The organism is Natrinema sp. CGMCC1.2065 (genome assembly GCF_051225675.1).
Lineage (GTDB): Archaea > Halobacteriota > Halobacteria > Halobacteriales > Natrialbaceae > Natrinema > Natrinema thermotolerans.
In genome coordinates this window covers 1-55941 of sequence record NZ_JBPJSJ010000010.1, presented here as the reverse complement: position 1 = coordinate 55941, position 55941 = coordinate 1, and the positions used below count along the sequence as shown (strand labels likewise).

At 64.9% G+C, this 55941-nt stretch carries 53 protein-coding genes and 2 pseudogenes (1 of these 55 only partly in view); 29 read left to right on the top strand and 26 right to left on the bottom strand.

Features of this window, described 5'->3' with window-relative positions; translation table 11 throughout:
* The 4 genes from ACSBP4_RS11880 to ACSBP4_RS11865 all read left to right on the top strand — a co-directional run.
* Positions 1-797, top strand: partial view of a DUF5305 domain-containing protein gene (locus ACSBP4_RS11880; RefSeq protein ID WP_435552323.1) — the 3' portion only. It extends 388 nt beyond the left edge of the window; 797 of the gene's 1185 nt are visible here — the last part of the coding sequence; its start codon lies off the left edge, out of view; its stop codon occupies positions 795-797.
* Positions 798-978: 181 nt separating this feature from the next.
* Positions 979-2589: a long-chain-fatty-acid--CoA ligase gene (locus tag ACSBP4_RS11875; RefSeq protein WP_435552322.1), complete on the top strand. Its 1611-nt coding sequence runs from the start codon at positions 979-981 to the stop codon at positions 2587-2589.
* 181 nt (positions 2590-2770) lie between these two features.
* A complete protein-coding gene (locus ACSBP4_RS11870; protein WP_006180348.1) occupies positions 2771-3064 on the top strand; it encodes a MarR family transcriptional regulator in 294 nt (97 codons plus the stop codon).
* A 45-nt stretch (positions 3065-3109) separates the two neighbouring features.
* The gene (locus tag ACSBP4_RS11865) at positions 3110-3523 is read left to right on the top strand and encodes a hypothetical protein (RefSeq protein WP_049905377.1); all 414 of its coding nucleotides are present in this window, start codon (positions 3110-3112) and stop codon (positions 3521-3523) included.
* Positions 3524-3555: 32 nt separating this feature from the next.
* On the opposite strand, the gene ACSBP4_RS11860 is transcribed toward ACSBP4_RS11865, so the two are convergent.
* The gene (locus tag ACSBP4_RS11860) at positions 3556-4446 is read right to left on the bottom strand and encodes an NAD+ synthase (protein ID WP_435552320.1); all 891 of its coding nucleotides are present in this window, start codon (positions 4444-4446) and stop codon (positions 3556-3558) included.
* A 230-nt stretch (positions 4447-4676) separates the two neighbouring features.
* Entirely contained in the window at positions 4677-5276 is a 600-nt protein-coding gene (locus ACSBP4_RS11855) for a hypothetical protein (protein ID WP_049965652.1), read from the bottom strand.
* A 166-nt stretch (positions 5277-5442) separates the two neighbouring features.
* Here ACSBP4_RS11855 and ACSBP4_RS11850 point away from each other — a divergent pair, with 166 nt between their 5' ends.
* The 3 genes from ACSBP4_RS11850 to ACSBP4_RS11840 all read left to right on the top strand — a co-directional run bounded on the left by ACSBP4_RS11850 (position 5443) and on the right by ACSBP4_RS11840 (position 8262).
* A complete protein-coding gene (locus ACSBP4_RS11850) occupies positions 5443-6168 on the top strand; it encodes a bacteriorhodopsin (protein ID WP_435552319.1) in 726 nt (241 codons plus the stop codon).
* A gap of 254 nt (positions 6169-6422) precedes the next feature.
* The gene (locus ACSBP4_RS11845; RefSeq protein ID WP_435552318.1) at positions 6423-7211 is read left to right on the top strand and encodes a lycopene cyclase domain-containing protein; all 789 of its coding nucleotides are present in this window, start codon (positions 6423-6425) and stop codon (positions 7209-7211) included.
* Positions 7201-8262, top strand: a complete 1062-nt coding sequence (locus tag ACSBP4_RS11840) for a Brp/Blh family beta-carotene 15,15'-dioxygenase (protein ID WP_435552317.1) — start codon at positions 7201-7203, stop codon at positions 8260-8262. Before ACSBP4_RS11845 ends, ACSBP4_RS11840 begins: the two co-directional genes overlap by 11 nt.
* A gap of 77 nt (positions 8263-8339) precedes the next feature.
* Here ACSBP4_RS11840 and ACSBP4_RS11835 read toward each other — a convergent pair whose 3' ends face one another.
* Positions 8340-10214, bottom strand: coding sequence for a PINc/VapC family ATPase (locus tag ACSBP4_RS11835; protein WP_049965656.1), 1875 nt, complete (start codon positions 10212-10214; stop codon positions 8340-8342).
* A gap of 153 nt (positions 10215-10367) precedes the next feature.
* On the opposite strand from ACSBP4_RS11835, the gene ACSBP4_RS11830 reads away from it, so the two are divergent.
* Together ACSBP4_RS11830 and ACSBP4_RS11825 are read left to right on the top strand one after the other, a co-directional pair.
* A complete protein-coding gene (locus tag ACSBP4_RS11830; protein ID WP_435552316.1) occupies positions 10368-12014 on the top strand; it encodes a protoglobin domain-containing protein in 1647 nt (548 codons plus the stop codon).
* Between the two features lie 63 nt (positions 12015-12077).
* A complete protein-coding gene (locus tag ACSBP4_RS11825; protein WP_435552315.1) occupies positions 12078-13190 on the top strand; it encodes a M20 family metallopeptidase in 1113 nt (370 codons plus the stop codon).
* A gap of 26 nt (positions 13191-13216) precedes the next feature.
* Here ACSBP4_RS11825 and ACSBP4_RS11820 read toward each other — a convergent pair whose 3' ends face one another.
* Positions 13217-13585, bottom strand: coding sequence for a hypothetical protein (locus ACSBP4_RS11820; protein ID WP_006180337.1), 369 nt, complete (start codon positions 13583-13585; stop codon positions 13217-13219).
* A gap of 237 nt (positions 13586-13822) precedes the next feature.
* Between ACSBP4_RS11820 and ACSBP4_RS11815 the strand changes: the two genes are divergently transcribed.
* The 5 genes from ACSBP4_RS11815 to ACSBP4_RS11795 all read left to right on the top strand — a co-directional run bounded on the left by ACSBP4_RS11815 (position 13823) and on the right by ACSBP4_RS11795 (position 18118).
* Entirely contained in the window at positions 13823-15349 is a 1527-nt protein-coding gene (locus ACSBP4_RS11815) for a carboxypeptidase M32 (protein WP_435552314.1), read from the top strand.
* Between the two features lie 91 nt (positions 15350-15440).
* Positions 15441-16184: an SDR family oxidoreductase gene (locus ACSBP4_RS11810; RefSeq protein WP_435552313.1), complete on the top strand. Its 744-nt coding sequence runs from the start codon at positions 15441-15443 to the stop codon at positions 16182-16184.
* Between the two features lie 96 nt (positions 16185-16280).
* On the top strand, positions 16281-16772 hold the full coding sequence (locus tag ACSBP4_RS11805) for a hypothetical protein (protein WP_435552312.1): 492 nt from the start codon (positions 16281-16283) through the stop codon (positions 16770-16772).
* 195 nt (positions 16773-16967) lie between these two features.
* Positions 16968-17807 carry a tRNA pseudouridine(38-40) synthase TruA gene (truA, locus tag ACSBP4_RS11800; RefSeq protein WP_435552311.1) on the top strand — a complete coding sequence of 280 codons (840 nt, stop codon included), beginning with the start codon at positions 16968-16970 and terminating at the stop codon, positions 17805-17807.
* A 74-nt stretch (positions 17808-17881) separates the two neighbouring features.
* Positions 17882-18118, top strand: a complete 237-nt coding sequence (locus ACSBP4_RS11795; RefSeq protein WP_049965664.1) for a hypothetical protein — start codon at positions 17882-17884, stop codon at positions 18116-18118.
* Here ACSBP4_RS11795 and ACSBP4_RS11790 read toward each other — a convergent pair.
* The 3 genes from ACSBP4_RS11790 to hpt all read right to left on the bottom strand — a co-directional run bounded on the left by ACSBP4_RS11790 (position 18115) and on the right by hpt (position 21709).
* Positions 18115-19428 (bottom strand): PQQ-binding-like beta-propeller repeat protein, encoded by a 1314-nt coding sequence (locus tag ACSBP4_RS11790; RefSeq protein WP_435552310.1) that lies wholly within the window; start codon positions 19426-19428, stop codon positions 18115-18117. The two genes, ACSBP4_RS11795 and ACSBP4_RS11790, sit on opposite strands and share 4 nt — an antisense overlap.
* A 152-nt stretch (positions 19429-19580) precedes the next feature.
* The gene (locus ACSBP4_RS11785; protein ID WP_435552309.1) at positions 19581-20990 is read right to left on the bottom strand and encodes a uracil-xanthine permease family protein; all 1410 of its coding nucleotides are present in this window, start codon (positions 20988-20990) and stop codon (positions 19581-19583) included.
* A gap of 173 nt (positions 20991-21163) precedes the next feature.
* Entirely contained in the window at positions 21164-21709 is a 546-nt protein-coding gene (gene hpt, locus ACSBP4_RS11780) for a hypoxanthine/guanine phosphoribosyltransferase (protein WP_006648011.1), read from the bottom strand.
* A 155-nt stretch (positions 21710-21864) separates the two neighbouring features.
* Between hpt and pepF the strand changes: the two genes are divergently transcribed.
* The 4 genes from pepF (at position 21865) to ACSBP4_RS11760 (ending at position 26403) form a co-directional block, all read left to right on the top strand.
* Entirely contained in the window at positions 21865-23658 is a 1794-nt protein-coding gene (gene pepF / locus ACSBP4_RS11775) for an oligoendopeptidase F (protein ID WP_435552308.1), read from the top strand.
* Between the two features lie 222 nt (positions 23659-23880).
* On the top strand, positions 23881-25113 hold the full coding sequence (gene pan2 / locus ACSBP4_RS11770) for a proteasome-activating nucleotidase Pan2 (protein WP_435552307.1): 1233 nt from the start codon (positions 23881-23883) through the stop codon (positions 25111-25113).
* Positions 25114-25397: 284 nt separating this feature from the next.
* Positions 25398-25877 carry a pyruvoyl-dependent arginine decarboxylase gene (locus tag ACSBP4_RS11765; protein ID WP_049965671.1) on the top strand — a complete coding sequence of 160 codons (480 nt, stop codon included), beginning with the start codon at positions 25398-25400 and terminating at the stop codon, positions 25875-25877.
* Positions 25878-26004: 127 nt separating this feature from the next.
* Entirely contained in the window at positions 26005-26403 is a 399-nt protein-coding gene (locus ACSBP4_RS11760; protein ID WP_006648007.1) for a DUF5811 family protein, read from the top strand.
* Between the two features lie 34 nt (positions 26404-26437).
* Here the strand turns inward: ACSBP4_RS11760 and ACSBP4_RS11755 are convergent, their stop codons facing one another.
* The 3 genes and pseudogenes from ACSBP4_RS11755 to ACSBP4_RS11745 form a co-directional block, all read right to left on the bottom strand.
* On the bottom strand, positions 26438-26845 hold the full coding sequence (locus tag ACSBP4_RS11755) for a DUF6276 family protein (RefSeq protein ID WP_435552306.1): 408 nt from the start codon (positions 26843-26845) through the stop codon (positions 26438-26440).
* 43 nt (positions 26846-26888) lie between these two features.
* Entirely contained in the window at positions 26889-27602 is a 714-nt protein-coding gene (locus ACSBP4_RS11750; RefSeq protein ID WP_006648005.1) for a V-type ATP synthase subunit D, read from the bottom strand.
* Positions 27603-27684: 82 nt separating this feature from the next.
* Positions 27685-28104 (bottom strand): annotated as a pseudogene (locus ACSBP4_RS11745) (TOBE domain-containing protein); the annotation flags it as partial.
* A 263-nt stretch (positions 28105-28367) separates the two neighbouring features.
* Between ACSBP4_RS11745 and ACSBP4_RS11740 the strand changes: the two are divergent.
* The gene (locus tag ACSBP4_RS11740) at positions 28368-29402 is read left to right on the top strand and encodes a twin-arginine translocation signal domain-containing protein (protein ID WP_435552305.1); all 1035 of its coding nucleotides are present in this window, start codon (positions 28368-28370) and stop codon (positions 29400-29402) included.
* A gap of 254 nt (positions 29403-29656) precedes the next feature.
* Here the strand turns inward: ACSBP4_RS11740 and ACSBP4_RS11735 are convergent, their stop codons facing one another.
* The 9 genes from ACSBP4_RS11735 to ahaH form a co-directional block, all read right to left on the bottom strand.
* Positions 29657-31270, bottom strand: coding sequence for a long-chain-fatty-acid--CoA ligase (locus ACSBP4_RS11735; protein WP_435552304.1), 1614 nt, complete (start codon positions 31268-31270; stop codon positions 29657-29659).
* Positions 31271-31605: 335 nt separating this feature from the next.
* On the bottom strand, positions 31606-33015 hold the full coding sequence (locus tag ACSBP4_RS11730; protein ID WP_006180311.1) for an ATP synthase subunit B: 1410 nt from the start codon (positions 33013-33015) through the stop codon (positions 31606-31608).
* 2 nt (positions 33016-33017) lie between these two features.
* A complete protein-coding gene (locus ACSBP4_RS11725; protein WP_435552303.1) occupies positions 33018-34781 on the bottom strand; it encodes an ATP synthase subunit A in 1764 nt (587 codons plus the stop codon).
* 3 nt (positions 34782-34784) lie between these two features.
* A complete protein-coding gene (locus ACSBP4_RS11720) occupies positions 34785-35117 on the bottom strand; it encodes a V-type ATP synthase subunit F (protein WP_006180308.1) in 333 nt (110 codons plus the stop codon).
* Complete coding sequence (locus ACSBP4_RS11715) at positions 35114-36181, bottom strand: V-type ATP synthase subunit C (RefSeq protein WP_006647996.1); 1068 nt, start codon at positions 36179-36181, stop codon at positions 35114-35116. Before ACSBP4_RS11715 ends, ACSBP4_RS11720 begins: the two co-directional genes overlap by 4 nt.
* A complete protein-coding gene (locus tag ACSBP4_RS11710; protein ID WP_435552302.1) occupies positions 36178-36759 on the bottom strand; it encodes a V-type ATP synthase subunit E in 582 nt (193 codons plus the stop codon). Before ACSBP4_RS11710 ends, ACSBP4_RS11715 begins: the two co-directional genes overlap by 4 nt.
* Before the next feature lie 20 nt (positions 36760-36779).
* Positions 36780-37031, bottom strand: a complete 252-nt coding sequence (locus ACSBP4_RS11705) for a hypothetical protein (protein WP_435552301.1) — start codon at positions 37029-37031, stop codon at positions 36780-36782.
* A gap of 3 nt (positions 37032-37034) precedes the next feature.
* The gene (locus tag ACSBP4_RS11700) at positions 37035-39290 is read right to left on the bottom strand and encodes a V-type ATP synthase subunit I (RefSeq protein WP_435552300.1); all 2256 of its coding nucleotides are present in this window, start codon (positions 39288-39290) and stop codon (positions 37035-37037) included.
* Positions 39277-39609: an ATP synthase archaeal subunit H gene (ahaH, locus tag ACSBP4_RS11695; RefSeq protein ID WP_006180303.1), complete on the bottom strand. Its 333-nt coding sequence runs from the start codon at positions 39607-39609 to the stop codon at positions 39277-39279. The genes ACSBP4_RS11700 and ahaH overlap by 14 nt, the downstream gene beginning before the upstream one ends.
* A 157-nt stretch (positions 39610-39766) precedes the next feature.
* Here ahaH and ACSBP4_RS11690 point away from each other — a divergent pair, with 157 nt between their 5' ends.
* Positions 39767-40390 carry a methyltransferase domain-containing protein gene (locus ACSBP4_RS11690; protein ID WP_435552299.1) on the top strand — a complete coding sequence of 208 codons (624 nt, stop codon included), beginning with the start codon at positions 39767-39769 and terminating at the stop codon, positions 40388-40390.
* Between the two features lie 12 nt (positions 40391-40402).
* On the opposite strand, the gene ACSBP4_RS11685 is transcribed toward ACSBP4_RS11690, so the two are convergent.
* Both ACSBP4_RS11685 and ACSBP4_RS11680 read right to left on the bottom strand, forming a co-directional pair.
* A complete protein-coding gene (locus ACSBP4_RS11685) occupies positions 40403-40897 on the bottom strand; it encodes a type IV pilin (RefSeq protein ID WP_049965681.1) in 495 nt (164 codons plus the stop codon).
* Between the two features lie 110 nt (positions 40898-41007).
* Positions 41008-42237, bottom strand: a complete 1230-nt coding sequence (locus ACSBP4_RS11680) for a DUF7096 domain-containing protein (protein ID WP_049965682.1) — start codon at positions 42235-42237, stop codon at positions 41008-41010.
* Between the two features lie 189 nt (positions 42238-42426).
* Here ACSBP4_RS11680 and ACSBP4_RS11675 point away from each other — a divergent pair, with 189 nt between their 5' ends.
* Positions 42427-43779 (top strand): helix-turn-helix transcriptional regulator, encoded by a 1353-nt coding sequence (locus tag ACSBP4_RS11675; protein ID WP_435552298.1) that lies wholly within the window; start codon positions 42427-42429, stop codon positions 43777-43779.
* Between the two features lie 29 nt (positions 43780-43808).
* Here the strand turns inward: ACSBP4_RS11675 and ACSBP4_RS11670 are convergent, their stop codons facing one another.
* Entirely contained in the window at positions 43809-44531 is a 723-nt protein-coding gene (locus ACSBP4_RS11670) for a hypothetical protein (RefSeq protein ID WP_435552297.1), read from the bottom strand.
* Positions 44532-45076: 545 nt separating this feature from the next.
* The gene (locus ACSBP4_RS11665; protein WP_049965683.1) at positions 45077-46072 is read right to left on the bottom strand and encodes a radical SAM protein; all 996 of its coding nucleotides are present in this window, start codon (positions 46070-46072) and stop codon (positions 45077-45079) included.
* A gap of 114 nt (positions 46073-46186) precedes the next feature.
* Here ACSBP4_RS11665 and ACSBP4_RS11660 point away from each other — a divergent pair, with 114 nt between their 5' ends.
* Together ACSBP4_RS11660 and ACSBP4_RS11655 are read left to right on the top strand one after the other, a co-directional pair.
* Positions 46187-47776, top strand: coding sequence for a response regulator (locus ACSBP4_RS11660; RefSeq protein WP_435552296.1), 1590 nt, complete (start codon positions 46187-46189; stop codon positions 47774-47776).
* 138 nt (positions 47777-47914) lie between these two features.
* Positions 47915-49030: a DUF373 family protein gene (locus ACSBP4_RS11655; RefSeq protein WP_006647985.1), complete on the top strand. Its 1116-nt coding sequence runs from the start codon at positions 47915-47917 to the stop codon at positions 49028-49030.
* 5 nt (positions 49031-49035) lie between these two features.
* On the opposite strand, the gene ACSBP4_RS11650 is transcribed toward ACSBP4_RS11655, so the two are convergent.
* From ACSBP4_RS11650 to ACSBP4_RS11640, 3 genes are all read right to left on the bottom strand, one after another.
* The gene (locus tag ACSBP4_RS11650; RefSeq protein WP_435552295.1) at positions 49036-49878 is read right to left on the bottom strand and encodes a polyprenyl synthetase family protein; all 843 of its coding nucleotides are present in this window, start codon (positions 49876-49878) and stop codon (positions 49036-49038) included.
* Between the two features lie 251 nt (positions 49879-50129).
* Positions 50130-51086, bottom strand: coding sequence for an electron transfer flavoprotein subunit alpha/FixB family protein (locus ACSBP4_RS11645; RefSeq protein WP_435552294.1), 957 nt, complete (start codon positions 51084-51086; stop codon positions 50130-50132).
* The gene (locus ACSBP4_RS11640) at positions 51083-51874 is read right to left on the bottom strand and encodes an electron transfer flavoprotein subunit beta/FixA family protein (protein ID WP_006180287.1); all 792 of its coding nucleotides are present in this window, start codon (positions 51872-51874) and stop codon (positions 51083-51085) included. Before ACSBP4_RS11640 ends, ACSBP4_RS11645 begins: the two co-directional genes overlap by 4 nt.
* Before the next feature lie 201 nt (positions 51875-52075).
* Between ACSBP4_RS11640 and ACSBP4_RS11635 the strand changes: the two genes are divergently transcribed.
* From ACSBP4_RS11635 to ACSBP4_RS11610, 6 genes and pseudogenes are all read left to right on the top strand, one after another.
* Positions 52076-52558: a TRAM domain-containing protein gene (locus tag ACSBP4_RS11635; RefSeq protein WP_435552293.1), complete on the top strand. Its 483-nt coding sequence runs from the start codon at positions 52076-52078 to the stop codon at positions 52556-52558.
* A 123-nt stretch (positions 52559-52681) separates the two neighbouring features.
* Positions 52682-53674, top strand: coding sequence for an MBL fold metallo-hydrolase (locus ACSBP4_RS11630; protein ID WP_373631570.1), 993 nt, complete (start codon positions 52682-52684; stop codon positions 53672-53674).
* 84 nt (positions 53675-53758) lie between these two features.
* Complete coding sequence (locus tag ACSBP4_RS11625) at positions 53759-54115, top strand: hypothetical protein (RefSeq protein ID WP_435552292.1); 357 nt, start codon at positions 53759-53761, stop codon at positions 54113-54115.
* A 123-nt stretch (positions 54116-54238) separates the two neighbouring features.
* Positions 54239-54697, top strand: a complete 459-nt coding sequence (locus ACSBP4_RS11620) for a Tfx family DNA-binding protein (RefSeq protein WP_006647980.1) — start codon at positions 54239-54241, stop codon at positions 54695-54697.
* A 141-nt stretch (positions 54698-54838) separates the two neighbouring features.
* On the top strand, positions 54839-55624 hold the full coding sequence (locus ACSBP4_RS11615) for an SDR family oxidoreductase (protein WP_049965693.1): 786 nt from the start codon (positions 54839-54841) through the stop codon (positions 55622-55624).
* A 108-nt stretch (positions 55625-55732) separates the two neighbouring features.
* Positions 55733-55941: pseudogene (locus tag ACSBP4_RS11610) on the top strand (hypothetical protein); the annotation flags it as partial.

The window sequence follows — 55941 nt, the reverse complement described above, 5'->3', positions numbered from 1 at the left end:
GGAACGAGACGACGACGGTGTTGCGCGAGTCGCCGTCGGTCGAGAACGGCGTCGCCACGTCGAACGCGACGATCGACGTCGAATCCTACCGCCGCCAACAGCGCCAACTCGAGAGCGAACTCGGCGGGATCGGGACGGTCGAACTGGCCGTGGTGCTTCACACCGAGTACGACACCGGCACCCATCAGGGGACGCTCACGACCACCGCGCCGATGGAGATCACCGACGAGGCCTACTGGCTCGAGGGCGAGCTGTCGGAGTCGACGCCACACCGCTACCGCAGCGGGACCGAGCGGACGACCACGTCCCGCAGTCCGGCGATGATCGGCGGCCTGTCGCTGCTGGGGACGCTGTCGCTCGCCGGCGCGGCACTGGTCGTGCGCCGCTCGTCGGGCGACATCGAGGCCGCCCGCCGGGCGCTTCACGAACGGCGGTACGCCGAGTGGATCTCGCGGGGATCGATCCCGATGTGGATCGGCGACTACCACGTCTCGCTCGATACGCTCGAGGACGTCGTCGACGTCGCGATCGACACGAACGAGCGCGTCGTTCACGACACCCAGCGCGGACTGTTCGCGGTGGTCAACGACGGCGTGGTCTACTACTACAGCGACCGCGGGCTCTGGGAGGAGACTGCGTGGCCGGAGATGGACCTGGAGGCGAGTCCGGCCGTCATCGACGGCGACGGCGACCTCCCCACGCAGGATCTGTCGGAACTCGACACGAGCAACGAGTTCGCCGCGCCCGACGACCCGGACGGGTTCGAGGACGACGAAGAGGTCTGGGAACAGCTCTGAGGATCCCACGGTTTCGTCGTGACGGTGTCGCTGTTCTTATCGCGCCGTCGCATCGAACTGGCTACCGTTTGCATACGACCGAACGTTTTCGGTCCGACACCGATTCTGTATCTGAACCGAATTCCTCCCTATTGATCATAAACGAAATCCATATATGGCCGTTCTGCAAAATTTGATCCGTATGGAAACGCCACTCATTGTCACGGACTTTCTCGAGCAGGCCCGTTCCCATTACGGGGACGAGGAGGCGATCGTCGGGGCGGACGGCGAACGGTTTACCTACGCCGAGTTCGGCGACCGAGTCGATCGCTTCGCGGCGGCGCTGCAGGACCGGGGGATCGAGAAGGGCGATCGCGTGGCCGTGCTGGATCCGAATACCCACTACCACCTCGAGGCGGCCCACGGCGCGATGGGGATCGGTGCCGTGCATACGCCGCTGAACTACCGGCTCGAGCCCGACGACTACGAGTACATCCTCTCGGACGCGGGCGTCGACGCCATTTATGCCGACTACGAGTACGCCGAGAAGATCGAGGCGATCCGCGACGACGTGCCGACCGAGACGTTCATTACGAACGACGCTGCTGCCGTCGAGGGCGACTGGGAGAGCTTCGACGCCGTCCTCGAGGATACGGCTCCGGAGTATGACCGCCCCGAGATGGCCGAAGACGAGGTCATTACGATCAACTACACGTCGGGGACGACGGGGGATCCGAAGGGGGTCTGTCGCACGCATCGGACGGAGACGATCCACGCCTACCTGATGTCGATCTATCACGAGATCACCGACGACGACACCTACCTGTGGACGCTGCCGATGTTCCACGTCAACGGGTGGGGCCACATTTACGCGGTGACCGGGATGGGCGCGACCCACGTCTGTACGCGCGGGGTCAACGCCGACGACGTCGTGTCGTCGATCCGTGATGAGGACGTCTCCCTGCTCTGTGCGGCCCCGGCGGTACTCAATCAGTTGATCGATTACTACGAGACCGAGGGCGAACCCGAGATGACGGGGACGAATCCGGTCCGGGTCACGACCGCGGGCTCGGCACCGCCGGAAGCGACGATCCGTGCCGTCGAGGACCGCTTCGGCTGGTATCTCAAGCACCTCTACGGAGCGACCGAGACAGGGCCGCTGATCACCATCTCCGACGCGAAGCGGCTGATCGACGATGGGAATCGCTTCGAGATCAAGAAACGGCAGGGGATGGGCGTCCTCGGGACCGACGTCCGCGTCGTCGACGAAGACGGCAACGACGTCCCCCGCGACGATCAGACGCTGGGTGAGGTCGTCGTTCGGGGCAACCAGATCATGGACCGCTACTGGAACAAGCCCGAGGCGACAGAGGAAGCCTTCAACGATCGCGTCGAGGGCTACTACCACACCGGTGACCTCGCCACGATCGACGAGAACGGCATGATCGCACTCCGCGATCGGAAGAAAGACATCATCATCTCCGGCGGGGAGAACATCTCGAGCATCGAGCTCGAGGACACGCTGTTCGATCACGAGGCGGTCGCAGATGCGGCCGTCATTCCGGCGCCGAGCGACGAGTGGGGCGAGACGCCGAAGGCCTTCGTCGTGCCGTCGAACGGCGATCCGACCGATCCGCCCGTGTCGGCTGAAGAACTGACCGCGTTCACCCGCGAGCAACTCGCGGGCTACAAGGTCGTTCGTCGGGTCGAGTACGTCAAGGAACTCCCCAAGACTGCGACCGGCAAGACCCAGAAGTACGAACTCCGCCAGCAGGAGTGGGCCGACGAGGACCGAATGATCGGCGAGGGGTAACGTCTCGTCCCGTTGATTCCCGTCTTTTTTGACGCGTTTCGATCGATCGGTGCCGTCACGCATATCATCCGCTGTAGCGACTCACGGGGCACTTTACTCGGCGATATATATAGAATCCTATCGTGGTTCGATCCAGGGTAAGGCTCAACTTTTATACTGCTGGGGCCTTTCGAATCGTAATATGGCAGAGACCGACGGGGAGGAAATCGAAGACTTGCCACCGAGCGCGAAACTCGTCTTCAAGGTTCTCGAGTACGACGGGCCGCTGACGCAGAAACAGATCGTCGAGGAATCGATGCTCTCGGCCCGGACGGTACGGTACGCGCTCGAGCGCCTCGAGGAGATCGGGATCGTCGACGAGGACATCTACTTCGCTGACGCCCGTCAGAGCCTCTATCGGCTCGAGGAACCGGTCGCCGCCGACGGTAACGGCGTCGAGGAGTCCCCGAAAAAGGACGCCTGCTGCGCGGAGTAATCGGTCAAACGGCAGTCTTATTTTCCAGCCGTGACCGTCCCCGATATGGACAAAGAGCGGCTCCCACGCTGGGGCTGGCTGTTGATCGGCCTGTTTCTCGCGGCGCTGGTCGCCAACCTACTCAATCTCGTCGTGTTAGTGCCGACCGTCTTCCCCGAGGCGTACCGATCGATCACGGTCATCACGACCATGTCGCCGGTGTTGATCTACGTCGGCGTCTGGTACGACGAGGATCGGCAAGGCTACTGGCGACACTCGCGGGCGCGGATCGTCGGCGATGTCCTCTACGTCGTCACGGGGGCCGCGATCGGGTCGGCGATCGTCCTCGTGGCGCTGGTCGATCGGGGGCTGCCGCCGTTCCTGCTCGACGTCCTCGCGATGGGTGCCGGTTTCCTGCTCTCGTGGGGGCTGTTCTGGTGGCGGAATCCGGATCTGTACAGCACCGACGACGAGCGCTGAACCACAGCGGACTGTGTCCCCGCCGAGCGCGATCAGCCGGCCGAGCGGTCGTCACCGCGACCGGCGAGTCCCGGCGTCGGCGGCGTCGCCCGCTTGTGATCGGTGGCGACGTACAGCGACGCGATGTCGGCCGCGGTCTCGCGGTCGATCCGCAACCCTTTCATTGCCTCCTCGAGCGGACGACCCTCGTCGACCAGCCGGACGAGCAGGGGATCGATGACGTCGTAGCCTGCTCCGAGTTCGCCGGCGTCGGTCTGGGTGGCCCAAAAGCCCGCCGTCGGCTCCTTGCTGACGATCCGGCGGGGAAGGCCGAGGTGTTTCGCGAGCGCGCGAACCTCCGTCTTGTAGCAGTCGCCGAGCGGATAGCTGTCGGCGGCGCCGTCGCCGTATTTGGTGAAATAGCCCAGCAGCCGCTCCGAGCGGTTCGCGGTCCCGATCACGAGCCGCGACTGACAGTTCGCGGCGTAGTAGGCGGTGACCATCCGTAGCCGCGCGACGGCGTTGCCAATATCGTGGGGCCGATCGTCGTCCCCCTCGTCGGCGGTCCCGAGTCCGCCCGCGACCGTTTCCTCGAAGGCCTCGAGCAGCGGCCGTAACTGGATCTCCTCGAACTCGATGCCCATCCCCTCCGCGAGGGTACGGGCATCGCTGACGTGTGTCGCCTCGGTCTTGTGACAGGGCAGTCCCAGTCCGAGAACGTTCTCGGCCCCGACGGCTTCGACCGCTAGTGCCGTCGTTACCGTCGAATCGATCCCGCCGCTCATCGCCACGACAACGCCGCTTGCATCCGCGTCGTCGACTCTCGTCTCGATGTCCGCGACGATCCGCTCGTGCATCGCCTCGAGCGACCGGTGATCCGTCAGAAACGGCCCGTTCGATCGCTCGATTCCCGAATAGACGAACGTCGTCCTATCTGCACTCATCCGTTGGAATCACTCCGTTGTTCACACTGAATGCAGACGATTGTCTTCTATATGAATCTAATCCTTAAACACCTAGTTACAATGTCTGTGTCGACGATGCACATGGTCTGGTATCTGGGGAATCAGCTGATCATATATCCACTTTCCCCACGCAGACGTCTCCGTTTCGTCCGATCGTAGTCTCCCACTCGACCGGACCGATGGTCACCGGTCGGGAGGGTCGTCGCTTCCTACGAGGAGAGATATCGACCGACGGCGTAGACGACACAGGAACTGATCGCCGCCGCGGTACCGACGACGATCACGGGGACCGAGATGCCGGTCTGTCCGTAGGGGTTTCGCGGCGCGGATTCGACGACCGCGCTGACGGTCTCGGCGCCGGCGTGGCCGAGCAGGAAGAACCCAACCGTGATCAGGATCGCGAAGCCGCCAGTTGCCAGTCCGAACATCGAGGCCACGTCCTCGACGTTTAGCAGCGCATGTACCTGCGACTCCGAGAGTGAGGGTTCGTACCGCCGACGTGCGATCGCTACCGCGACGAGACAGGCTGCAGTCCCCAATTCGATGCCGCCGGCGTAGACACCGACCCAGAGGACCAGCGGCGACGACCATAACGGGTCGCCGCCCGGAAACGTCGCTTGTACCGACGACGGATAGGTGGCGACGATCGGAACGACGAGTGCGATCGCAAACAGCAGGCCGCTCTGATAGACGAGCTTTTGCGGAATTCGGCGCTTGATAAGCGCGTATCGCTCGACTCTGAGTCGTTCGTACGTTGATTCACCGAGGAGTGCGTCCGCGATCGGATCGTTCGGATCAGGCGAAGTCATCGGTTGTGGCGGGTGTTTCGGGCTCGGGGTATGCGATCGGACACAGAACACCCCAAAATACGCTGCGGTTTCACTCCCTACGTCGAATTTCTTGACATACACGCTACGATGGGTGTTATTTTCGTTAGGCTCAAGCGGTATGCATTGTCCCTCCATAGCAATCACCATGGCCGCAACAGTTGGCCCAGAATCCATTTGGCTGTGGATCGGCACGATCGGAATGACCCTCGGAACCCTGTACTTTGTCGGGCGCGGACGTGGCGTTCGCGACCGGAAGATGCAGGAGTTCTACATCATTACGACCTTCATTACGACCATCGCCGCTGCGATGTACTTCGCGATGGCGACCGGCTTCGGCGTCACCGAAGTCGTAGTCGGCGACGAGGCGCTCACGATCTACTGGGCGCGCTACGCCGACTGGCTGTTCACGACACCGTTGCTGCTGCTCGACCTCGGACTGCTGGCAGGGGCGAACCGAAACACGATCGCGACGCTGATCGGACTCGACGTGTTCATGATCGGGACCGGCATGATCGCGGCGTTCGCCGCCACCCCGGGCACCCGGATCGCCTGGTGGGGCATCAGCACCGGCGCCCTGCTCGCCCTGCTGTACGTCCTCGTCGGAACGCTCTCTAAGGACGCGCGCGGTCGGTCCCCCGAAGTCGCGTCGCTGTTCGGTCGGCTGCGCAACCTGGTCATCGTGCTGTGGCTCCTCTACCCGGTGGTCTGGATCCTCGGTACGGAGGGGACGTTCGGCATCCTCCCGCTGTACTGGGAGACCGCCGCGTTCATGGTACTCGACCTCTCGGCGAAGGTCGGATTCGGCGTGGTCCTGCTCCGGAGCCGCTCCGTCCTCGAGCGGGTCGTTACGCCGACGGCCGCGCCGGCCTGAGAACACAGCATCGACGCCTGATGGTCGGCTTCGCGGGGCTGTCTCGTGGCCGACCCGCGGTCGGTTTCGTTTGCCGGTTCGAACGCGAGTTCCCGCCGGACGACGCCCTCGAGCGGAGCTATGCGGCCGCGGGTACGACGACGGCCGATCGACCCTAACCAGTATGGACGCGGCAGTATTCCGCTCCCGTCCGTAATGTCGGTCACGGCGGTCCCGGCTCCCGCTGGTCACTGACAGAGACCGCCGATACGCCCATGATCTCCCCGCTTACGTACTTCGGAATCCACCTCACCTTGCTGCTACCGCCAATCCTGATTCTGGGATGGCTCGCGGTTCGGCGTGATCGCGCCTGGTGGGGCGTTCGCCCCCTCTCGGGTCTCGTGATCATGATCGCCCTCGCCGTCGTCTATACGACACCGTTTACGAACCGCCTCATCCCCGCCGGCGTCTGGTGGTACGGGGACGGTGCCGTCCTCGCGACCGTCTGGTATACGCCGATCGAGGAGTACCTCTTTTTCGTTCTTCAGCCGATACTGACGGCGCTCTGGCTGTTTCAGGTACGACCGAGCGCCGATCTATCGCTGGCGATCCCCCGACCCCATCGCCTGCTCGGCGTCGCCGGCGGGCTGGCGATCGCCGTCGTCGGCCTGCTGCTGCTGCTGCTCGGCGATATCTCGACGTCCTATCTCGGTTGGTTGTTCCTCTGGGCCGGGCCGGTCCTCGCCATCCAGTGGGGGTTCGGGCTGACGTACCTGTGGGACGTTCGCCGGTCGCTGCTGGTCGCGATCGCCGTCCCGACGCTGTACCTCTGGGTCGTCGACCGGATCGCGATCGAACTCGGCGTCTGGGTCATTTCCGATACCCACACTACCGGGTACGGACTCCTCGGGCTCCCGATCGAGGAGGCGCTGTTTTTCCTCGTAACCAATCTCTTCGTCGTCCAGGGTATCACCATGTACATCTGGGTCCTCGACAGAATCGACGGCGTTTCGGCGGTGACCGGTGCGTCTCCACGGCTTCCGACGAGTTCCGATGACCGGTGACACGATCGGTCGGCGGGCCGATGTGCGAGCGAGTACCGAGAGCCGATCGCGAGCCGCTCGGCTGACCCTCGGTTTCGGTTCGTCGCTTGCCGTCGCTGCCGTAGCGACGATCGCGTTCGGGTCGCCGCCGCTCGTCTACCAGTACGTGCCGCTGGCGCTCAGCGTCCTCGTTCTCGGACTCCCCCACGGTGCCGTCGACCACCTCGTGTTACCGCGGGCTCGAGACAACCCAGTAACGCCGCGATCGCTCGCGTCCATCGGCGTCCTCTACCTGCTCTTCGGATCCGCCTACGCCCTCGTCTGGGTTCTCGCGCCCGTCGCCGCGTTCGTCCTGTTTCTCCTCGTCACGCTCGTCCACTGGGGGCAGGGTGACGTCTATGTGCTTCTCGAGTTCCTCGGTGCCGACCACCTCGAGACGCGGGCCAGTCGACTGCTTGCCCTCCTCGTCAGGGGCGGTCTGCCGATGCTCGTCCCGCTGGTCGCCTTTCCGGCGCAGTACGCGTTCGTCGCCGAGACGATCGTCGGGCTGTTCGACCCCGGCGCGGCGACCGCGCTCGAGCCCCTCTTCGAACCGCCGGTTCGGGCGGCCGTGGCGGTCGGATTCGGATCCCTGATCGCACTCTTGCTCGCCCTCGGGGTCCGCCGAACGAGCCCCGGCGAGCGGCGGCCGTGGCTCGTCGACGCCGCGGAGACGATCGGCCTCGTCGGCTTCTTCGCCACCGTCCCGCCGATTCTCGCCATCGGGCTCTATTTCTGTTTCTGGCACTCGCTCCGGCACGTCCTCAGAACGATGCTCGTCGATCCCGTCGCCAGCGCGGCCCTCGAGCGCGGAGCGACCCGGACCGCCTTCCGGTGTTTCGCCAGGGACGCGACGCCGCTGACCGTCGCCGCGCTGGGCGTCCTCGTCGGTATCTGGTTCGCCGTCCCCCGGACGCCCGCGACTGTCCCCGACGTCCTCGCGGTCTATCTGGTCGCGATCGCCGTGCTGACGCTTCCGCACGTCGTCGTGGTCGCGCTGCTCGACCGGGAAGCGGGGATCTGGTCACCCTGAGTCGAGACGCCGGTCGCTCGCGAAAAAATCTAGACCCAAAAGCCGCTCACTCGCTCCGCTCGTTCACGGTCGGTTCCCTACGAGGGAACGACCGTCACTGGATCCTTCCGGTCGATCGCCCGCTCGAGTTCCTCCGCGATCCCGCTCCCCCTCGAGACCTGAATCTCGCCGCCGCGGCTCACCGTCGCGGTAAACAGGTACTCGCCGCCGGCCTGAATCTCGACGGTTTCGCCGTGGTTGCCGTCAACGGGGATGACGATGTGTCGGGAGGTGATCTCCGGCTGTACCATCTGGCCGGCCTGGGAGCCGCCACCGCCGCCGTTGGCGCTGGCACCGCCGCCACCGCCGCCCGCGCCGTAGTTGGGGTTCTCGTCGTGGGTCCGGACGTCGATGTCGATGCCCAGTCGGTTCTCGACGTCGGTGATCCGACCGCCGCCCTTGCCGATGACGCTCGAGATGTCGTCCTCCTCGACGTAGACGACGGCCTTGTCTTGGCTCTTGAGTTCGACGTCGACGTAGCCTCGCGCGATCGAGCGGATCTCGCGCTCGATCTCCTGTTTCGCGATGCGGTCGACGCCGGACTCGGTTCCGGGGCCGCCGTCCTCGTCGTTGAGCGGGACGGTGACGACCTGGCGGTTGAAGGTGTAGATCTCGTACTCGGGCTCGCCCGTCTGGAAGTTCGTCACCTGAATCACGGGGCGGGCGAGGTCCTCCTCGGTGAGCCCCGCGGGGACCTTGACCTCCGTCTTCACGTCGTAGACGGTCTCGACCTCGCCGGCCTCGATGTAGACGACGGTGTCGACGACCTGCGGGATCATCCCGAGTTCGACCCGGCCGACCAGGCGCTGGAGGGCGTCGATCGGTCGCGTCGCGTGGACGACGCCGAGCATGCCGACGCCGGCCAGGCGCATGTCCGCGAAGACCTCGAAGTCGTCGGTCTTGCGGACCTCGTCGTAGATCGTGTAGTCCGGCCGCACCATCAGCAGGGCGTCGGCGGTCTTGGCCATCTCGCCGCCCAGTTCCGTGTACTGGGTGATGTCGGGGCCGACCTGCAGGTCACGCGGCTTCTCCATGGTCTTGACCGAGTAGTCGTGATCCGCGATGTAGCGGGCGACCGCCTGCGCGAACGTCGACTTCCCCGCCCCGGGTGCCCCCGAGATCAGGACGCCGCGCTGGCGCTCGAGCAGTCGTTCTTTGAGTTCGTCGGCGTGTTCGTAGTCCTCGATGTCGGTCTGGGCGATCGGCCGGACGGCGGTGATCTCGATGCCGTCCGAGAACGGCGGTCGGCCGATCGCGATCCGGTAGTCGCGGAACTGGACGATCTTCATCCCGGGCTCCGAGAGTTCGATGAAGCCGTCCGGGGACTCCTTGGCACCGTCGACGACCTCGCGGGCGTACTCGTCCATCGTCGCCTCGTCGGTGGGTTCGTCGGCGATCGGCTCGTAGACCATCGCGCCGAGTTCGCCCCGCTTTGCTTTGGGGACGGTGTCGGTCTTGAGGTGGACGCTCATCGTCTGCTCGTCGAAGAACTCCTCGACGGCGAGCGTCCCGACTTCCCGTACCTCGGGGGAGACGTGTTCGACGTCGAGCCCTTTGGCCTGTGCGACCTCGGCCTGGACGACGTCGCTAGTGACGAAGGTCGCCTCCAGCTCCTCCGCGAGGTCCCGGATGAGGGCGTCGATCTCACCCTCGGAGGCGTGGCCCCGCTCGATGGCGTTAGGCCGCTCGCCGACGTACTCGAGGTCGACGACGCCGTCGTCGGCCAACTCGGCCAGCCGCTGGAGTTCCTCGAGACCGTCCCAGCCGCTGTCGATCCCGTCGTTTGCCTGCGCCTCGAGTTCCGCGACGACTGCCTCGGGGACACAGATCGTCGCTCCCTCGAACTGCCCGTCTTCGATTGTCGCCGAGACGCGGCCGTCGATGACCACGCTCGTATCCGGCACGACGTTCATACGTAAACTGGTCGACGTACGCCTATAAGGGTGTTCACAGCGGCTCCGTGCCGTTCGATCCCGTTCCCCACGCTTTCTTCGGAACTCGCGTCCAATTCCTATTCCGCGGGAACACTCACGGAACTTAATGAACCGACCGAACACGTTTCCTCCATGCAACCGCAGGAGACGTTCGGCCAGGGTGGACTCAACGGCTTTCTCGACGTCGACGACCTCATCGATCGGATCGGGCTCGACGAAGACGAAATCGCGTGGCGCAAGGAGTTTATCGGGTTCGACGAGGCCGACGAGCGCCGGCTGGCCGACCTCGAGCCGCTCTTGCGGGCCAATTCGGAGACGATCGCCGACGACTTCTACGACAACGTCCTCGAGTACGAGCAGACCCGAGCGATCGTCGACCGCTCGCCGAAGGGGATCGACGCGCTCAAACGGACCCAGCAGGCGTATCTCGTCTCGCTGGCGACCGGCGACTACGATCAGTCGTACTTCGAGAACCGGACCCGGATCGGCAAGCTCCACGAGATGCTCGATATGCCCCTGAAACACTACGTGGGGCAGTACGGCGTCTACTACGATCTCCTCCTGTCGCGGATGAACGAGCGCGTCCAGGCACAGGTCGTCGACGCCATCGAGGAGTGGGCCGCCGAGCGCGAGGCCGAACAGGACGGGGGCGGCCTCGGCCGGTTTGTCAGCGCACTCGGACTGGGCGGCGAGGACGGGGACAATGACGACGGCCTCGAGGAGTCGTTCGAGCGGGCCGTCAGGGACGCCATCGACGAGGGCATGATGGACGTTCTCTCGCTGTTGCGGATCATCAACCTCGATATGCAGGTCGCGACCGACACGTACGTCGACTCCTACGCACAGCGCCTCGAGGAGTCGATCGAGCGCCGGAAGCGCCTCGCCGAGGAGGTCGAAACGGACGTGCAGACGCCGCTCGGAGAGCTGTACGATGCCAGCGAAGCCGTTTCGAAACGCGCCGAAGCGATCAGCGACCACACGGAGTCCCAGGCCGCGGGCATCACGCAGGCCGCCCGCGAACTCGACGAGGTCAGCGCCGCCGTCGAGGAGGTCGCAAGCGTCGCCGACGAGGTCAGCGACGAGAGCGACCGGACCGAGCGCCTCGCGGCCGAGGGCGTCGAGGCGGCCGACGACGCGTTGGACGAACTCGAGGCCATCGAGGACGCGACCGACCGCGTCGCCGAGGCTGTCGACGGGCTCGCGGCCCGGACCGACCAGATCGACGAGATCGTCGATCGGCTCGACGACCTCGCCGAGCGAACGACGGTGCTGGCGGCCAACGCCAAGATCGAGTCCTCCCGGTCGGGCGATCAGGCCAGCGAGACCATGGGCGTCATCGCGGGGGAAGTGCGGTCGTTCGCCGAGCAGACGAAAGACGACCTCGCGGAGATCGAAGACGCCGTCGAAGCCGTCCGCGAGGACGCGGCGGCGACGGTTGCGACGACGGAGGAAACCGTCGCTCGCGTCGACACCGGGACCGATCGCGTTCGGGAAACGATCGACTCGCTCGAGGAGATCCACGATGCGGCCGAATCGACGGCCACCGGCATGGAAGACGTCGCGAGCGCGGCCGACCAGCAGGCCCACGGGGTCGAGACGACGGCCGAGACGCTCGCGGATCTCTCGCAGTCGGCTGATAAGGTCGCCAGCGCCGCGGAATCGGTCGCGGCGGCGAGCCAGCAACAGACCGCCAGCCTGCGTGAGGTACAGCAGTCGGTCGCCCGGCTCACCGACGAGGAGGCCGAGCCGGAGCAACCGGTCTACGAGCGGATGGACTAACGCCCGACTGACTCGCCCGCCGGTTCCGATGCACTGAACAGCGACGCCGTCGACGGATCGGCCATGACGCTCGTCGAACTGACCCGCGACCTCGCCGCGATCCCGAGCCACGAGGACGCGACCGCCGCCGGCGACTTCCTCGAGGACTGGCTCCGCACGGAAACCGACGCGGCCGTGACTCGAGACGAGGCCGGGAACGTCATCGCCCGAACGGGAACGGGTGCGGAGACGCTGGCGCTGGTGGGCCACCACGACGTCGTGGAGCCGGCGGCGTCGCAGGTCGCGAATGCGGACTCGAACGCCGCCGGAGCCCGCCACGACGCGGGCGAGTACGTCGTCGAGGAACGCGACGGCCGGCTCTACGGCCGCGGTACGGCGGACATGAAGGGGGCACTCGCGGCCGCCCTGCTGGCTTTCCGCGAGGCCGACCCGGCCGGGGAACTCGTCTTCGCGAGTTTCGTCGGCGAGGAGGTCGGCGGCGTCGGTGCCCGATACGCGGTCGACGACGGGTTCGCCCCCGACTACGCCGTGGTCGGCGAGGGCTCGACGAACTACTCCGGCCCCGACGTCACCGACGTGGCGGTCGCCCACAAGGGCCGGCGCGGGAGTACGATTACCGCCCGCGGCACCGCCGCCCACGCCAGCGAGGCCGACGCCGGCGAGAACGCCATCTATCGGGCCACTGCCGCCGTCGATCGGGTCCGCGACCTCGCGGTCCCCGCCGTCGACGTCGCGGGCGAGACCCTCGAGGGACGGCTCACCGTCACGGAGATCGAGGGCGGGTCGGCGATGAACGTCGTTCCCGCCCGCTGTACGGTCACCGTCGACGAGCGGACGGTCCCCGGCGAGCGCGCCGCCCTCGAGCGGGTCGCCGACCTCGAGGGAATCGAGTGGACCGTCGACCAGGACCTCCCCCCGATGCGTTGTGCGGATACCGCCTTCGCCGATGCGGTGCGTGCGGCCGCCGACGCCGCGCAGGCCGGCGAGCCAGAACTCGTGACGAAGCCCCACGCGACGGACGCGGGCTGGCTCGCCGAGGCCGGGACCGAGTGTGTGATCTACGGGCCTTCCGAGCCCGGCGAGGCTCACACCGACGACGAGAGCGTCTCGATCGACGTCCTCGAGCGGTGTCGGGAGACCTACCGGCGGGTGGCGGAGCAGTGGCCGGGGGAGTGACCGGTGGTTTGCAGTGCGCCCGCGACTCAGAGCCCCGGGACCCCGACCGCTTCGAAGCCGGTGACCCCGAGCGCGGCGAGGGCATAGAGGACGAGTAGGACGGTGACCCAGGCGACGAGGCCGATCATCGCCGCGGCGGTCCAGTCGCCGGGATACCGCCAGTTGATGACGCCGACGTAGGCGACCAGCGCCAGCAGCGGGCCGAGAAGGGGGATCCAGCCGACGACGAAGCCGACGATCGCCCAGACGATCGCGCCGATCAACGCGGTGACGATGGCGTGGTCGTAGTCCCCGCGGCCGACGATGACCCGCGCCCCGGCGTAGATACCGAGGGCACCGATCAGCAGGCTCACGACGAACACGACGGCTGCCGCGATTGGCGAAGCGAGGGCCATGGTGGCTCGACGTAGGTCTGGTCGGCGGAACAGTTCGCTGCTTGCACGTTCCGCATCGTTCGCATCGGTTCGCAGACGTCGGCGCACGAGGCCGGACGACGGCATCGATACCGGGTACGGACCGTCTCGAGACTCGACACCTCGAGCCGTCCCGTCCCGCTGATCGGCGGGCGCGGCCCCGGCCCGCGATGCCCGGAACCCCGACGTTGATACTGCGTCCGAGCGAACGGTACGCCCATGGCGACCGACCAGGCCGACGCGAGCGAGGCCGACACCTACGAGCAGTTCGAAACGCGAGTCCAGCGGATTTCGAACGTCGGGAACGCGGCCGGCGTCCTCCGGTGGGACCAAGAAGTCGTAATGCCCGACGAGGGCACCCCGGCCCGGGCACAGCAACTCTCGACGCTGTCCTCGCTCAGTCACGAACTCCTGACCGCCGACGAGACCGGTGACTTGCTCGCGGAGTTAGAGGAGACGGCCCTGGCGGACGAGCGGGCCGCGGTCGTCCGCGAGATCCGCCGCCGGTACGACCGCGAGACCAGCGTCCCACAGGACCTCGTCGAGGAGATCTCTGCGACGGCGTCGAACGCCCATCCCACGTGGAAACGGGCCAAGGAGGAAGACGACTTCGAGCAGTTCGCGCCCACCCTCGAGCAACTGGTCGATCTCAAACGCGAGTACGCGAATCACATCGATCCCGACGCCGATCCCTACGCCGTTCTCTTCGCGGACTACGAGCCCTACATCGACCTCGAGACCGCCGAGCGCGTCCTCGAGCGCCTACGTGAGACCCTCGTGCCGTTGATCGACGCCGTTCAGGACAGCGACGTCGAGCTGACGACAGACGCCTTCGCCGGCGAGTTCGACGACGACGATCAGGAGGCGCTCGCCCGGGATGTGCTGGACTCGCTGGGCTACGACTGGGACCGCGGGCGGCTCGACACCGCGCCCCATCCGTTCTCCTCCGGTACACAGTTCGATGCCCGCGTGACGACCCGGTTCGAGGAGGACGATCTCCTGGGCTCGATCACCTCGACCATCCACGAGTTCGGCCACGCCAACTACACGCAGGGGCTGCCCGACGACGGCTACGGCACGCCGCTTGGCGAAGCGCGGGACCTCTCGGTCCACGAGTCCCAGTCGCGTCTCTGGGAGAACCACGTCGGCCGCTCGCGGCCCTTCTGGGACCACTTCCTGCCGATCGCCCGCGAGCGGTTCCCCGAACTCGCGGACGTGACCCCCGAGGAGGCCTACGAGTCGGCCAATCAGGTCCACGACGACAACCTCATCCGGGTCGAGGCGGACGAACTCACCTACCACCTCCACATCGTGATCCGCTTCGAGATCGAGCGCGATCTGATCCGGGGCGACCTCGAGGTCGCGGAGGTCCCGCAGGTCTGGAACGACAAGTACGAGGAGTACCTCGGCGTCCGGCCGGAGACGGACGCGGAGGGCTGTCTGCAGGACATCCACTGGTCTCACGGTGACTTCGGCTACTTCTCGACGTACTCGCTGGGCTCGGTACTCGCGGCCCAGCTATACGCCGCCGCCGAGGCCGATCGCGGCCCCTTCGACGACGAGATCCGTGAGGGCGAGTTCGACGACCTCAACGGCTGGCTCCGCGAGAACGTCCACCAGCACGGGAAACAGTATGTCACTCCCGACCTGATCGAGCGGGCCACCGGCGAGGGCCTGACCGCCGACTACTTCCTCGAGTACGTCGAGTCGAAGTACGGTGAGCTGTACGATCTCGAGGAATACTGACCCTCTTCGGCCGGACTCCGCTCCCGGCGATTCGTGCCCTCACGATCCGCGACCCTCGATTTTAGGTCGCTGCCCGTCTAGCCGTCGGACGATGTCAGCGACACTCGAGTCGAAGACGGCCATCGTCACCGGTGCGAGTTCCGGTATCGGCGCGGCGACCTGTCACGAACTCGCCGACGCCGGTGCGAACGTCGTTCTCGCGGCCCGCAGCGAGGACCGGCTGTCCGACCTCGCGGCCGATCTCGAGGCCGACCACGGCGTCGAAGCCCTCGCCGTACCGACGGATGTCCGCGAGGAGAGCGCCGTCGACGCGCTCCTCGAGGCCGCCGTCGACCGATTCGGCGGGATCGACGTGCTGGTGAACAACGCGGGACTGGCCCGAGGCAGCGACATCGAATCGATGACGACCGAGGCATACGAGACGATGCAGGAGACCAACGTCGACGGCGTCTTCTACGCGTCTCGAGCGGCGTTGCCGCACCTCCGTGAGCGTGAGGGCCACCTCGTTTTCGTCGCCAGCTTCGCCGGCCGACATCCGCGGCCGTCCAACCCGGTCTACGCGGCCACGAAGTGGTGGGTTCGGGGCTTCGCCAAGAGCCTCGCAGCCCAGGTCGGCGACGACGGCGTCGGCATCTCGATCGTCAACCCCGCCGAGGTCCGCTCGGAGTTCGGGGCGGCCGACGGCGAGAGCTTCGCCGAACGGTTCGAGGAAGGCGAGGTCAGCGAACCCGAGGAAGTCGCCGAGGCGATCCGCTTCGCCGCGAGCCGTGAGGGCTCGAGCATCAGCGAACTCGACATCAACCGCCGGGACAAGTTCGCCGACACCTTCCACTGACCGAACGCCGGCGACCGGAGCCGCCCGCGACCCGTATAAAACCGGGCTGTGAGTGCCGGGTGGGGACTCACCCGTCCCCGGCCCCCTCCCTCGAGTATGCGACTCTCCATCCCCGGCGCTCCGGGCGTCTACTTCGACACCGATGCGGAACCGCTGGCGATCAACGTCGCCCTGACCGCCGCCGGCCGCCGCGCGCCGAAACCCCAGGGGTACGCCCTGCAGGCCTTGCCGTACCTCTGGTCGTTCGACGTCGACTTACGGGAGGTGCCGACCGACCACCCGATCCAGTATCTCCACCCCGAAGGCGCGCGGAGTCTGGGCGATCTTTCCCATCGCCGCGGCGTCGGCGAGGCCGGCACCGAACTCGAGTCGGTGTTGCGGTTCGTCTGGTCGGTCAATCGGGAAGTGGAGTCGGCGACCGGGCAACTGCTCGGCATGGCCGACGGCGACGACGGCGTCACCATCGAGATTCAGGACGGTACCGTCAGTGCTGCGGGCGCTCCCCTCGAGACCGACGCGTTCGACATCGATGAACCCGAATCCGATGACGTCGACGGCGGCGGGTTCGATACCGACGACGAACTGTAACTCGCCGATAGCTCCCCGAGCGACTCCGGTGGCGTCGCCGTTTGCGGCCCCTATTTTGCCGCCGGCCCGAACCGATATCACGGTCGCGGAACAGTTCGCTGGCGACTTTCGAGCGCGAGCGGTAGCCCCGGTGGTCCGCCGACCGGACACAGCGAACCGTATAACACGCTGGCCCCGCTGGATCGAATCGAGCAAATGCCACGCCGCGCGTTCCGGATCGCCTACGACGGGACCGACTATCACGGGTTTCAGCGCCAGCCCCAGCCCGACGTGCCGACCGTCGAGGACGCCATCTTCGACGCCCTCCGCGACCTCTCGGTCCTCGAGCCCGACGCCGACAAACCGGCGGGCTACGCCGCGGCCGGGCGGACCGACGCGGGCGTCTCCGCGCTCGCCCAGACGATCGCGCTCGAGGCCCCCGACTGGCTCGCGCCGCGGGCGTTGAACGGCCGGCTCCCGGCCGACGTTCGGGCGTGGGCGGTGGCCGACGCACCCCCGGACTTTCACGCGACCCACCACGCGACCCGCCGGGAGTACACCTATCACCTGTACGCGCCGCTCACCGAGACGGACGGCGCGCCGGCCGTCGACGACGACCGGTTCCGCGCGGCCTGCGAGGTCCTGTCCGGTACCCACGACGTCTACAATCTGACGCCCGACGATCACAACACCGAGCGCTCGCTGTCCCTCGCGGCCGAGCGGGACGGCGACTACCTCGTCCTCACGGTCGCCGCGGGCGGCTTTTCCCGCGAACTCGTCCGTCGGCTCGTCTCGCTCGCCCGCGCCGTCGGAACCGGCGACGCCCCCCGCGAGAAGATCGACCGCGTCCTCGAGCCCGAGCCGCTGCCCGGACACGAGGGGATCGCACCCGCCTCGCCGGAACCGCTCGTCCTGACCGACGTTCGATATCCCGACCTCGAGTTCGAGATCGACGATGAGGCGGCCCAGAGCGCTCGTTCGGTGTTCGATCGCCGCCGTATCGACCGGCGAACGGGCGCGCGGGTCGCCGGACAGCTCACTGACGGAATGCGGTGACCGGCGGCCACGTGGCCCTGCTCGTCGCAGCCTACGTACCAGTGCTTTTGGCCCCCGAACGCACATCTCGGCGCATGGAACTCTCGCCGGAAGAGTACGGAACCTACTGGCGCGCGTCGATCCGCGTCGCCGCGGGCGCGCTCGTGATCTTCTTCGGGACGCGGCTGACCGCGCCGCTGCGGACCCATCCGGAGATCGGCGCGTCCGCGCTCGGCGTCGTCCTGTTCGTCTTGCTGGTCCTCGTCGGTACCTATCTCGCCACGCTCGGGCTCGCCCGCGTCGTTCGGACGGCGGTCGACGCGGAGAGTTAGGCCTCGAGCGCCCGGACCGTCCCGCTCCCGTCACCGACGACGATCGCGCCGGCCGCGACCGCCGGCGATGCGACCACGCGACTGTCGGTCGGGAGCCGCCACAGCCCCGCCCCGTCGGCCAGCGAGACGGCGACGACGCCCGCCGTGGTTCCGACGACGACCGCATCGCCCGCGATGACCGGTGACGACCAACTCGGCGCGTACTGGGCCGTCCCGGCGCTGCCGACCGATCGCGAGAGCGACTCGACTTCCTCGAGCGGGGCTCCCCATCGCTCGCTCCCATCGCTCCGATCCAGCGCGACCAGTCGCTCGTCGGAGTCATGACGCACGACCCGTTCGTCGCCGACAGCCACTGAGGGGGCCATCGGCGGGAGTTCCTGTCGGCGAACGCTCTCCCCGGTGGCCTGCAGGGACAGCGACGCAGTCCCCTTGCCGCCCCACTGGATCTCGCCGCTGTCGGCCGCCAGCGCGACCGGCGTCGCTCCCCCGACGTAGACGGCTCCGTCGACCACCGCCGGCGCGGACCGGACCGCACGCTCTGTGTCGTGGGTCCACTCGCTCGAGCCGTCGGCGGCGTCGAACGCGGCAATCCCGGCTTCCGTTCCGACGACGACGCGGCCGTCGGCGACGGCCGGGGAAGTGACCCCGCCGGCCGTCTGGCGCTGCCGTGCTAGCGACGCCCAGCCGTCGGTCGCCGGCGAGCGCCACGTCACCGCGCCGTCCGCGAGCCCGATCGCGACGAGGTCGCCGGCCGGCGTCCCAACGTACGCCGTGCCGTCGACTACGGTCGGTGAGGACGGTACTGACGGCCCGGCCTGTTGCTGTGCGGTCAGCCGAGCAGTCGTCGCACCGTCGTACGGGACGTGACGCCGGTCGTTCCCCTCGTGGTCGACGACGAGTAGCCCCTCGGCGTCGGGACAGACCACGGCGTCCTCGGCGATGGCCGGCGATCCGGTTCGGGCCCCCTCGAGGGCGACCGTCCAGCGCTCGTCGCCGTTCGAGAGATCGATCGCGGACAGCCTCGAGCCGGCCGCGAGGTAGGCCGTGCCGTCGGCGATCGCGGCCGTTCCCGGAGTGGCCGGCAGGTCGACCGTCCAGCGTTCCGCCGGCTCCTCATCGAACCCGTCCACGTCGGCGACCGCCGCGTTGGACGGGCCGCCGCGAAACGACGGCCACGTCCCGCTTTCGGCCGCCGATCCGTTGCCGTCCCCGTTCGCTTCGTCGTCCGTTCCGTCCCCGAGACAGCCGGCCCCGAACGCGAGGGCCGCCCCGCACGTTCCGAGTACCCCGCGGCGTGAGATCGGTCGCATCGTCCCCGTTTCGGGACCGATCCGTCAAAAGTAGTTCGCAGACCTGACAGTCACGCGATCGAATCAGTTCTGATGGCGGTCGGGTTCGTCGCCCGCCTGCCTTCGATCCGTCCCCGATCGCCGCAAGCACGCCGTCGAGACCGGCGCGTGGCTCAGTCGTCCACGGAGCCGGCGGGTTCGGCGTCGACGGCGTCCGCAGCCGGCTCCGAGTCGGTCGGCGGGGCGTCGAACAGCGGACTCGCCGCGCCGGGGACGAACGTGTTGAGGACCAGTGCCGACAGCGCGGTCACGATGACCGACTGTCCGAAGAACAGCTCCGCGCCGCTCGGGAGTCCCGCGAGGGCTTCGGGCGTCGTCGCGACGCCGAGTCCGAGACCGAGCGAGACGGCGACGATGACCGTGTTCCGACGATCGAGGTCGACGTGCGTGACGACCAGACGGAACCCGCTGGCGGCGACCATCCCGGCCATTAGCAGGACAGCGCCGCCAAAGACCGCGCTGGGGATCGTCGTGACGGCAGCGCCGACTTTGGGACTCAGTCCGAGGACGGCGAGGAAGACGCCGCCGATGCCGACGACGTGACGGCTCATCACGCCGGTGAAGTTGACGATGCCGACGTTCTGGGAGAACGACGTGATCGGGAACGCACTGAAGACGGCGCCGATCGAACTCAACAGGCCGTCGTTGAACAGCCCGCCGCGGAACTCCTCGTTCGTCGGATTGCGCCCCTCGGCGGCCGTGACGCCGGACATGTCGCCGACGGTCTCCATCGAGGAGACGAGAAAGAGGACGGCGAAGGTGGCGATCGCGATCGGCTCGAATTCGAAGCCAAAGCGCGTCGGCGACGGGAGCGCGACCCACGCGGCGCTCCCGACGTCCGAGAAGTCGACGAGTTCGAGCCCGGTCGCGAACGTGAGAGCGATGGCGGTCACGTAGCCGACGATGATCGCAAACAGCACGGACAACAGTCGTGTGACGCCGCGCGTGAACATGTTGAGACCGACGGCGATCGCCAGCACGAGCGCGGCGAGTCCGATGTGGTGCAAGGCACCGAAGTCCGACGCGCCGACCCCGCCGGCGGCGTAGTCCATCGCGACCGGCACGAGATAGAGGCCGATGATGACGACGACGAGGCCGGTCACCAGCGGCGGGAAGAACGGCTTGATACGTTTGAACTGCCAGCCGATCAGGCCCTCGACGACGAAGCCGGTCACGAGGATCGCACCGAAGACGGCGGCCAGCCCGAAGCTAGCGCCGATATCGATCGTCGCGCCGACGAAGGTAAAACTCGAGCCCATGACGATCGGCAGCCGCGCACCGACCGGGCCGACGGTGTACGCCTGGACCATCGTTGCCAGTCCGGAAAACAGCAGGACCATCTGGACGAGGTAGGCCGCGTCGGCTTCGGCACCGACCCCGTTTGCGACGACGTACGCCACTGCCGTCGCCGGCACGATCATGACCGCGACGTGTTGCAAGCCCAGCAGGATGGACTTCGGTAACGGCGGTTTTTCGTCGACGCCGTATTCGATCCGAATGCCCCCGTCAGTTCCGTTCGACATACTATACCCACCCCGTAGCGAATCGATGTACAAAAAATCTCGTATATGCGCTTATCGAGCGGTCGATTGGGGCCGACTATACCCACAATCGTGCATATATTTCGGGGAGCGGCGACGGGGAGCCGCCGCTACCCACTACTCTTGGGGACAACGACGGCAACCAACGGGGTCGATCAGTGAACCGTTACCTCACCGTCCTCGACGGTGATGTCGAGGAGGCTCGTCGCATCGAACTTCGTGTCATCGAGCGCGGAGTCGCCGACCTTTCGAAGGACGACCACGATGTCGACGATGTCGGCACCGATATCGTCCAGCGCGGTGCAGATGGCCGCCAGCGTGCCGCCGGTCGAGAGCATGTCGTCGACGATCAGGACGCGATCGCCCGCCTCGACGTCGTTGATGTACATCTCCGACTCCGAGTAGCCCGTCTCCTGATGCAGGGAGACCTCACCGTCGAGCCCGTAGGCCCGCTTTCGGATGACGACCAACGGCACGTCGGCCTGCAGGGAGAGTGCGGTCGCGAGGTGGATTCCCATCGCCTCCGGCGCGACGATCTTGTCCACGTCGAGGTCCGCGGTTCGCATCACTTCGACGACGACCTCCCGCAACAGGGCGGGATCGAGCTGTGGGACCCCGTTGCTGATCGGATGGACGAGGTACTCGTACCCGTCCTTGTCGATGATCGGCGCGTCGTCTAACGACTCGAGGAGCCGGTTCATACTGGCGATTCGGGAAATGAGAGTGAAAAGCCGTTCGTTCTTCCGGTCGGGGCACCCGCCGCGAGCGCTCGGCGGACAGGATCGGGTTGATCCCGGCTTCCCGTACCCTGAAGGGGTCCGACACGCTTTACCGCCACCGCTTCGAACGCGTGGCTATGAGTTCCGTACCCGAACGCTCGGAGGTCGACGAGCAGTATACGTGGGACCTCGAGAGCATCTACGCGACCGACGACGACTGGGAGGCGGCCTACGAGGCCGTCGCCGAGCGCGTCGACGACCTCGAGGCTTACGAGGGACAGGTCACCGACGACGCCGAGACCCTCCTCGAGACCCTCGAGTTACGCGACGAGATCATGCGCGAGGTGTCGACGGTCTCGGCCTACGCCCGGATGCGCCGCGACGAGGACACGACGAACCAGCAGTACCAGGCCCTGACCGCCCGTGCCCAGTCGCTGGCGGCCGACGCCCAGTCCGCCGCCTCCTTTATCGAACCCGAACTCCAGGACCTGACTCGCGAGGCCTTCGACGAGCTGGTCGACGAGGAACCGTCCCTCGAGACCTACGACCACTACGTCGACGACGTTCTCCGGATGAAACCCCACACGCGCTCGGCCGAGGTCGAGGCGCTGTTGGCCGACCTGAGCGAGGTGACCGGGGCGACCGGCGAGGTCTACAACATGCTCTCGAACGCGGACATGGCGTTCCCGACCGTCGAGGATCCCGAGGGCGAGGCCGTCGAGATCACCCAGAGCAACTTCACGAACCTCCTCAAACGGCCCGACCGCGACTTTCGCAAACGGGTCTACGAGGGCTACTTCGACGAGTGGGAGTCGGTTCGCAACACCGTTGCGGCCAGCTACAAGAACAGCGTCAAGGCCGACGTCAAGACCGCTCGAGCGCGCAACTACGACACCGCCCGTGAGGCTGCCCTCGACGGGCCGAACGTCCCCGTCGAGGTCTACGACACGCTCGTCGATACCGTCCACGACAACCTCGACAAGCTCCACCACCACGCCGAACTCAAAGAGCGGGCGCTCGGCGTCGACGACCTGCAGATGTGGGACCTCTACATGCCGCTGACCGGCGACGAGGGCCCCGACCTCAAGTACGACCAGGCCACCGAGTACGTCGTCGACGCGCTCGCGCCGCTCGGTGAGGAGTACCAGTCCCGCGTCGCGGACGGCCTCGACTCCCAGTGGATCGACGTCTACGAGAACGAGGGCAAACAGTCGGGTGCCTACTCCGGCGGCACCTACGACACCCAGCCGTTCATCCTCCTGAACTACCAGCAGGACATCGCCTCGATGTACACGCTGGCCCACGAACTCGGCCACTCGATGCACTCGGAACTCACGAAGGACGAACAGCCCTACATCTACTCGAGCTACGAGATCTTCGTGGCCGAGGTCGCCAGTACGGTCAACGAGGCCCTGTTGACCAACCACCTGCTGGAAACCGTCGACGATCCCGAGTTCCGCAAGCACGTCCTGAACGAGTTCTTAGAGCGGGTTCGCTCGACCCTCTATCGGCAGACCCTCTTCGCCGAGTTCGAACACGAAACCCACCGCCTCGAGGAGGCGGGCGAGCCCCTGACCGCGGACCGACTGGACGACCTCTACCGCGGGCTCAAGGCGGACTACTACGAACCGGCCGCGATCGACGACCGCATCGCCCGCGAGTGGATGCGCATCCCCCACTTCTATCGGGCCTTCTACGTCTACCAGTACGCGACCGGTATCTCCGCGGCGCTGGCGATCGTCGACGACGTTCTCGAGAACGGCCAATCCGCCGCCGAGGACTACCTCGAGTTCCTCCGTCGCGGCTCCCGGGAGTACCCCCTCGACCTCCTGCGGATCGCCGGCGTCGATATGAGTTCCTCGGCCCCGATCGATCGCGCCCTCGAGACCTACGGCCAGCGCCTCGAGGAGTTCGAATCGCTGCTCGACTGAGACGGTCCGTTGTACAGATTTCCCGGCGCGACCGCGACCGTCCCGCGGTTGCGCCGGAACTGACTTACAGCAGTCCGTCTGCGCCGTCGCCGCTTTTCACGCCGGACGTGCCGTTCGGGCCGAAACCGTCGAACTGCGGGTTCGATTTCCGGATCCGCGTCAGAAAACCCTCCGGGACCCAAAGGCACATTTACCGTCGAAATCCTATCGGCGTACATCAGGATGTCTCGAAGCCCGTCTATTCCCGACCGACCTCACCGCGATATCGACTCGGATCTCCCTGACGACGAACGGCTCGAGGCGCTTCGGGGACACTACGAGGACCTCGTCGACGTCAACGAGCAACTGTCCGACCAGCTCGACGACGCCGAGGACCGCCGCGAGCGCCTGCGGGAGAAAGTCGACCGCGTCGAACGCGAAAACGAGACGCTGAAAAGCTCCTCGCTGTATATCGCCACCGTCGAGGACGTCCTCGACGACGAGGAAGTCATCGTCAAGCAACACGGCAACAACCAGGAGGTGCTGACCGAGGTCTCTTCCCGACTCGTCGACGACCTCGAGCCCGGCGACCGCGTCGCGGTCAACGATTCCTTCGCGATCCAGACCATCCTCAACGCCGAGACCGACGCCCGCGCCCAGTCGATGGAGATCACCGAGAAGCCGGCGGTCGCATACACGGACATCGGCGGCATCGACGAACAGGTCCGAGAGGTCCGGGAAGCCGTCGAGCAGCCCCTGGCCGAGCCCGAACTCTTCGACGAGGTCGGCATCGATCCGCCAAGCGGCGTCCTGCTCTACGGGCCGCCGGGGACGGGCAAGACGATGCTCGCGAAGGCCGTCGCCAACGAGACCGACGCCACCTTCATCAAGATGGCCGGCTCGGAACTCGTCCGGAAGTTCATCGGCGAGGGCTCGCGGCTCGTCCGCGACCTCTTCGAGATGGCCCGCGAGCGCCAGCCCGCCATCATCTTCATCGACGAGATCGACGCCATCGCCACGCGTCGCACGGAGTCGAAGACCTCCGGCGACGCCGAGGTCCAGCGGACGATGATGCAACTGCTCTCGGAGATGGACGGCTTCGAGGCCCGCGGTGAGGTCCGTATCATCGCCGCGACCAACCGCTTCGACATGCTCGATCGCGCCATCCTCCGGCCCGGCCGGTTCGACCGCCTGATCGAGGTCCCCGAACCCGACGCCGAGGGCCGCGAACAGATCCTTGAGATCCACACGCGGAACATGAACGTCTCCGACGACGTCGACTTCGCCGCGCTGGCGGCCGACACCGACGGCTACTCCGGAGCCGACATCGAAAGTCTCGCCACCGAGGCCGGCATGTTCGCCATCCGCAACGACCGCGACGAGGTCACCCATCAGGACTTCACCGAGGCCTTGGAGAAGATCGAAGAGGACGACTCGAGCGACGTGGTCTCCTCGGCCGGCTACTTCTACCAATAAGCGCGAAGTTTTGCTCTGCGGGCGCGGCGAAGCCGCGCCCGCGGCAAAAATTCGATTAAAAGCACTCCTCTTTCCTCTCCGTTCGCATTGCTCACTTCGAGTCAGTCGTCGGCCCGCTCGCTCGGCCTGTGTCCTCGCTCGCGGTGAGTGTCAGTAAACCGCCTGCCCTCCCCCGACTCGCGGAGCCCTCGGTTCTTCGGGCTCCGCTCGTGGCCACAGAACCGGTCCGTTTCCGCTCGGGTCCGGATCGCAAGCCCTTACGCCGCCCGTCCCCGAATTCGGGTATGAGTACGATCCGAGTCGTCTGGGGTGCCGCGTCGGCGCCCACAGCGATGGCTTCCTACGACGCGGCGCTGGCCGAGGCCGGCATCGAGAACTACAACCTCGTCTCGGTCTCCTCGGTGATCCCGGCCGATGCCGAGGTCGAGGCCGTCGGCACCGCACCCGATCTCGGCCCCGCCGGCGAGCGCCTGACCGTCGTCGAAGCACGCGCTACGACCGCCGGCCCCGGCCGCGTGAGTGCGGCGCTCGCGTGGGCCCAGTCCGCCGACGACGGCCCGGGACTGTTCTACGAGACCGCCGGCGAGATGGATCGCGAAGACGTCGAGCGGGGGGTCAGGGAAGGACTGGCAGCAGGGCAGGAACTTCGCGACTGGTCGTTTGCCGACCCGCGGGTGACCGTCGAGAGTCGGCAGGCCGACTCGGGCCAGCACACGACTGCGGTCGTCCTCGCCGTGTACGGTGACAGCGAGCCGATCATCTAGTCCGGACTGTCAGTCGGTGCCGGGACACTCCCGTAGGTAGCCGGGAACCGCGACACCAGCCCCACGGGATTGTCCCAAAGCGAACCCTTTTGACCGGTCGGCTCGTTGCTACTGGCACACACTTCTCATGAACGGAAACACGCCGTACGCAGGGCTACCGGGCGAGACTGGGGCTGGGCAGCGAGCCGCGGCGGACGTTCCGGACCTCTCGAACGCGCAAAAGCGGCTCCTCCACCGCGACGTCTCGCGGATCGCCGCCCGCACGCGGGAGTTTCTTCCCAACGAATACGTCGTCGATTCGGATATCTCGAGCGGGATGAGCGGCCCGCAGGTCACCGTCGCCGTTCGCCCGCCGGTCGGCCACGCCGTCTCCGCCGGCTTCACGCCCGATCTAGAGGACGCGGCCGCCGCCGAGGAGGCCATCACCGCGGACGAACGCGACGAGGTCGCCCGCGGGCTGGCCGCGAGCGCCGCCTTGCAGGTCAAACAGGCCGTCAGCAACAACGTTACGCCGACCGGTAAGTAATCGGTCGACCCGCACACTCCCGTTTTCGCCGCCGTCAGTACAGCAGGTCCTCGAGCTGGTGGCGTCGCCGCTCGAGATCGATCGCGGGCTCGACCGACGGGTCCGCGACGAGGCGATCGAGGACGAGCAGCGGGTCCGTCCCGGCCCGTTCGACCGACTCGAGGAGTTCCTCGATGGCAGCGCGGTTCGTCGCGAGCGAGGAACACAGCCCGATCGCAAGCACCAGCGGGACGGCGCCCTCGGGATCGGTCGGGAACGCGTCGCTGATCCGCGAGACGTCGGTGTCGTTGCCCGCGGCCGCCGCGGCTCCGTCGTCGATCGGCTCGAGCGTCAGACAGCGTGGACAAACGGCAACGGTTGCGGCCGTCTCGGGAACATAGTCGCGGTACTCGGCGGGGACGGCCATCGAAAGCGTCGGCGTGTCACACTCGGGACAGTTCATCGGTCAGGGAAGAGAGGGCTGCAAACGCGACGGCCCGGCGGAGTCAGTCGTCCGCGGTTGCCTGCTCGAGTTCGTCGTCCGCTTCGGCCTCGGCTTCGGCGGCCGCTTCGGCCTCCCGCTCGGCGGCTTCCTCGGCTTCTTTCTTCTCCTTGATCTTCTTCAGGCGGAACGTCTCCTCGCGTTCCTGTTCCTCGAGTTTCTGCTCGATGTACTCCTGGTTCTCGTAGAGTTCGGGCAGGAGCTTGAACTCGAGGGCGTTGACGCGGCGCTTGGTGGTCTCGATCTCGCGGAGCATCTTCTTCATCGCCGTCTCGACCTCGGCGGCGAGGATGATGCTCTCTAAGAGGTCCTCGTAGGCCTCGGCGGCCTCGTCGATGCGGGCGGAGGTCCCCATGATCCCGTAGCCGCGCTGATCGAGGCTCTTGGTGACCTTCGAGGACTCGATCTGGGGGACGACGACGCCCATGATGTTCTTCGATTCGGTGGTGATCTCGGGGTGTTCCTGCAGCGCCGCCGCGGCACCGCGGACCGCGACGTCGCCTTCCATCGCCCGGGCCATGTTGATCTTCTTCTGGGCGTCCTCGTAGTCCTGTGCGAGGTCGCCGCGGACGTCCTGGGCCTTGTCCAGAATGTCCATGAACTCCATGATCAGCCCGTCGCGTTTCTTCTCGAGCGTGCCGTGACCCCGCTCGGAGAGCTCGATGCGATCCTCGATCGCCATCAAGTTCTTGCGGGTGGGCTTGACGTCGTTGGCCATCTTGTCGAGGGGTAACGCCCCCAGTCGGATAACTGTTTACAGTTTTCCGCGGGGTCCGCTCGGGCGAACCGCAGGAACTCGCTCACTCGAGCAGGTGGACCCGCTGTTCGTCGATCGAGAGCGGGACCGAGTCGCCCACCCGGTAGCCGTCGATCCCGTCGGCGTGCAGCGTCACCGTCGTGTCGTCGGGCAGCGTCGCCGTCAGCTGGGTCCGGTCTCCGAGGTAGGTCACGTCCGTCACGTCGGCCTCGAGCGACCCCTCGCCGAGTTCGAAGGCGGCGGGCCGGGCCGCGACCCGCACCGAGCCGTCCGTCTCGGCCGCCACGGGCAGTTCGGTAAAGCCCAGATCGACGTGGCCGTTCTCGGCGACGCCCTCGAGGAGGGTCGAACTCCCGACGAAGTTCGCGACGAAGGGGTTGGCGGGCCGGCGGTAGATCTCCGCGGGCGAGCCGACCTGCTCGAGCGTGCCGTCCGCCAGGACCGCGATCCGATCGCATACTGCTCTCACCTAGTTATGTGTGACGCAGGTATGACTTTTTAGTTAACTACAGGTCACCGTTTATCTCTTGCAGTTGCATTCTAGCTCTTCCCTCTATGATTATGCCTATCAAGCTGTAGGGCCTCGGCTCACTCGATTACTCTCTATATTGTCAGTAGAAGACCATAGACCTAAATATAATTACTATCTCTATACCTATACTAATATAGGTAATAGAAAAATTATAATATTTTAATGTTGGTGGACAGAACTATTGTATTGGTTCCATGGAAGAAAAGAACCAAAAGTCCAGATCGAGTAGAAGAGATTTACTCCAGACTACCGGTGCGGGAATAGCAGCAACCACGATAGGGATATCGACATGGTCAACAAAAGCATCTGCGGGGCATAAATCTAAACCTCACTGGAATTGGAATATGTCGGATTCAGATGAATGGAGTGATCCAGTAGTATCCTTGGATCAAGAAGCAGTTCAGAACGCAGCCCTTGTGTTCCATGGTGCAGACTATATAACCGGAGATAATTGGTGTAACTACACGGACTATTGGGAATATCATTTTTCAGCGGGAGTAGCAGCGGTAAGTCTAGGCGATGACGACAATGATGGGGAATATGACACTACAAGTAACATATGGATGGATCATTATATTAATATTGGGTCCTCTTCTAATTACTGTGATGGCGGAGCATTTGACATTTCTCCTAATGATATATACCACGCATCAATTACAAATCCAACAGAATTGATTAACACACAATTCCTTGATGAGGTCCGAGATATATCAGACTATACAGATCTTCGTGAAGCGGTGAACGACAGTGGAAGAGATGCGATCGACTACTGGGATAGCCGCCCAAAAGGAATTGATACAGCTGGCGTGATGCTCGGCATGGCTGGCATTGTTACATCAGGAATGAGTTGGCCCCTTGGTGCTTCGTTGGGTGCGCTAAGCGCTCTTGATGCATTGTCTAATGAAAATATTAGTTGGTCGGACTCAGGAAGTAATGTGGAGTTTAGACATGAGATTGGTGACTGGCCATCGCCTGTAGCATTCCATTATTTTGATTTTGATGTACAAGCTCCCGCTAATACCGATATGTACTTCCACCTGGATACTGGAATTGGAACTGACAAAAAAGACACATGGATGCATGACGCCGAAATCAGCGATACATATAATTTCAATATTACTATCCCATCTAATCCCCCTGAATCAGAAATCAATGGTAGTTATACTGAACCCTATGTGAACACTCGGATGTCCTCCCACTATAATGAGCAGCGAGGGAATCACACATAGTATATAATATTTCATGCCACTCCTATATTAATAAAATATAACATTCGAGATTTTATGTATTGATATTGTATTTTGTTGGGATGTATTAAGAGTAACCATCTGGCTTCAACGCTTTTCAACTCGTCCTCGTGGTAGCGCCTCTCGAGAGGGTTCTCGTTGATCAATCAGTTGGTAACATAATATTGTTATACAAATTCACTTGCATATTTGGGATACTAACTTGTATCTGTCAGGGACGACATGGCGGCCTCGAGTCAGCCCTGTCCGACCATCCGCTCTTCGTCCTCCCACTCCTCCTGGCGGAGTTCGTACTTCTGGACCTTGCCGGTCGCGGTCGTCGGTAACTCCGCGACGAACTCCACCCGGCGGACGGCCTTGTACCCCGCCAGTTGCTCGCGGGTAAACTCGGTCAGTTCCTCGGCCGACGCGGGCGGGTCGTCCGGATCGCCGTTCGTCGGGACGACGAAGGCCTTCGGCGTCTCGCCCCACTCGTCGCTGGGTGCAGGGATTACGGCCGCGTCCGCGACCGCCTCGTGATCGAACAGGGCGTCCTCGAGCTCGATGCTCGAGATGTTCTCCCCGCCGGAGATGATGATGTCCTTCTTGCGGTCCTGAATCGCGATCATGCCGTTCTCGTCGACGGTCGCGAGGTCACCGGTGTGGTAGTAGCCCTCGACGCGGTCAGTGAAGGCCTCCTCGGTCGCCTCGGGCTTGTTCCAGTACTTCTCCATGATCTGGTTGCCCCGGACGACGACTTCGCCGAGCGTCTCGTCGTCCCGGGGAACGTCCTCGCCGTCCTCGTCGACGACGCGGATCTCGGTGCCCAGATAGGCCAGTCCCTGGCGTTTCTTGATCCGGAACCGGTCGTCGCTGTCTGCCTCGAAGTGGCGGCGCGCGTCGGAGGTGGTGATCAGCGGCCCCGTCTCGGTCGCGCCGTAGACGTGTTTCAGGTACCAGCCGAACTCGTCCTCGACGGTCCGGATTGTCGCCTCCGGCGGAGCCGAGCCGGCGGTCGCGAGCCGGACGTCGGTGTCGCCGGTCGTCTCGGGTTCGTGGTCCCGATAGTAATCGATCAGCATGTTCAACACCGTCGGCGCGCCGCACATGTAGGAGACGTCCTCGGCTCGGACCGTCTCGAAAATCTCTGCGGCGTCGACCCCGCGCGTACAGACGTGGGTCGCGCCGATGCCCGTTACCGCGAAGATGTGGCCCCAGCCGTTCGCGTGGAACATCGGCAGCGTCCACAGATAGGTGTCGTCGTCGGTGATCTCCTGGTGGCCGACCAGCAAGTAGGCGTGGATCGTCTCGCAGCGATGCGTTCGGCAGACCCCCTTCGGATCCCCCGTCGTCCCCGACGTGTAGTTGATCGTGATGATCTCGTCCTCGCTCATCTCGGGGCGGTCGTACTCGGGGGCGGTGTCTTCAAGGACGGCGTCGAAGTCCTCCCAATCTCCCTCCACTTCGGCGGCATCGTTCGTAATGAACGTCTCGGTCGGCACGGTCTCACGGATCGCCTCGATTCTGTCGGCGTACTCGTAGTCGGCGTAGATCGCATCCACGCCCGCGTCCGAGAGGATGTACTCGAAGTCATCGGGCGTGAGCCGATAGTTCAGCGGCGTGTGGACCGCCCCGATCTGCATGCTTCCGTACGCCGCCTCGAGGTGGTAGTGGGTGTTCGGATCCAGCACGGCCACGCGGTCGCCCTTCTCGATCCCCCGTGCTTGCAGCGCCGCCGCAAACCGATCGGCGCGCTCGCCGAGGTCGTCGTAGGTGAACCGTTCGCCCGTCGTCGCCACGACGGCCTCGTCGTCGCCGTAATGGGACCGCGCCCGGTCGAGGAACTCCGGAACGAGCAGTGGTTTGTGCATACATAACACGCTTTACCGACGATCCATACGATCCTTTCCCCCTGTTGCACGCAGTGATAGTCAAGGAATCTGACTAATCGGAATCGGTTTCGCCCGCTCGAGGTCGACCGTCGAATCGATCCCGCCGTTGGGGCTGACCGGCGCGATTCACGGCCCCTGTGGCAGCCACGGCTGCGGGCGCGTTCATCGACCCGTCGACGACGGCGTTGTCTGTTCCGTTGCCTGTTCGAGCGTGTTGCCCGCGTGCGCGGAAACTGGTGTATTGCTCGAGTACCAGCGACTCCCCGGTGGCTCGAGTCGAAGAAACGGAGGCGGCGGTGAAACGCAGGTGGTCGTCAGTCGGCCTGCACGGCTTCGGCCGATTCGTCTTCGCGGTAGTGTTCCGCGATGAGGTCCTCGTCGATCCGGTTGAGTTCCTCCTTCGGGAGGTCCGAGAGGAGGTCCCAGCCGAGTTCGAGGGTGTCGTCGATCGAGCGGTTGGTGTCGTACCCCTGCTGGACGAACTCCGCCTCGAAGCGGTCGGCGAAGTCGAGGAACTTGTTGTCACGCTCGGACAGCGCCTCGCGACCGACGATGTTCACGAGGTCGCGCAGGTCCTCACCCTCCGCGTAGGCGGCGTACATCTGGTCGGAGACGTCGCCGTGGTCCTCGCGAGTCAGGCCCTCGCCGATCCCGTCGTCCATCAGCCGCGAGAGGCTGGGGAGGACGTTGACCGGCGGTTCGATCCCCTGACTGTTTAAGTCCCGATCCATCATGATCTGGCCCTCGGTAATGTAGCCAGTCAGGTCCGGAATCGGGTGCGTGTCGTCGTCGCCGGGCATCGTCAGGATCGGGATCTGCGTGACCGAGCCCTCTTTACCCTCGATTCGACCGGCGCGCTCGTAGAGCTGTGCCAGGTCGGTGTACATGTAGCCGGGGTAGCCACGACGGCCCGGGACCTCCTCACGTGCGGCACCGATCTCGCGCAGTGCCTCACAGTAGTTGGTCATGTCCGTCAGGATGACCAGCACGTGGTAGTCCTTCTCGAAGGCCAGGTACTCGGCCGTGGTCAAGGCGAGTCGCGGCGTGACCTGACGCTCGACCGCCGGGTCGTCCGCGAGGTTCATGAAGACGACCGATCGCTCGAGCGCGCCGGTGCGCTCGAAGTCGTCCATGAACTCGTTTGCCTCTTCCTGAGTGATCCCCATCGCGCCGAAGATGACGGCGAACTCCGAGCCCTCGCCTTCTTCGTCTTCCTCGGGCACCGTCGCCTGACGGGCGATCTGCAGGGCGAGTTCGTTGTGGGGCAGCCCCGACCCGGAGAAGATCGGCAGCTTCTGACCTCGGACCAGCGTGTTCATGCCGTCGATGGCGGAGACGCCGGTCTGGATGAACTCCTCGGGGTACTCCCGGGAGTATGGGTTGATCGCCTTGCCGACGATGTCCTGTCGCTTATCGGGGACGATTTCCGGACCGCCGTCGATCGGGTTCCCGGAACCGTCCAGCACCCGCCCGAGGAGGTCCTCGGTGACGGGCATCTTCATCGTCTCGCCCAGGAAGCGAACGGAGGCGTTGCGGTCGATCCCGCCCGTCCCTTCGAACACCTGGATCGAGACGATACCCTCGCTCGATTCCAGCACCTGGCCGCGCAGCGTCCGTCCGTCCTCGGTCTCGATCTCGACGATCTCGTCGTACCCGACGGGCTCGTCGACCTCGGCGAACACCAGCGGACCGCTGATTTCCGTGATAGTCTGGTACTCTTTCATCGTTAGTACAGTGCTCGTAGTTGTTCTTTGAGGTCGTTCTCGATCTCGTCGATGAACTCCTCCCACTCCTCGGCCGTGCCCATCCGGTTGAGCTTCGGCGCGGCGTCGACGTCCGTGATCTCCTCCGGCGGCACGCCAGCGTCGAGTGCCTCGAAGGCCTCGTCGTTGAACGTCTGGATCGCGCCGAGCATCCGGTAGGTCTTCTCGGGTTCGCAGTAGGTGTCGACGTCGTGCAGGGCGTTCTGCTGGAGCCACGCCTCACGCAGGTAGCGGGCGACCTCGAGCGTGAGCTGCTGGTCCTCCGGCAGCGCGTCCTTGCCGACGAGCTGGACGATCTCTTGGAGTTCGTCTTCCTCGTCGAGGACGTCGACGGCCCACTGGCGGGTTTCCGCCCAGTCGCCGGCGACGTTGTCCGTCCACCACGGGTCGAGCTGATCCTTGTACAGCGAGTAGGACTCGTTCCAGTTGATCGAGGGGAAGTGCCGACGCTCCGCGAGGTCGGCGTCCAGCGCCCAGAACGTCTTGACGATACGCAGCGTGTTCTGGGTGACCGGCTCGGAGAAGTCACCGCCCGGCGGCGAGACCGCCCCGACGACCGAGATCGATCCCTCGCCGCCGTTCATCAGCTGGAACTTGCCGGCGCGCTCGTAGAACTCCGAGAGCGCGGCCGCCAGATACGCGGGATAGCCCTCTTCGCCGGGCATCTCCTCGAGTCGGCTCGAGATCTCCCGCATGGCCTCTGCCCACCGGGAGGTGGAGTCGGCCATCAGTGCGACGTCGTAGCCCATGTCGCGGTAGTACTCCGCGATCGTGATCCCCGTGTAAATGCAGGACTCACGGGCTGCGACTGGCATGTTCGACGTATTGGCGATGAGGCAGGTCCGGGCCATCAGCGGGTTCCCGGTCTGTGGGTCCGGCAGTTCCGGGAAGTCCTCGATGACCTCGGTCATCTCGTTGCCGCGCTCGCCACAGCCGATGTAGACGACGATGTCCGCGTCGGACCACTTGGCGAGTTGCTGCTGGGTGACGGTCTTCCCGGAGCCGAAGGGGCCCGGAATCGCCGCCGTCCCGCCCTTCGCGAGCGGGAACAGGCCGTCCTGGACGCGCTGGCCGGTCACCAGCGGCTCGGTCGGCGTCTCCTTCTCACCGGCGGGCCGGGCCTCTCGGACCGGCCACTCCTGGTGCATCTGGATCTCTTCGCCGTTGTCGAGTTCGACGACGGTCTCCTCGACCGTGAACTCGCCGCTCTCGACCGACGTAACTTCGCCGCCCTCGTAGTCCGGCGGCACCATGACCTTGTGGTCGATGGTGACCGTCTCTTCGACAACGCCGACGACGTCGCCGGGCTCGACCGTGTCGCCCTCCTCGACGGTGGGTTCGAACTCCCACTCCTTCTCGAGGTCGATACCGGGGGCGTCGACCCCGCGGTCGAGGAACGCGGTCCCCATCTTGTCCTCGAGAACGTCCAGCGGACGCTGGACGCCGTCGTAGATGGAGTCCATCATGCCGGGTCCGAGGTCGACGCTCAGGGGCTCGCCCGTGTTCTCGACGGGTTCGCCCGGGCCGACGCCGGAGGTTTCCTCGTAGACCTGAATCGTGGTCAGGTTCCCTTCGATCTCGATGACCTCGCCCATCAGTCCTTCGTCGCCGACGTAGACGACGTCGTTCATCCGGGCGTCGAGGTCCGTGGCGGTCACGACGGGACCGCTCACGCTTTCGATTACACCGTCTTCGTCGACGGTCTCGGTTTGTTCTGCCTGGCTCATAGTTTAGCTGTCTTCGTCCTCGTCCATCAGGTCGATACCGATCGCACGCTTGATCTGGTCGCGAAGCCCGCCGCCACCGGTGCCGCTGCCGATGGTGACGACGACCGGCTCGACGCTCGTCTCGACTTCCTGGCGTACGTTGCGCGACAGGTACTCGAGGTCGTCGTCGTGCATGACGACGATGCCGACGCCCTCGTCCTCGAGGGCTGCCGTTGCAGCGTCGTCGAGTCGCTCGTCTTTCTCGTCGTCCGGGACGTTCTCGAACCGGCGGACGCCAGCAAGGCGGAAGCCGGTCGTGAATTCCGGGCTGCCGACGACTGCGATCTCCTGGCTCATAGGATCACCAGCTCCTCTTCGATCTCGTTCTCGTCGAGTCCGACCTCGCGACCACGCGCGATTGCGCGGATGTTCTCGACCTCCCGTTCCTTCGCGAGGATGTACGACAACACGGCCGACACCGAGGCCGGATAGATGCTCGAGAGCGTATCGGCGTACTCAAGCAACGCAGCGTCTAGTGCGTGTTCGAACTGGATAAGGCTGTCAGCCTCGCGGAGCCGACCGAGTGCCTCGGAAAGTCGGTCACCGTACCGACGGTTCTCGGCGATGTGATCGACCAGCGCATCGTAATCGCCGACCAGTCGGCTCAGTTCCGACTCGTCGAACAGGACGCCGCCGTCGATGTAGTAGGTCGCGGGATCGAGATCGGCCCCACTGCGGGCGAGCCGCAGCGCGTTCCGGGCGTTCCGGAAGTCGATCTCGGCCTGCAGGAACTCGATGTATTTCGCTTCCGGGCCCTCCTGTGGCTCGTTGCCCGGGCCGCCCGAGACGTCCGCCAGCAGGTTCTCGTAGAACTCCCGGTCGAGGGCGTTCTCGAGGGGGACGAGCGCGCCGGTCTCCTCGAACTCCTCGTAGGCGACGGTCAGCGGCTCGTAGTAGATCGTCCCGTACAGCACTTCGATCGCGTCCTCGATGTCGTCGGTCTCGAGGAGCCGATCGATCGTCCGCTCCTCGAGTTCGCCGGCTCGGATGAGGTCGGTCCGGATGTCATCGGGGGCGGTATCGGTGTAGATCCCGCGGATGATCGTCTTCAGGTTCCAGACGTCGAACTTCCGCAGGTAGCGGGCGATGAGGTCGTAGAGGCGACCGTCGGCCCAGTCGATCAGGTCTTCGAAGTGCTTCGCGAGGTTGCGGTTCAGCGCGTACTCGATCAGGTCGACGCCCGAGAACCGCGCGCCGAGTTCGTTGATCTCGCGTTCGTACTCGGTCTCCTCCATGAACCGCGCGATCTCGCTCGGCCCCATCCGGATCAGCTTGCGGTAGTCTTCGTCCGAGAACAGCGAGGCTCGGCGCGACCGAACGCGAGCGTTCACGTATTCCGGATTCGAGGCACCTGCGCTCATTGCTCGAAGAGTCGGTTGCTGATCCCCTGGAGGTTGTCTTCCCAGACGTCTTCCAGGACCGAGTCGAACGTGTTGTTGACTCGGACCCGGGACTGGTCGCTCTCGACGACGACGCCGCCGAGACAGTCGACTTCGCCGGCGTACTCGTAGCCGTCGTAGTCCGCGACGATCGACTCGAGCAGCTCCGCGTCGTCGCTTCGACCGTAGACGTTGACGTCGTTGCCCTCGTCGAACTCCTCGCTTGCGGCCTCGAGCAGGTCACGAGTGAGGTCCTCGCGGGTGTCCCCCTCGAGGGTGGCGAGTTCGTCCTCGACGGCCTCGCGGACCTCTCCGAGGACATCGCGGCGGGCCTCCAGACGCTTCTGTTTCGCCTCCAGCTTCGCACTGGAGAGGCGCTGTTCGCGGAGCTGGTCGATCTCGCGGTCGACCTCGGCCTCCGCATCGGCGCGGATCTCCTCGGCGTCGGCCTCGGCCGCCGATTCGATCTCCTCTGCGCGCGTCTCGCCCTCACTGCGGATGTCCTCCGCACGCGCGTTGGCCTCTTCTCGAATGTCTTTGACGACTGTGTCCAAACTCATTGTGAGAGAAGGGGGTGTGGTTATCCGACGATGAAGACGACGACCAGCGCCAGGATCACGAGCGTCTCCGGAAGGACGGTCATGATCAGGCCCGGGACGAACATGTCGTCGTCTTCGGCGATAGCACCGACCGCGGCCGCGCCGATACCGCGCTCGGCGTATCCTGCTGCGAGCGCGGCGAGACCGACGGCGATCGCCGCGGCACCGGCGTCGTTGAGCGTGGGCGCTGCTTCGACTGCTGCGTCTCCGCTTTGAAGTGCGAATTCAAACATTGTTTATGGGTCCTCTGTGTGGTTTCGATCGGTTCCGAACGGTTCGTAGTTCTCCCCACCGCCTTCATAAAACTTGTTAAAGAATTCGACGTACTCGAGGCGCACAGCCTGTAAGCCGGCGCTTGTCACGCCAAGCACTAACACAACGATGTGTCCGAGTACGAGAATAACAAGTCCACCGAGCAGGGCCGCGGTCCCCGAGTGCATGAGCCCGTTGAAGATGACGTCTGCACCCTCGCCGTAGTGTTCGGCGACGTAGCTCGGTTCGTGATTCCGAAGGAAGTGGAACTCGCCGTCGGGGTCCTCGTAGGCCCCGAAGAACAGCAGGTTGACCACGAAGGCCATGCCGGCCTTCGCGAGCAACACTGCGCCCATCCGGGTGTAGGAGAACACGTTAACGACGACGTCGAGCGATTCGACTGCTTCGACGGGTTCGCTCACGACGAGCATCACGAACCCGATCAGGAAGACAAGCAGCGGCGCCGTCAGGGGGAATCCACCGAGTAGCGGAATCGCTTCGGGGAACGCGAATAGCTCCCACATCGGGAATCCGGTAAAGCCGATCGGGAACGGGCCGTCGCTAGCGAACGTCTCGAACAGGAAGCCGGGCTTCGAGCCCTTTGCCTGGGCCGAGAAGATCCAGATCCAGATCCCGTTGATCATCAGGATCCAGGAGCCGCTGTGGAAGAGGGCGTCCTTGAACCCGTGGCTGAGATTCTCGTAGAAGTCCAGGATGTACCCGATGTTCAGGTGGACGATCCCGGCCAGCACGCTCACGACCATCCAGCCGAGCGCGAAGTCACTCGCGGCCGGCTCGAGGCCCTTGTTCAGCGGCAGGAGTTCCGAGTGGAACACGTCGTGCCAGATGACCTCGCCGAGGATGTGCAGGCCGAATATCTCGCCGTAGATGATCCCGAAGAGGATCGTGAACAGCCCCGCCCAGATGGCGACGCCGCCGAGACTGGTGACTCCCTTGCTATCGAACTGCGTGGCCATGTACGCGCCGATGGCGACGTACATGATCCCGTAACCAACGTCCCCGATCATGAACCCGAAGAACGCCGGGAACGTCAGGAACAGGAAGATCGTCGGATCCAGCTCGCTGTATTTCGGTCGGTTGACTGCCTGTACGAGCAGTTCGAACGGCTTGGCCACGCCCGGATTGTTCTGGACCGTCGGCGGCTCGTCGCCCATCGTGACCGTCGAGCCACCGTCGGTGACCGCCTTCTGTTGCTGATCGTCCGCGTCGGCGGCCGCCTCGTCGTCTTCGTCCGCTGCCGACGGCGCACCCTCCTGTACGTCCTCCGTATGCGAGTGTGCCCCGTGGCGGTCGTAGTCCGCCCGCTCGAGTTCTTCGATCTCGACGCTGTCGCCGACGGCGTCGTCCAGCGCGGCGACGAGTCGGTCGTACTCGTCGGTCGGGATCCAGCCCTCCGCGATGAAGGCGCGATCGGTCGTCGCGAACTGCAGCGGCGCTTCCGCCTGCTGGACCTCGACCGTCAGCTCCTCTTCGACCCGCAGGAGGAAGCCGGCTTCCTCCCGCTTGATCTCCGCGAGTTCCGCGTCGATCTCCTCGCGTCTGCTCTCGAGGTCCGCCTTCTCGTCCTCGAGGTCGGCGACGTACGCCTCCGGACTCTGTTCGGTCTCGGGCACCGAGTGGCGCGTAACGTCGACGCCGACCAGGGCGTCGTCGATCGGCGCGTCGTCGGCGTCCGCGGTCGGCGCGGCGACGATCGCCACGACGTCTCCGCCGGTGAACGTCTCGAACGCCCGCACGTCGTCGGACGCCGCGATGGCGTCCTCGATCGCACCGACGGGACCTTCGACGACAGCCACGTCGACCGACTCGTACCCCGACAGCAGGTCGAGGTCGATCCCGAGTTCCGCGAAGGGCGCGACGCGGTCGATCTTCTCGTTAACCTGTCGCAGTTCGTCGGTGACCTCACCGCGTTGGTCGTCGAGTTCGTTGACCCGCGTGCGGATCTCCTCGAGTCGATCCTCCCAGCCTGTCTCGAGTCGCCCCGGCTCGGCCTCGTCGGCCGACAGCTCGAGGGTGTTTTCGAGGGCTCGGACGGTCACGAGCTTTTCCGACGCCTGATCGGCCCCTTCGATGGGGTTGCCGTTATCGAACCCCTCCCACGAGCCGTCGTAGTCCGAGAGATGGACCAGGTTCAGCTCGTGGATCGTCTCGATGACCGGAGCCATGACGGCTCTGGATCCGGTCACCGAGACCTTGCTCATCTGCTCAGGTCTGAGCATGGACGTCCTCCTGGAACAGTTCGACGACGTGGTCGGTCACTTCGTCGACCCGCTCCCGGGCGCGCTCGGCGAGTTCCTCGCGCTCCTGTTCGCCTTCTTCGAGGACCTGCTCACATTCCGCATCGATCTCCTCGCGAGCTTCCTCCAGGCGGCGCTCCCGCAACTCCTGGGCCTCCTGTTCCGCTTCCGTGCGAATCTCCTCGGCACGTTCCCGGGCCTCGGCTATTCGCTCGTCGCGGTCGTTCTCTGCCAATGCGACGATCTCGTCGGCCTCCTCTTCCGCCGACTTAATTCGTTCGAGAACCTCTGGCCTCGGCATACTCTAAGCAACCGGACGTTTGCCAGAGCGCGTATATGGTAGTTGCGAAAGTCCCTCAGCGGGAACCGGACCGATCGCGGATAATGACGGCTTACGTTCCAGCCGCGAGCCCCCGGGAACGGCAGACATATGCCGATCCGACCGAAACTCGCTCCTAATGGGACTTCTCGAGAACAAGGCCCGCGCTCGACTGTTCTATAAGTACCTCTCGCGGGTCTACGACCAGGTCAATCCGTTCGTCTGGACCGAAGAGATGCGCACCGAGGCCCTGTCCCTGCTCGAGTTAGAAGCGGACATGACGGTACTCGACGTCGGCTGTGGCACCGGGTTCGCCACCGAGGGTCTGCTCGAACACGTCGACGAGGTCTACGCGCTCGACCAGAGCGAACACCAACTCGAACAGGCCTACGAGAAGTTCGGCAAACGCGGGCCGCCGGTCCACTTCCACCGCGGCGACGCCGAACGGCTCCCATTCGCGACGGACACGTTCGACGTCGTCTGGTCGTCGGGCTCGATCGAGTACTGGCCGAACCCGATCCTCGCGCTCCGGGAGTTCCGCCGCGTCCTCAAACCCGGCGGGCAGGTACTGGTCGTCGGCCCGAACTATCCCGACAACGTCGTCAGCCAGCTGCTTGCCGACTCGATCATGCTCTTTTACGACGAGTATGAAGCCGACCGGATGTTCAAGGCTGCCGGCTTCGAGGACGTGAAACACGCCTTCATGGGGCCGCCCTACGAGCCCGACGTCGCGATCACGACGATCGGTCGCGCGCCCGAGTAGTCCGATCCCGATTCAGGTCGCCGTCGTCTCGAGGGTCGCGATCCGCTTTCCGTCCGTCGCGAGCGTGACCGTAACCGAATCGCCTGCTGCAAGCGTTGGACTGTTGGTCGACGCGAGCGCAACGCCAGCGCGCTCCCCCGCTGTCCACTCCGAATCGCTTTTGGCGTTGAACGGACCGTCGGGCGCGCCGTCGAATCCGCTTGCACCGACGAACGGAATCGGCGGTTGTTCGGCAATCGCCGTCCCGTTTACGGCAATCGTTACTGACAGCGTCTCGACGTCGATGGCATCCCCTGTGACGTGGGTGATCGCGATCGCGGAGCGGTCTCCGTCAGCCGAAAGTTCGAACGTCGCCGTCGCGCTAGCGTCCTCGAGCGACCACGTGCCAACACCGACTGCGACGACGGCTGCCAGACAGACGGTGAGTGCAACCAGTGCGAGTACGCCAATAACTGGACTCACGGCCCGTGTGTCGACAGTCGCGATTCGATCCGTCTCCTCGGTCACGACACCTTCTGGCTGCGGCTTGTCTTATAAATGCTTGACCACGTATCGATGGTCGGTCGGCCAACCGGGAAAAGAGCAGCCACTCTCGAGTCCCGGATCGCGATTCGTGGTTAGGAACTCGAGAGTATGACGGAAGCACTAGCTCCGTCCGCTGTTTCCGCTCGCAGTTCGTATTCGTCTCCGGGCGGCACATACCAGAGACCGCCGTCATCGTCGGTCGTTCCGACCGCGAAGCCGTCGATGGTAATCGTCGCGGAAACGGGATCGCCTGTTTCCGAATCATTCACCACGACGGTAGCTGGCCCGTTCGCTTTCGTTTCCATGATCGAGAGTTTGAGTCCGTTTTTGACTGCAGTTGTGTTGTTTTCGTTGGGTAACGAAGTCCGATCAAGAATCTGAACTTCTCGATAAATATCACCCGTCCCACCGTCGAGGTATGCCTCGAGATCCCCTTGATCGTGGTTATTGTTTATCTTGTACAGCTTTACCGTTGTGTATTCATTGAACGATGGGGACTGGACCGTTTCGTACGCCCAGGGGTACAGTCCGCGGGCATGATCGTATGCATCCAGAATGTCCTCGAACTGTGTCGACTGTGACGCGTTCCGGTTATCGAAGCGGACCGCTTCGCGGACGTAACTGTCCCCGAGTAGGGAGAGAACGAATCCGTTCTGTGACGTCTCGATGAGAATTACGTTGCCGTTGACGGAGTCGCCGTACCTGTATGCCGAGTCGAGTTGAGAGCGAATTTTCGTTCGGTGCATCTCGAGTTTGTCCCGCTCGTCACTGACCGAGAGTGAGAAATCCTGAACCTGCTCCGATCGCTCATTGAGTTCGGCGAACGCCTCGGAGAGAACTGCTGCTTCCCGGTGATTTCGAAGCAAGACCTGCAGTAACTGTGCGTTCGATAGTTCGTTGCTGGCGTGGGCACGGACGGCGCGTCGCTCACGTTCTTCGAGTGTCTCCGATTGCGCTACCAACCGCTCGTAGCCGTTTTGGAGCAGTTCTCGTCGTTCGGCCGCGGTCGCATCGTCGAACCCCTGATCCACGGTCGTGTATTGGGCGTGATCGACCCGAATTTCGTCGTCCGCACTCGCGAGCGCTGCACCGAGGTCGGAGCCGTAGTCGGCGTACTCGCTTCTGGACGTTTCATCGAGTGAGAGGCGGTTCGTCGTATTATTGACTGTCTGTGGAACCATGCTATTACTGCGCAGTAAACTCTCCTGGTGGAGATTCTCGGTAGCGTCGTTCGCTCCCGTTGTAGGGGTTGCCATCGCTGGAATCGCCAGCAGCGATAGAACCAGAAGTACTGCGAGGAGGGGCGGAATCGCGCGGTTCATCGAGCGACCGTACGTTCCCCTGATACAAAAACTGGTCGCACTTCAGTTCAATCGAATACCGGATTGAATTCGTGCTACCGACGTTTTACCGCCCCTATCAGAGATGTTCTCCGGCTCGGAAACGCTTTAGGACCGGTAGTGACGTTTTATTTTCGATGGAAAGGGTTTTTTCCCCCGGGCGACCACCCGATGGTACGCATGCGGGTATCCACCGCCGTCACAGTCGCCCTCACAATCCTCCTCATCACGACTCTTCTGGGGGCGGTGGCCGTGACACCGACCGTGTCCGCTTCGACACCGGCGTCGGAGCGGGCCGATACGATCGGTGATCGGTCCCCAACGACGATAGAACGGTCGCCAACTGACTATCGCGTGGCCGACTCCCGATTCCGAACGGCTGGTTCACCACCGTCGGCCGTCACTGCCCAATCGACGGAGCCACTCGAGCGACCCGCTACTCGGCAGGTATTTCGACTTACCGTTCGCGACAACGGCGATGTCAGGTGGACGATCGAGAGTCGCTTTCTCATAACGAACGAGAGCGACGAGACGGTGTTTCGAGAGTACGCCACGGAAGTCACGAATAACCAGCGTAACGTCGGATACGATCTCGACGTATTCGAAGGTTTCCGTCGAACTGCTGAACAGGAGACCGGACGTGAAATGTCAATCGAGGAGCCTCAGTGGGACGATCCGACGGTCATCGAGTCGCCAAACGACACTGCCGTGCGTGACGACACGGCGACAGACGATGTCAAAATCGGTGTCATTTCCTACTCATTCACTTGGACTAACTTCGCCACTGTCGACGGCGATCGGATTCACTTCGGCGACGCGTTCCGAACGGAGGGCGGAGTCTGGCTTCAACTGTACGATGGACAGCGCCTCGTCGTCGAAACACCACCACAGTACGCCCTCGAGACGCCGACGCAACTCTCCTGGGACGGTCCTTACGAGTTTGATGAGACTGAACTCGAGATCGTGTTTATCCAAACCAGTGATTCGATCGTACCGATGTGGGGGTGGCTGATTGGCGGCCTCCTCGTCATCGGGTTCATCGGTGGTGGATACCTCGTGGTACGGCGGGACGGCCGGACCAGCCTGTCAGTTCCGACCGATAGATTGCCATCGATCGAAGCGGTCGGGATCGGCACCAGTACTGCCAGCGACGGGAACGGTACCGAAGCAGCCGAGTCCGATGGCCCGGGGTCGACAGGCCGGAACCCGACTGATTCGGCCCCTTCGGCCGGTACCGGCACCGACGCCGATCGCGACGCTGGAACCAGTCTCGAGTTCGAGGAACCGGTCGGGGACGCGGTCGATCCGGAACTGCTGAGCGACGAGGAGCGTGTCCTTCGAATGCTCAAGCAAAACGGCGGCCGGATGAAACAGGCCTCGATCGTCTCGGAGACCGGCTGGTCCAACGCCAAGGTGTCGCAACTGCTCTCGCAGATGGACGACGACGACGAGATCGAGAAACTCCGGATCGGCCGGGAGAATCTCATCACGCTGCCGGGCGTCGATCCGACCGAAGTCGACTGATCGTTCGGCCCGAAGTAGCCGATCCGCGGCTACCGCACGGCTACCGAGTAGTTCTCGCCCGATTCCGAGTCACCGTCGGTCGAACTCGAGTCGCCGTCGCCCGTCTCCGGATTGAACTGAACGTCCTTGCCGACGGCGTCGTAGATGTCGTCCCAGTCCTTGTCCTCGTCCATCAGGAAGACCTCGACGGTTAGCGACCCCGAGTCGAACTCCTCGAGTCCGGCCGGGCGAACCTCGATGTGGAACGTGCCGTTTTCTTCCATCTGAACCTCGCCCGTCCGCTCGACGAGCTTCTGTTCGTCCTCGTTGATCTTGACGAAGAAGTACGGCTCGCCCTCTACGTCACCGTGTTCCGGTGGATCGACGTTCTCCATGCTGGTGTTGGCGACGACCTCGAGGTTGAAGTTCGAGTAGCCGTCCCCGTTCTCCGCCGGCTCTTTGTCGACGAACTCGACGCTCTCGATTCGGTCCTCGCGTTTGTCCTCGAGGGGTCGGTTCGGTTCTTCCGGCGGAGACCACTCTGCGGTGGTGTCTGTGTCCCCGGTATCGTCTCCGCCGTCCGGGTCCGTTTCGTTCTCGCTTCCGCTCGACTCGACGTCGTCGCCGGGGGGCTCGGATTCATCGTCTGCTATGCCGTTCGTGTCCGTCTCGGTGTCGTTCGACGGCTCCGCTTGCGATCCCCCGAGGGCGCTGCATCCTGAGAGGGCCACGAGCAGCGCAACCGCGACGACGGCGACGTTTCGAAGTTCCATCGTGGCTCCCGCTTCCGACGGGGAGACCATTATTACAGCCCGGATAAGCGTCGGTGACTCATTCGACGACCGACGCGTCAGTACGGTCCCGAGGTCGGTGATCCCGTGGTGTTGAACGATGCGAAACGATCCTTATCTCATGCAAAAACCTGCATCAGGACGGCCGATCGCTCGCGGGCTACTTCGTTCCCGGCTCTCACTCGCTTCGCCCGTTCCGAACCGCGCAGCCTCGCGGTCCTTACGCTAGTGGCGTCCGTTCGACGACCTGTCCGTCATAGGTCGGATACTGCTCAACGATCTGCGCGCACCTTTTTCTCGTCGGGTTCGCGATGCTCACCACTCCTCGAAAAATCTGCACCAAAAAGCCGCTCACTCGCGTCGCTCGTTCACGGTCTTTACGCCAGTGGCGTCCGCTCGACGACCTGTCCGTCATAGGTCGGATACTGCTCGACGATCTGCGCGCACCTTTTTCTCGTCGGGTTCGCGATGCTCACCACTCCTCGAAAAATCTGCACCAAAAAGACCGCTCGCTTCGCTCGCGGCCCTTACGCTAGTGGCGTCCGTTCGACGACCTGTCCGTCGTAGGTCGGATACTGCTCGACGATTTCACCGTCCTCGAGGTCTCCCTCCTCGATCATCTCCTCGAGAAGCCACCAGGCGACCTCGACGTGGTCGCTCTTGACGGTGTAGAACTCCTCGGGGACACCCAGTGCCTCGAAGCGGTCGGGGTCGGCGTACGTCTTGCCGTAGACGAGCGTCCCGTCGTCGGTGACGTCGTCGAACTCGCGGCGGATGTTGCGGGCCATGCGTTTCAGGCGGCGGCGATGTTGGGCGGCGTCTTTGAACACGGAGGTACAGAAGTAGACCTTCTCGTGGTCGCCCATCACGTCGAGGATCTCCTCGCGGTCGCCGTCGACGGCGCTCATGTGGTCTTCCTTGAGTTCGTACCCCTGTTCCTGCATCCGGCGGTAGTTCCCGTCGCTCATCTCGAACTCGTTGACGTTGCAGAACTCGGCCGCGCCCTCGTCGATGAGTTCGAGGAACTCCTCCTCGGGGCGGATACCGGGGATTTCGAACGCGGGGGTCAGCCCCTCTTCGCGGGCGATGTAGAGGATTTCCTCCCACTCGGTGCCGTGGAGATCGCCCCACTGTTCGTAGGGTGGGTGGAACCGGATCTCGTCGAGTCCGGCCTCCGAGAGGCGGCGCATGTTCTCGCGGCCGCCGGTGATGCCGGTGTAGAGGTGAGTGTGGTGGTCCTCGCCGAACTCGTCTTTCAGCAGTTCGAGATAGTGGCAGGTCCGGCCCAAGGCCTCTTGGGGTTCGCCGCCGGTGATCGAGGTGCCCAGCGCATCCATGCGGTGGGCCTCGGTCAGGACGTCCTCGTCGCTTTCGACGAGTCGCTCGTTGGCGTAGACGTCGGTGACGTTTTTCCGATTTTCGCCGAGCGGGCAGTAAAAGCAGTCGCGCTGGTCGCAGTAACCGTAGACGAACAGCACCATCTTGCCGCCTTTCGCGCACTGCTCACAGCCCTTCGAGATCATTCGAGGGTACGTACCCTCCCGAGCCTCAAAAGCCGTGCGAAACCGCCGACCCATGTGTCGTGGCACCACACAGCCATATATTATTATGCGATGAGACTGTACGTAACGTAACCAATGTCTCCGGGGATCCGCGTTCTCTCTGTCGATGACGACCCCCAACTGCGCGAGCTGACCGCCACCGTTCTCGAGCGACGGACCGACGAGATCGACGTGACGACCGCGGCGAACGGTCGCGACGCGCTGGCGGTCTTCGACGGCGCGAGCGACGGGGCCGACCGACCGATCGACTGCGTCGTCAGTGACTACGAGCTGCCGGGGATGGATGGCCTCGAGCTGTTCGCGGCGATACGGGAGCGCGATCCGGCGGTCCCGTTCGTTCTCTTTACTGGCACAGCTCCCGACGAGATCGCGAGCGAGGCGATCTCGGCCGGCGTTACCGACTACCTCCGGAAGGGGTCGGGAACCGCCCAGTACACCGTGCTTGCAAACCGGATCGAGAACGCCGTCGCGAAACGCCGCGCCGAACGGGCCCGCCGCGAGAGCGAACGGCAACTCGAGCGATACCGGGCCCTCGTCGAGAACGATCGAATCCTCGAGCTCGTGCCGACCGCGCTGTTTACCCTCGACGCTGACGCCGTCATCAACTGGTGTAACGACGAGTTCGCCGACCCTTTCGTCGAGGGACGGACGGAACTGATCGGAACGCCGTTCCCGGATCTCATCGATCGCGGCTACTACGACGGGCAGGTGACGACCAAGTACATCGAGGAAGTCCGTGACCTACTCTCCTCGACGACCGACCGCGAGCGGGCGAAGTATCAGGTTCGGTTTCAGTCGCCGGACGGTGAGGAACGAATCCACGACGTCCACACCAGACTCCTGCCGCTCGAGAACGGGGAGTTCACCGGAACGGTACACGCGATTCGGGACGTCACGCGCCGGCGACGCTACCGACGCGAACTCGAGCGCCAGAACGAACGGTTGTCGGAGTTCGCGAGCCTCGTTAGCCACGACCTGCGGAACCCGCTGAACGTCGCGCAGGGGCACCTCGATTTCATCGCGGAAGGGGCCGACGACCGCCACGTCGAGAAACTACAGCGGTCGCTCGCCCGGATCGAGGAACTCATCGACGGACTCCTCCAGCTGGCCCGACAGGGAAAAGCGATCGGCGACGAGGAGCGGTTTTCGCTCGCGGACACGGCCCAAGCGGCTTGGGCGACCGTCGACACCGGTGATGCCCGCCTCGAGATCGAAACCGATCCGATGCTGTACGGCGACGAGACCCGTGTTCGATCGCTGCTCGAGAACCTCTTTCGAAACGCTGTCGAACACGGCTCGACGAGCCCTGACTCCCGCCCTCGTCAGGACGCCGTCGAACACGGCGGCGACGACGCCGATCGGCTGACAGTCACCGTCGGCCCGCTCGAGCGCGAGCCCCAGTCCGCCGGCAGCGGCGACCGTCCCGACGGCTTCTACGTCGAGGATACGGGACCGGGGCTGCCGGCCGATCGCGAGTCGTTGTTCGAGTTCGGCCACACGACCGCGGCGGAGGGGACCGGGTTCGGATTGGCGATCGTCGAGGGGATCGCCGAGGCCCACGGCTGGACCGTCGCCGCGTGCGACGGCGACGACGGCGGTGCGCGGTTCGAGTTCCGGGACATCACCGTGCCGACCGGCGGGACGACATCGGCCCGATCGACGTAGGGTCGGTGGTCGACGGGCGTCGGTCGCCGATCCTCGAGCGGAGTCGCGGACCACGACACCCGTGCCGCTCTCGAGCCCCTCGAGCGTATTCTTCCGTCCCCAGAAGATGGAAATACCCCGCCCTCGAACGTCCGACTGATGCTGCTGGTCCTCTGTGTCGACCTCGACGATGACCTCGGGCGCAAGACCGGCTTTTCGACGCCGGTTATCGGTCGCGAGCCCGTCGAGGAGGCGGCCGTCGCTCTCGCGACCGCGGACCCGGAGGACTCGGACGTCAACGTGATCTTTCAGGGGTTGCACGTCTACGACGATCTGGCCGACCGCGACGAGAGCGTCGAGGTCGCCGTCGTCACCGGCAACGACGAGGGCGACGTCAGCGCAAACCGCGAGGTCGGGGACGAGGTCGACACCGTTCTCGCGAGCCTCTCGACCGGGGAAGACGTCACCGCCTTGGTCGTCACCGACGGCGCACAGGACGAGTCCGTCATTCCGATCATCCGCTCGCGAGTCCCGATCGACGGCGTCCGCCGCGTCGTCGTCCGGCAGGCACAGAACCTCGAGTCGATGTACTACACGATCAAGCAAGTGCTGGACGACCCCGAGACCCGCGGGACGGTCCTCATTCCGCTTGGTATCCTCCTGTTGATCTACCCCCTCGCCCTGTTCGGCTCCGTCCTCGATATGCCGGGGTTCGTCCTCGGGACGACCTCCGCCCTGCTCGGGCTCTATCTCATCTCGCGGGGGCTGGGGCTGGGCGATCGCCTCGACGCGAGCGTCGAACGCGCCCGCCGGTCGCTGTACGCCGGCCGGACGACCCTGCTCGCCTACGTCGTCGCCGCCGCCCTGTTCGTCCTCGGGGGCGTCAACGGACTCGACACCCTCGAGGCGGTCCGGGAATCGACCGCCGGCGACCTCGGGGTCCCGGTCATGCTGGCCGCGCTTCTCAACGGCTCGATCCGCTGGTTCGCCGTCGCGGGGCTGACGACCAGCCTCGGCCAGATCACCGACGAGTACATCGCCGGCTCGCTCGAGTGGCGCTACCTCAACGCCCCTTTCTACGTCCTCTCGATCGCCGTCGTTCTCCAGGCGGTGAGTGCCTTCTTCCTCGACCGGGTCGAACTCACCTTCCTCGCGACGGCGCTGACGGCAGGGACGCTGCTGGGAATCGTCAGTACGCTCACCTTCGCCGTCGCGGAATCGCGCTTTTCGGACTCGGAGCGGGAGGAAGACAGGCGAGGCGCGGAGCGAGTCTGACCGCCTTACCGCTCGCGTTCGACGACGAATTCCGCCAGCTCGAGCAGATACTCTCGGGCCTCCGGATCGGCGACCTCGACCCGCTCGAGGGCATCGATCGCCCGGTCGGCCTCTGTCCGGGCGCGGGCGTTGGCCGCTTCGGGCGTGAGGTCGGTCACCTGGACGACCGACGGCCGCTCTAAAGCGGCGTCGTGGCCGGTCGGCTTGCCGAGTTCCTCGGAGTCGGCGACGGCGTCTAACACGTCGTCTCTGATCTGGAAGGCGACCCCGACGCGTTCGGCGTACTCGCCGAGCGCCTCGACGGTGACGGGATCGGAGTCGGCGGCGATCGCGCCGAGTTCGGCTGCAGCCCGAAAGAGTGCGCCGGTCTTGCGGCGGGCCAGCGTCATGTACTCGTCCTCGTTTTCCGGCTGGGCCGAGAGTTCGGTCGCCTCGCCGACGCCGAGTTCGACCATCGCATCGGCGACGACGCGAGTGGCGTCGGGATCCGCCGAAAACAGTGCGAACGCCTCCCCGAGCAGGCCGTCACTCGTGATGATCGCCGGTCCGTGGCCGAACTCAGCCCACGCACTGGTCGTCCCGCGTCGGAGTTCCGATCGATCGATGATGTCGTCGACGACCAGCGAGGCCGTGTGGACGAGTTCGATTCCGACGCCGAACTCGACCGCGTCCTCGGCCCGCCCGCCGACCGTCTCGCAGGCCAGCAGGGTCACCATCGGTCGAACGCGCTTCCCCCCGGAGAGCGCGACGTGGCGGACCTCATCGCTGAGCGTCTCGGGCTCGAGCCCCTCGACGACCTCGACGAGACGCTCCTCGATCAGCGCCCGTCGCCGCTCCAGCAGTTCCATCACCCGCGCTTAGGATGGGGTGAAAAAGTAGCTAACGGATCAACACCGACCTTTTGTACCGACCTTTTTTCCGCTCGGGTTCGCTTCGCTCACCACTCGCGCAAAAAATCTCGATCAAAAAAGGCCGCTCGCTCACTGCGTTCGCTCGCGGTACTACTTCTTGCCCCGGTAAAGTCTACAGTCTCCGTTAGAGCCGTTCAGCGTGTTCCGCCCACTCGCAAAAAATCAACTAAACCGTGGTTGACGCCTGCTCAGCCTTCGAACTCTTCGATGAGTTCAGGGACGACGTCGAAGAGGTCGTCGACGATCGCGTAGTCGGCGATGTCCATGATCGGCGCGTTGGGGTCCGTGTTGATCGCGACGATCGTATCGGAGCCTTTCATGCCGGCGACGTGCTGGACCGCGCCGGAGATCCCGATGGCGATGTAGACGTCGGGGGTGACGACCTTCCCGGACTGGCCGACCTGGCGGTTCTTGGGCAGCCAGCCGTTGTCGACGATCGGTCGCGAGGAGGACAGCGTCGCGCCGAGCGCGTCGGCCAGGTCCCGAATGAGGTCGAGGTTCTCCTCTTCCTCGATCCCGCGGCCGATCGAGACCAGCAGTTCGGCCTCGCTGATGTCGACGTCGCCGCCGCCGACTTCCTCGAAGCCGGTGACGGTCGAGCCGACCGCGTCCTCGTCGATGTCGGCGTCGAACGCTTCGATGGCGGCGTCGCCGGTGCCCTCGGCGGCGGGCCACTCGGCGCCGCGGATCGTGACGATCGCGTCGCCCTCGAGTTCGTTGGTGGTCTCGACTTTCCCGCCGTACATCTCGCGGGTCGCGATCAGGGTCTCGCCGTCGGTCTCGAGATCGACCGTGTCGGTGACGATCGGCAGGTCGAGTTCGTTGGCGATGGCCGGCGCGTAGTCGAGCCCGTTGACGCTGTTGGGCGTCACGACGAACTGGGGTGCGAGGTCGTCGTAGAGCTGCGTGATCGCCTGCGAGTAGACGTCGTGGTTGAACTCCTCACCGTGGGAAACGGTGTGGATGGCGTCGACGCCCTCGCGGTTGAGCTTGTCGGCGAACTCGTCGACGGTGCCGCTGATGACCGCGAGGTGGAGGTCGCCACCGGTCTCGTCGGCGAGCTGGCGACCGGCGGTGATGATCTCGTAGCTGACATCGCGCAGTTCGCCGCGGCGGTGGTCCGCGACTGCGAGGACGTCCGTCATTGTGCCACCCCCTTGTCGCGGAGCAGTTCACCCAGCTCCGAGGCGGTCTCGTCGGCGCTTCCCTCCCAGGTCGTCACGTCGCTCTCGCTCTCGGGCTCGTACATGTCCGTCAGCTCGAGTTCGGTCTCGATCGTGCTCTCGTCGACGCCGATGTCGGCGAGTGCCTTGACGTCCATCGGTTTCTGCTGTGCCTGTCGGATGCCACGGAGGCTGGCGTACCGGGGCTCGTTGATCCCGGTCTGGATCGTCAGCACCGCGGGGAGTTCGATGTCGGTCAGCTCCTCGACGCCGCCCTCGAGTTCGCGCCGCACGGAGGCGATCCCGTCGTCGAGATCGTGTTCGAGGTGGTTGACGACGGCACCCCACTGGAAGCCGATGTTCTCGGCGACGGAGACGCCGGTCGCGGCGAAGCTGTCGTCGCCGGCCTGGACGCCCGAGAGGACGAGGTCGGGGTCTTCCTCCTCGATGACGGCGCTCAGAATCTCCGTCTTGGCGTTGACGTCGAGCAGGTCGACGTCTTCCAGCGCGTCGTCCCAGACGCGGACGGCGCGGTCGGCGCCCTTCGCGAGCGCCTGTCGGATGGTCTGTTCGCAGTCTTCCGGCCCGATCGTGACCGTCACGACCTCGTCGGCGATTCCGTCCTCCTGGAGCTGGACGGCCTCCTCGATCGCGTAGTCGTCCCACTCGTTCAAGTCGGCACCGAGGTACTGCTGTGCGATTTCAGTTCCCTCGATTTCGAACTCGTCTTCGACGGTCGCCACCTCTTTGACCGTTACGAGAATTTTCATCGTTTGTCACTGCTACGTCCATACCGTAAACCTTTTCGAAACCGCACGTCACCCAGGCGTCGTTTCGTTACCATGTTTTCACTTTCCGTCGGTGACTGTTAGTGGTGCAGCCTCGACCCCCGCTCTTTACTTCCAACGTTTCGCCCCGCCGTCGATCCACGAGACGGAAACGGTTTAACGCCACCGCTGGTAGTGGCGTGCATGGCAGACTGTCCACTCGCCGACGACTGCCCGGAGTTCTCCGAACGGATCTCGGGGATGGGGTGTCAACACTACGGTGACCGGGGTGGCAAGGAGTGGTGTAACCACTACAATCAGCCGATAGAGGACCTCAAGACCCAGCCGGTCAAGGCGGGCCAGGAAGTCGTCATCGACGTCGTCGACATGCACGAAAGCGGTGCCGGTGTCGGGCGGACCGAGGACGGCTTCATCGTCATGGTCGACGGCGTCCTGCCGGAGGCTCGCGCTCGCGTCGAGATCACCCGCGTTCACAGCAATCACGCCCGTGCGGAGGAACTCGAGTTGCTGCCGATGGAACCCGACGAGGACGACGTGGACGACGACGCGTCCACTGATGGCGATGCCGCTGACGGCGATGCTGCCGACGAAGCCGCAGCCGACGACACCGACGGCGGTCCCGAGCGCGAGCGACTCGGCAGCCGCGACAACTTCTGGGGCTCGTAAGCCCCGCGAGTGGACAGTCGATCCGAGACGGCGGTTTTGCCGCGGCTGAGACGATAGCTGAGCCCCGCCCTTCCGATGTGCCGCTTCAGATAACGTTTTCTCGGCCCCGTGCGATATGACCCCATGGAACGCATCTCGTTATCGAACTCGGCGTTCGAAGGCGACAACAACGCGTACCTCTTCGCGGACGGCCCCGAAACGGCCCTGATCGACACCGGCGACTGGATGGCGACCACGCGCGAGCAACTCGAGGCGGCGCTTGCCGACCGCGGGCTCGCCTTTTCCGACATCGACCGGATCTTCCTGACTCACTGGCACCACGATCACTGCGGGCTGGCCGGCGAGATTCAGGCCGAGAGCGGGGCCGACGTATACGTTCACGAGAACGACGCGGCGCTGGTCGAGGGCGACGAGGACGCCTGGGACGCGATGTACGACCGCCAGCGGGGGTACTTCGAGGAGTGGGGGATGCCCGAGGACCGACAGGAGGTATTGCTCGAGCGGATGGCCGACGGCGAGACGACGGTCGAGACGCCGACCGTCACGGCGTTCGAGGACGGGGACACGTTCTCGATTAACGGCACCGAACTCACGGCGGTCCACACCTCCGGCCACGCGGCCGGGCTCAGCATGTTCGAGGCCGATCTCGAGGGCGGCCACGAGGTCTTCTCCGGCGACGCCTTGCTGCCGGTCTATACCCCGAACGTCGGCGGCGCGGACGTCCGCGTCGACCGGCCGCTCGAGCGCTACCTCCGGGCGCTGCAGGGGATCGTCGACGCGGATTACGACCGCGCGTGGCCGGGCCATCGCGATCCGATCGACGACCCCGCCGACCGCGCTCGGCATATCATCGATCACCACGAGGAGCGCTCCTGGCGGGTCCTCGACGCCCTCGACCGGAAGGGGCCCTGCGACGCCTGGACGGTCAGCGCCGACCTGTTCGGCGACCTCGAGGGGATCCACATCCTCCACGGCCCCGGCGAGTCCTACGCGCATCTGGAACACGTAGAACGGGCGGGAACCGTCGTCCGCGAGGGCGGGGAGTACCGACTCGCCGACGGCGTGAGCGAACGCCTCGCAGCGGCCGATGCGGAGCGCTGGGACCTCGAGTACTGAGACGGTTTGCTGTCCCTGTTTTCCCCGTACGGTCGCCGCTGCAATACCGAGAAGTATTTACTCGACACCGAGTTAGGAATGCGTATGATGTGGCAAGACCTCGTGTTCCTCGCCGGTAGCGTCCTCTCGATCGTCTTTCTCGCGCCGACCGTTCGGGACGTGACGGCGAACATTCCGCTCGGCTCGAGCGTCCCCTCGATGACCATCGGGACGATCTACGCGGTGACCTACGCGACGATGGGGATGCGCTTCTCCGCGTTCGGCTCGCTGGGCGTCGCGACGATGTGGTCGCTGATCGTCTGCTATCGCTCGCCCGGTCCCCGCGACGGCCCCGCGAACGTCCTCCGGTTCGTCCGCTCGCTGGCCCGCCAGGCCCACAGTGCCGTCACCGGGACCCCGACCGACGACGACCGCGTCGCGGCCGGCCAGTCAGCCGACTGAGTCTCCGCTCGTTCTTCCCTCGTTCCGTGACCCCGCGCTGGGACCGTGGAAGCTTTGATCCCACCGCCGATTAGTTCACCGTATGTCCACGCGAGCCTGCGGCTCCCGCGGGAGGGGATCGCCGTGATCGACGACGTCGAGGAACTCCTCGCGGAGATCGGCTTCGACCCCGAGACCAGCGTGTTGACCTATCGGCAGGCACAGGTACTCGCGTTGCGCGAGCGGGGCGTCTCGCAGGCCGACATCGCCGCGGAACTCGGAACCTCGCGGGCGAACGTCTCCTCGATCGAATCGAGCGCCCGCGAGAACGTCGAGAAGGCCCGCGAGACGGTCGCGTTCGCGGAGGCGCTTCGGGCACCGGTCCGGGTTCGCGTCGCCGCCGGGACGGACCTCTACGACGTTCCCCAGATGGTCTACGACGCCTGCGACGAGGCCGGCGTCAAGGTCGACCACACTGCGCCGGACCTGATGAAGATCGTCAGCGACGCCGCGGGCTCGGCCGTTTCGGGTCGGCAGATCTCGACGCCGCTGATCGTCGGCGTCACGTCGGAGGGGATGGTCCGCGTTCGCCATCAGGAGTGACGGCGTTGCTATAGTAGCCACTGAAAGTCATTGCACACCTGATCGAACGACGGCGTTGCGATCAGTGTGTGAATCGTTTCAGCGGCTACTATAGCTGCCGGCTCCCCGACCCATTTGTAGGCCGCCCCCGTGTCGTCGGGTATGGACTTCGACCTCGACGGCAATTCGGCGCTGGTGACAGCCTCCTCGAGCGGCCTCGGCTTCGCGAGCGCGCAGGCACTCGCCGAGGAGGGTGCGAACGTGGCGATCTGTGGCCGCGACGCCGAGCGACTCGACGCGGCCCGCGAGGACCTCGAAGCGGCGGGAACGGGCGACGTCCTCGCCGTCCAGACCGATCTCACGGACCCCGATGACGTCTCCCGGCTCGTGGGCGAGACGGTCGACGCCTTCGGCGGGCTCGATCACCTCGTTACCTCCTCGGGCGGCCCGCCGAGTACGACCTTCCGCGAGACCGACGAACAGGATTGGTACCAGGCCTACGACCTGCTCGTGATGAGCGTCGTCTGGACGCTCGAGGAGGCCTACGAGCCCCTGCTCGAGTCCGAGTACGGATCGATCACCTGCATCACCTCCCGGACCGTCCGGGAGGTCGCGGACGGCCTCCTGCTCTCGAACTCGGTCCGCCGGGGCGTGATCGGCCTCGTCAAGACGATTTCGCGGGAGTTCGCGCCCGAGATCCGGGCCAATGCCGTCCTGCCGGGGACGATCGAGACGCCCCGGATCGAGGAACTCATCGAGGCCGGCGTCGAGCGCGGCACCTACGACGACTACGAGGAGGGGCTGGCGGCGATGGCCGACGACATCCCGGCGGATCGCATCGGCGACCCGCGGGAACTCGGCGACGTCGTCGCCTTCCTCTCGAGCCCGCGGGCGAGTTTCGTCAACGGGGCCGAGGTCCCGATCGACGGCGGATTGTTGCGGAGTTGAGGGCGACTCGCGGGGCCGGATCGGTCGACCGTCGCGCCCGCGACCCGACAGCCAGACCCCGATTTTCCGAACCGTAACCCTCTCGGACCCCCTCGGGAGAGTGGGAGTGTGTACGGTCCGATTCGACTCGCCGGCTACCTCGCGCTGCTCGTGACGCCGGCCGCGTTGCTCCTCGGTGCCGTCCGTGCGCCGCCCGACCTCCACGCCGGAGCGGTCTGGGTGCCGCTCGGCGTCGGGCTCGCCGGGACCGTCGTCGCCGCGACGGAGCGACGGCGACTCTCGAGACTCGAGGGGAGCGGGCTCGCTCGCGCGGACGC

Bases quoted from the DNA above. Each gene is read 5' to 3' on its own strand.
- ACSBP4_RS11730 (WP_006180311.1), bottom strand. From the start codon at position 33,015: ATGAAAGAGTACCAGACTATCACGGAAATCAGCGGTCCGCTGGTGTTC.
- ACSBP4_RS11715 (WP_006647996.1), bottom strand. From the start codon at position 36,181: ATGAGCGCAGGTGCCTCGAATCCGGAATACGTGAACGCTCGCGTTCGG.
- ACSBP4_RS11875 (WP_435552322.1), top strand. From the start codon at position 979: ATGGAAACGCCACTCATTGTCACGGACTTTCTCGAGCAGGCCCGTTCC.
- ACSBP4_RS11700 (WP_435552300.1), bottom strand. From the start codon at position 39,290: ATGCTCAGACCTGAGCAGATGAGCAAGGTCTCGGTGACCGGATCCAGA.
- ACSBP4_RS11765 (WP_049965671.1), top strand. From the start codon at position 25,398: ATGAGTACGATCCGAGTCGTCTGGGGTGCCGCGTCGGCGCCCACAGCG.
- ACSBP4_RS11615 (WP_049965693.1), top strand. From the start codon at position 54,839: ATGGACTTCGACCTCGACGGCAATTCGGCGCTGGTGACAGCCTCCTCG.
- ACSBP4_RS11630 (WP_373631570.1), top strand. From the start codon at position 52,682: ATGGAACGCATCTCGTTATCGAACTCGGCGTTCGAAGGCGACAACAAC.
- ACSBP4_RS11720 (WP_006180308.1), bottom strand. From the start codon at position 35,117: ATGAGCCAGGAGATCGCAGTCGTCGGCAGCCCGGAATTCACGACCGGC.
- ACSBP4_RS11660 (WP_435552296.1), top strand. From the start codon at position 46,187: ATGTCTCCGGGGATCCGCGTTCTCTCTGTCGATGACGACCCCCAACTG.
- truA (WP_435552311.1), top strand. From the start codon at position 16,968: ATGCCACGCCGCGCGTTCCGGATCGCCTACGACGGGACCGACTATCAC.
- ACSBP4_RS11690 (WP_435552299.1), top strand. From the start codon at position 39,767: ATGGGACTTCTCGAGAACAAGGCCCGCGCTCGACTGTTCTATAAGTAC.
- ACSBP4_RS11710 (WP_435552302.1), bottom strand. From the start codon at position 36,759: ATGAGTTTGGACACAGTCGTCAAAGACATTCGAGAAGAGGCCAACGCG.
- ACSBP4_RS11640 (WP_006180287.1), bottom strand. From the start codon at position 51,874: ATGAAAATTCTCGTAACGGTCAAAGAGGTGGCGACCGTCGAAGACGAG.
- pepF (WP_435552308.1), top strand. From the start codon at position 21,865: ATGAGTTCCGTACCCGAACGCTCGGAGGTCGACGAGCAGTATACGTGG.
- ACSBP4_RS11725 (WP_435552303.1), bottom strand. From the start codon at position 34,781: ATGAGCCAGGCAGAACAAACCGAGACCGTCGACGAAGACGGTGTAATC.
- ACSBP4_RS11635 (WP_435552293.1), top strand. From the start codon at position 52,076: ATGGCAGACTGTCCACTCGCCGACGACTGCCCGGAGTTCTCCGAACGG.
- ACSBP4_RS11825 (WP_435552315.1), top strand. From the start codon at position 12,078: ATGACGCTCGTCGAACTGACCCGCGACCTCGCCGCGATCCCGAGCCAC.
- ACSBP4_RS11680 (WP_049965682.1), bottom strand. From the start codon at position 42,237: ATGAACCGCGCGATTCCGCCCCTCCTCGCAGTACTTCTGGTTCTATCG.
- ACSBP4_RS11785 (WP_435552309.1), bottom strand. From the start codon at position 20,990: ATGTCGAACGGAACTGACGGGGGCATTCGGATCGAATACGGCGTCGAC.
- ACSBP4_RS11750 (WP_006648005.1), bottom strand. From the start codon at position 27,602: ATGGCCAACGACGTCAAGCCCACCCGCAAGAACTTGATGGCGATCGAG.
- ACSBP4_RS11860 (WP_435552320.1), bottom strand. From the start codon at position 4,446: ATGAGTGCAGATAGGACGACGTTCGTCTATTCGGGAATCGAGCGATCG.
- ACSBP4_RS11675 (WP_435552298.1), top strand. From the start codon at position 42,427: ATGGTACGCATGCGGGTATCCACCGCCGTCACAGTCGCCCTCACAATC.
- ACSBP4_RS11755 (WP_435552306.1), bottom strand. From the start codon at position 26,845: ATGAACTGTCCCGAGTGTGACACGCCGACGCTTTCGATGGCCGTCCCC.
- ACSBP4_RS11650 (WP_435552295.1), bottom strand. From the start codon at position 49,878: ATGGAACTGCTGGAGCGGCGACGGGCGCTGATCGAGGAGCGTCTCGTC.
- ACSBP4_RS11830 (WP_435552316.1), top strand. From the start codon at position 10,368: ATGCAACCGCAGGAGACGTTCGGCCAGGGTGGACTCAACGGCTTTCTC.
- ACSBP4_RS11850 (WP_435552319.1), top strand. From the start codon at position 5,443: ATGGCCGCAACAGTTGGCCCAGAATCCATTTGGCTGTGGATCGGCACG.
- ACSBP4_RS11665 (WP_049965683.1), bottom strand. From the start codon at position 46,072: ATGATCTCGAAGGGCTGTGAGCAGTGCGCGAAAGGCGGCAAGATGGTG.
- ACSBP4_RS11855 (WP_049965652.1), bottom strand. From the start codon at position 5,276: ATGACTTCGCCTGATCCGAACGATCCGATCGCGGACGCACTCCTCGGT.
- ACSBP4_RS11740 (WP_435552305.1), top strand. From the start codon at position 28,368: ATGGAAGAAAAGAACCAAAAGTCCAGATCGAGTAGAAGAGATTTACTC.
- ACSBP4_RS11705 (WP_435552301.1), bottom strand. From the start codon at position 37,031: ATGTTTGAATTCGCACTTCAAAGCGGAGACGCAGCAGTCGAAGCAGCG.
- hpt (WP_006648011.1), bottom strand. From the start codon at position 21,709: ATGAACCGGCTCCTCGAGTCGTTAGACGACGCGCCGATCATCGACAAG.
- ACSBP4_RS11655 (WP_006647985.1), top strand. From the start codon at position 47,915: ATGCTGCTGGTCCTCTGTGTCGACCTCGACGATGACCTCGGGCGCAAG.
- ACSBP4_RS11835 (WP_049965656.1), bottom strand. From the start codon at position 10,214: ATGAACGTCGTGCCGGATACGAGCGTGGTCATCGACGGCCGCGTCTCG.
- ACSBP4_RS11735 (WP_435552304.1), bottom strand. From the start codon at position 31,270: ATGCACAAACCACTGCTCGTTCCGGAGTTCCTCGACCGGGCGCGGTCC.
- ACSBP4_RS11865 (WP_049905377.1), top strand. From the start codon at position 3,110: ATGGACAAAGAGCGGCTCCCACGCTGGGGCTGGCTGTTGATCGGCCTG.
- ahaH (WP_006180303.1), bottom strand. From the start codon at position 39,609: ATGCCGAGGCCAGAGGTTCTCGAACGAATTAAGTCGGCGGAAGAGGAG.
- ACSBP4_RS11815 (WP_435552314.1), top strand. From the start codon at position 13,823: ATGGCGACCGACCAGGCCGACGCGAGCGAGGCCGACACCTACGAGCAG.
- ACSBP4_RS11645 (WP_435552294.1), bottom strand. From the start codon at position 51,086: ATGACGGACGTCCTCGCAGTCGCGGACCACCGCCGCGGCGAACTGCGC.
- ACSBP4_RS11760 (WP_006648007.1), top strand. From the start codon at position 26,005: ATGAACGGAAACACGCCGTACGCAGGGCTACCGGGCGAGACTGGGGCT.
- ACSBP4_RS11670 (WP_435552297.1), bottom strand. From the start codon at position 44,531: ATGGAACTTCGAAACGTCGCCGTCGTCGCGGTTGCGCTGCTCGTGGCC.
- ACSBP4_RS11820 (WP_006180337.1), bottom strand. From the start codon at position 13,585: ATGGCCCTCGCTTCGCCAATCGCGGCAGCCGTCGTGTTCGTCGTGAGC.
- ACSBP4_RS11625 (WP_435552292.1), top strand. From the start codon at position 53,759: ATGATGTGGCAAGACCTCGTGTTCCTCGCCGGTAGCGTCCTCTCGATC.
- ACSBP4_RS11840 (WP_435552317.1), top strand. From the start codon at position 7,201: ATGACCGGTGACACGATCGGTCGGCGGGCCGATGTGCGAGCGAGTACC.
- ACSBP4_RS11790 (WP_435552310.1), bottom strand. From the start codon at position 19,428: ATGCGACCGATCTCACGCCGCGGGGTACTCGGAACGTGCGGGGCGGCC.
- ACSBP4_RS11810 (WP_435552313.1), top strand. From the start codon at position 15,441: ATGTCAGCGACACTCGAGTCGAAGACGGCCATCGTCACCGGTGCGAGT.
- ACSBP4_RS11845 (WP_435552318.1), top strand. From the start codon at position 6,423: ATGATCTCCCCGCTTACGTACTTCGGAATCCACCTCACCTTGCTGCTA.
- ACSBP4_RS11805 (WP_435552312.1), top strand. From the start codon at position 16,281: ATGCGACTCTCCATCCCCGGCGCTCCGGGCGTCTACTTCGACACCGAT.
- ACSBP4_RS11870 (WP_006180348.1), top strand. From the start codon at position 2,771: ATGGCAGAGACCGACGGGGAGGAAATCGAAGACTTGCCACCGAGCGCG.
- ACSBP4_RS11795 (WP_049965664.1), top strand. From the start codon at position 17,882: ATGGAACTCTCGCCGGAAGAGTACGGAACCTACTGGCGCGCGTCGATC.
- pan2 (WP_435552307.1), top strand. From the start codon at position 23,881: ATGTCTCGAAGCCCGTCTATTCCCGACCGACCTCACCGCGATATCGAC.